We start from the raw sequence: 57,188 nt of genomic DNA on the forward strand, positions 1-57,188 counted from the left end.
TGGCCAGCTTTCCCACGGCCCGGTCGAACGCGGGCGACGTCACGTCCGGCACGTCGAGCAGCGCGAGGAGCCGCCGGTGGCCGTCGAGGTGCTCGTCCTCGCCGTGCTCGACGTGGTCGCCGGCGCCGGTGAGCTCGCGCAGCTTCGGGTACACCTCGGACTCCTCGGCGGTGGCGTGCGCGACCAGCAGGCCGGCCAGCTCGTCGAGGGTGCGCCGGCGGTGCCCCGCCAGGTCGGGCCGGGACCGGTCGCGCAGCGCCCGCAGCAGCGTCTCGAAGCGGACGTGATCGGCGACGATCACATCGACGACATCAGCCATCCGCCGATTGTCCCCCATACCGCGCCGCAGCCGTACCGTCGCCTAGAGTCGAGCCGTGAGCAACACCGTGATCGCGCCGTCCATCCTCGCCGCCGACTTCGCCCGGCTCGCCGAGTCCGCCGCGGCGGTCGAGGGCAGCGCCGACTGGCTGCACGTCGACGTCATGGACTACCACTTCGTGCCGAACCTGACGATCGGCCTGCCGGTGGTGCGGAGCCTGCGCAAGGCGACGACCCTGCCGTTCGACTGCCACCTGATGATCGCCGACCCGGCGCGGTGGGCGACGCAGTACGCGGAGGCCGGCGCCTACAACGTCACGTTCCACGCGGAGGCGGCCACCGACCCGGCCGCGATCGCGAAGGACCTGCGGGCCGCGGGCAGCCGCGCCGGGCTCGCCATCGACCGCGACACGCCGGTCGAGGGCTACCTGGACCTGCTGCCGCACTTCGACCTGCTGCTCATCATGACGATCAAGGCCGGCTTCGGCGGGCAGGCGTTCATCCCCGAGCTGCTGGAGAAGGTCCGCACGGCCCGGCGGCACGTCGACACGGGCCACCTCGAGCTGCGCATTGAAGTTGACGGCGGGGTGGCCGAAGATACGATCGCGGCCTGCGCCGAGGCGGGTGCCGACACGTTCGTGGCGGGCACCGCCGTCTTCGGCGCCGACGACCCGGCCGCCGCGGTGCGCAGGCTCCGTGCCGTAGCGACGAGCTGAGGCAGGCGATGGGCGAGCCAGACACCATCCTCGTCGTCGACGACGACGTCGACATCGCCCGGTTCATCGAGGTCAACCTCAAGCTCGAGGGCTACCGGGTGCTGCTCGCCCACGACGGCGCGACCGCGCTGCAGCTCGTCGAGGAGCACATGCCGGCCCTCGCCGTCGTCGACTGGATGATGCCGCAGCTGGACGGCCTGGAGCTGACCCGGCGGCTGCGGGCCGACCCGATGACCGCGCCGATCCCGGTCATCCTGCTCACCGCCCGCGGCCAGACCGCCGACAAGGTCATCGGGCTGCAGGCCGGCGCCGACGACTACCTGGTCAAGCCGTTCGACACGCTGGAGCTGGTCGCGCGGGTCCGCTCCACGCTGCGGCGCAACCAGGAGAACCGCGAGGTGTCGCCGCTCACCGGCCTGCCCGGCAACAGCCGGATCCTGCGCGAGATCACCGACCGGGCCCGGGCCGGCGCCGACTACGCCGTCTCGCACGTCGACATCGACCGGTTCAAGGCGGTCAACGACGTGTACGGCTTCGCCCGCGGCGACGAGTTCATCACCGCGCTCGCCCGGGCGCTGCACCGCGCCGTCGTCGAGGTCGGGCTGCCGCCGGCGTTCCTCGGCCACATCGGCGGCGACGACTTCCTCGTCGTGTGCAGCCCGGAGCAGCTCAAGCCGCTGCACACGAAGGCGATCCTGGAGTTCCAGGCGGCCTCCGACGCCCTCTACGACCCGGCCGACGCCGAGCGCGGCTTCGTCGAGGTCGTCCAGCGCAACGGCGAGGTCCAGCAGGCCAACCTGGTCACCCTGTCGATCGGGGTGGCGATCGGGCAGACCGGCGCGACCGGCCAGCTGACCGACCCGCGGGAGGTCATCTCCATCGCGACCGACATGAAGTCGGTGGCCAAGAAGCACAACGGCAACTACGTGGCGGTCGACCGCCGCAGCGCCGTGCACCTGTGACGCACGTCCCTCGGTAAGGACCGGTCCGCCGGCCGCGTTCATGTGCAAGACTCGGGTTACGTACCCACCACGCGCTGGCGGGGCTCGGTGAAATTCCGAACCGGCGGTAAGCGGCACCACGCCGCGAGCCCGCGACCCGGTCGAAGCCGTCGACCGGTGGATCTGGTGTGAGTCCAGAGCCGACGGTCACAGTCCGGATGGGAGCTCAGCGCGCGGGATCCGGTGACCGTTGTGGCGGTCACCCCGGGGCCGGCCTGCGCGTCCGCGCGTTCCGGCACCGCCCGCAGCCGTCCCGTCAGCCCCCCGCGTGTGACCTGACCGCGCGGAGAGGGCCATGGACGCAGACGCCACGCACGAGCCGCACATGCGCCGCGCCGTGCGGCTGTCGCTGGCCGCCCTCGGCGAGACCAGCCCCAACCCCAACGTCGGCTGCGTGCTGGTGGCGCCGGACGGCACGGTCGTCGGCGAGGGGCGCACCGCACCCGCCGGCGGGCCGCACGCCGAGGTCAGGGCCCTCGCCGAGGCCGGCGAGCGGGCCCGGGGGGCCACCGCTTACGTCACCCTGGAGCCGTGCGACCACACCGGCCGCACCGGCCCCTGCACGCGGGCGCTCATCGCGGCCGGCGTGGCCCGGGTCGTCGTCGCCGTGCGCGACCCGAACCCGGTCGCCGCCGGGGGCCTGGACACGCTGCGCGCCGCCGGGATCGTGGTCGAGGAGGGCGTCCTGGCCGACGCCGCCCGCGCCGCCATGATCGGCTGGCTGACCGCGGTCGGCCGGGGCACGCCCTACGTGATCTGGAAGTTCGCCGCGACGCTCGACGGGCGCTCCGCCGCCGCCGACGGCACCAGCCAGTGGATCACCTCGCCCGAGGCGCGGGCCGACGTGCACCGCATCCGCGCCGGCGTCGACGCGGTCATCGCCGGCATCGGCACCGTCCTGGCCGACGACCCGCACCTGACCGTGCGCACCGCCGACGGCCCCGCCGCCCGCCAGCCGCTGCGGGTCGTCGTCGACGGCGCCGGCCGCATCCCGGCCGGGGCCAACGTGCTCGACGGGGCCGCGCCGACCTGGGTCGCCACCGCACCGGACGGCGGCCGGGTCGACCTGAGCGGCATGCTGCGGCACCTGTACGACCAGGGCGTCCGCACGGCGCTGCTGGAAGGCGGCCCGACGCTCGCCGGGGCGTTCCTCGCCGAGGGCCTCGTCGACCGGGTCGTGGCCTACCTCGCCCCGAAGCTGCTCGGCGCCGGCCCGGCCGCGCTCGGCGCCGCGGGAATTTCCACCATCGCCGAAGCATTGACGCTCGACGTTGTCGACCTCGCCATGGTCGGGCCCGACGTGCGCCTGACGGCAACAGTGAAAGGTGCGTGACCCAGTGTTCACCGGCATCATCGAAGAGCTCGGCACGGTCGTGGGCATCGACCGGCTCGGCGACTCCGCACGGCTGTCGATCCGCGGCGCGACCGTCACCTCCGACGCCGCGCACGGCGACTCCATCAGCGTCAACGGCGTCTGCCTCACCGTCGTGGACAACGCCGACGGGGTCTTCACCGCCGACGTGATGGGTGAGTCGCTGGACCGCTCCACCCTGGGCGGGCTCACCGCCGGCTCCGCGGTCAACCTGGAGCGCGCCGCGACCATGGCCACCCGCCTCGGCGGCCACATCGTGCAGGGCCACGTCGACGGGGTCGGCGCGGTGCTGTCCCGCGAGCCCGGCGACCAGTGGGAGACCGTCACGTTCTCGCTGCCGCCGCAGCTGTCCCGCTACGTCGTGGAGAAGGGCTCCATCACCGTCGACGGGATCTCGCTGACCGTCACCGCGGTCACCGACGACACGTTCTCGGTCGGGCTCATCCCGACCACGCTCAAGCTCACCACCCTCGGCGCCAAGGGCGTCGGCGAGCAGGTCAACCTGGAGGTCGACATCATGGCCAAGTACGTGGAGAAGCTGCTCGCCAAGGGCGGCAAGTGATGGGCGCCCCGGTCACGGGCCTCGACTCGATCGAGCGCGCCGTCAAGGACATGGCCGCCGGCAAGGCCGTCATCGTCGTGGACGACGAGGACCGCGAGAACGAGGGCGACCTCATCTTCGCCGCCGAGCACGCCACCCCCGAGCTCGTCGCGTTCATGGTCCGCTACACGTCCGGCTACATCTGCGTGCCGATCACGGAGGCCGAGGCCGACCGGCTCGACCTGCCGCCGATGTACCGCACCAACCAGGACCGGCGCGGCACCGCGTACACCGTGACCGTCGACGCCCGCTTCGGCGGCACCACCGGCATCTCCGCCGCCGACCGGGCCCGCACGATCCGGCTGCTGTCCTCGGCCGACACCAAGCCGACCGACCTGTCGCGGCCCGGGCACATCGTGCCGCTGCGGGCCAAGGACGGCGGGGTGCTGCGCCGCGCCGGGCACACCGAGGCCGCCGTCGACCTGGCCACCCTGGCCGGGCTGCGCCCCGCCGGCGTGCTGTGCGAGATGGTCAACGACGACGGCACCATGATGCGCCTGCCCGACCTGCGGGCGTTCGCCGCGCAGCACGACCTGGCCCTGATCAGCATCGCGGACCTCATCGCCTACCGGCGGCACACCGAGAAGCAGATCGAGCGGGTCGTGGAGACCCGCCTGCCGACCGAGCACGGCGTGTTCCGGGCCGTGGGCTACACCACCCACTTCGACGACGGCGAGCACATCGCCCTCGTCTACGGCGACCTCGACGACGGCGAGGACGTCCTCGTGCGGGTCCACTCCGAGTGCCTCACCGGCGACGTGTTCGCCTCGGTGCGCTGCGACTGCGGCCCGCAGCTGCACGCGTCCATGAAGATGGTCGCCGCCGAGGGCCGCGGGGTGGTGCTCTACATGCGCGGGCACGAGGGGCGCGGCATCGGCCTGATGCACAAGCTGCAGGCGTACCAGCTGCAGGACCTCGGCCGGGACACCGTCGACGCCAACCTCGACCTGGGCCTGCCCGCCGACGCGCGCGACTACGGCACCGGCGCGCAGATCCTCGTGGACCTGGGCATCAAGACGATGCGCCTGTTGACCAACAACCCGGCCAAACGCGCGGGTCTGGAGGGGTACGGTCTTTCCGTGCTGGGTCGGGTGCCCCTGCCGACCCGGCCGCACCCGGAGAACGTGCGCTACCTGCGCACCAAGCGGGACCGCATGGGGCACCTGCTGGACGAGCTGGACGAGGTCGCGGAAGGACTTGCGTAATGGCTGGTAGTGGAGCACCCGTCCTGCAGCGGGTGGACGGCACCGGTTTGACCCTCGGCATCGTCGCCACCCGGTGGCACGCCGAGCTGGTCGACCACATGCTCGACCGGGCGATCGAGGCCGGCGAGGCGTCGAACGTCGACCACATCACCGTCGCCCGCGTCGACGGCGCGGTCGAGCTGCCGGTCCTCGCGCAGGCCCTCGCGCACCGCTTCGACGCCGTGGTCGCCCTCGGCGTCGTGGTCCGTGGCGACACGGCGCACTTCGACTACGTCTGCCAGTCGGTCACCGACGGGCTGACCCGGGTCGCCCTGGACGAGTCGACCCCCGTCGCGCACGGCGTGCTGACGGTCGACAACCTCGACCAGGCCCGCGCCCGGGCGGGGCTGCCGGGCTCACCGGAGGACAAGGGCTACTCGGCGACCCTCGCCGCCCTCGACGCCGCCCACGCGCTGCGGCTGGTCGCCAAGTCCTGACCGGCGCGCCGGACGTGCGACCGGCCCCGGTCACCGCGGTGGCCGGGGCCGGGTCGCGGCTCAGACCTCCAGGACCGCGGCCAGCTCGTCGCGGAACGCCCGCTCGGCCGGGGTGACCAGCTCGCCGCCGAAGCCGAGCACGTCGCCGGACTTCGCGGCGCTGACGACCTGGTCGGCGAGGGTGACCAGCCAGTAGCGGTAGGACTCGGCGTCCGCCGCCGAGGCCTTCGCGGCCAGCAGCTCGTGCGCGGCCCTGGCCCGGTCGATGACGTCGGCGAGGCCGGCGGCCCGGTCGGGGAACTCGATGACCGGCGGCTCCTCGCCCTCCTCGATGTCGCCCTGCCGCGCCACCACGTCGGTGGCGACCGTGCGGACCAGGTCGCTGGCGGAGCCGCGGCCGTCGGCGATGGCGGTCATGCCGGCCGTCCACTCCTCGCGGGTGCGGCGGGCACCGTCCTGCTCGGCCTGGGACGCGGCGATCAGCACGGACTGCGGCAGGCCCACCAGGAGCCCCCACTCTTCGTCGGTGTACTTCGGCACGGTTTCCACCGGCCCAGGGTATCCAGGGCGGGCGCGGTTCGCCTTTCGGGTGACAGCGGTCAACCTACGGACGGGTCCGCGCGTCGTACGTGCGTGACGGCCGACGTGGGGACCACGCCATGGGACGGTAGGGCGGTGCTGGCGGAGCCCTCCCGGGACGACGCGCGCGGCTGGGACGCCGACGACGCGGTGACGGCGCTGTTCTCCGCGCACTACCGGGGGCTGGTGCGCCTGGCGGTGCTGCTGTTGCACGACGAGCCGGCCGCCGAGGACGTGGTGCAGGACGCGTACGTGGCGCTGCACCGCCGCTGGTGGCGCCTGCGCGACGCCGACAAGGCCCTCGCCTACCTGCGCACCAGCGTGGTGAACGGCTCCCGGTCCGCGCTGCGACGCCGCGGGGTCGCCGACCGGTACGTCGCTGCCCGGCGGGTCGCCGACGAGCCGACGATGGCCAGCGCCGAGACCGGGGCCCTGGCGCTGCTGCGGCACCGGGAGGTCCTGGAGGCCGTCCGCCGGCTGCCGGCGCGGCAACGGGAGGCGATCGTGCTGCGGTACTACGGCGAGCTGTCCGAGGCGGAGATCGCCGACGCGATGGGCGTCAGCAAGGGCTCGGTGAAGAGCCACGCCTCGCGGGGCATGGCCGCCCTGCGGGAGAGTCTGGAGCTGGCCCCATGAGGATGTCACCGGAGGACCGGCTGCGCTCGGCGCTGCGCGCCCAGGTCGACACGGTCGAGGTGGCGCCCGACGCGCTGCCCCGCATCCGGGGCCGCATCCAGCGGCAGCGCCGGGGCGGGTGGGCGGTCCTCGCCGCCGCCGCGGCGGTCGCGGCCGTCATCGCCCTCGCCGTCGTGGTGTTCGTGCCGGACCGGGTGCCGCCGCCGGACGGCCCCGCGGGACGGGGACCGGCCGCGTCGGCGACCCGGGAGCCGGCCGGACCGCCCGGGTCGTCAGGGCCGGCCACCACGGCGGTGCCGGACGAGCCCGCGCGGGTGCAGCTGCCGGTGTACTACGCCCGCAACGACCGGCTGGTCCGCGAGTTCCACGACCTGACGCTCCCCGTCGACGACGACGCGCACCGCATCGCCGCCGCGGTCGGGGAGGCGCTGCGGGCCGGCTCCGCCGCCGACCCCGACTACGAGTCGCTGTGGCCGGACGCGGTGAGCGTGCGCGGCGTCACCGTCGACGGCCGGGTCGTGACCGTCGACCTCGCCGACGTCGGCGGGGCGCCGCGGGCCGCGACGCCCGCGCTCGCCGTGCAGCAGCTCGTGTCGACGGTCGCCGCGGCGGCCACGTACACGTCGGTGAAGCGCGTCGACGGGGTGCGGATCACGGTCGGCGGCGCGCCCGTGGCGAAGCTGTGGGGCGCGGTCGACACCAGCCGGCCGGTGCGGCAGGCGCCGCCGTCGGAGATCTACGCCCCCGTGTGGGTGATCGACCCGCAGCACGGGCAGGTGGTCGGCAAGGCGTTCACGGTGCACCTGGCCGGGATCGTGTTCGAGGGCACGGTGCGGCTGCGGGTGCGCGGCACCGGCGGGGTGGTCGTGGTCGAGCAGGTCGTGCAGCTGTCGGCGGGCGCGCCGGCGGTCGGCGAGGCGCGGGTGCCGCTCACGCTGCCGCCCGGCCGGTACACGGTGGAGGCGTTCTACCTCTCCGCCGCCGACGGCAGCGTCCAGGCGGTGGACGACCACGAGTTCAGCGTCGGCTGAGCGTCGCGGAGGCGCCCGGGTGAGGCAGGACACGCCTGTCGTGATCGCGATTCCCGTTTCGGCCCCGGGCCTGCGAGAATTCGTGCCCGTGAAGACCTTTGACGCGTTGTTCGCCGAGCTGACCGCCAAGGCCGCCGCGGGCACCCCCGGCTCCGGGACGGTCGCCGCGCTGGAGAAGGGCGTCCACTTCATCGGCAAGAAGGTCGTCGAAGAGGCCGCCGAGAGCTGGATGGCCGCCGAGCACGAAGGCGCCGAGCGCACCGCCGAGGAGCTGTCGCAGCTGCTGTACCAGGTGCAGTGCCTGATGCTCGCGACCGGGCTGTCGCTGGAGGACGTCTACCGACATCTGTGAGCCGGTAGCCGCGTCCGCCCCCGACCGACCCCGACTCTTCTTCCGGAAAGGCCGTTTCACCGTGCTCAGAATCGCCGTGCCCAACAAGGGGACCCTGTCCGGCCCCGCCGCCCAGATGCTGCAGGAGGCCGGCTACCGGCAGCGTTCCGACCCCAAGGACCTGCTCTGCCGGGACGAGGCCAACGACGTCGAGTTCTTCTATCTGCGCCCCCGCGACATCGCCACCTACGTCGGCTCCGGCGACCTGGACCTCGGCATCACCGGCCGGGACCTGCTCATCGACGCTGACAGCGGGGCCGAGGAGCTGCTCGACCTCGGGTTCGGGCGGGCCACGTTCCGGTTCGCCGCCGTGCCCGGCTCGATCAAGGGCGACGGCCCCGCCGACCTGACCGGCCTGCGGGTCGCCACCGCCTACCCGGGGGTCATGCAGCGCTGGTTCACCGAGCGCGGCGTCACCGCCGAGGTCATCCGGCTCGACGGCGCGGTGGAGAACGCGATCCGCCTCGGCGTCGCCGACGTCATCGCCGACGTCGTGGAGACCGGCGCCACGCTGCGCCAGGCGGGCCTTGCGACCTTCGGCGAGCCGATCCTCAAGTCGTCGTCGGTGCTGGTGCGCCGCAGCGGCGCCGCCGACCTCGTGCCCGCCGCGAAGCAGCTGCTGCGCCGGCTGCAGGGGGTCCTCGTGGCCCGGCGGTACGTGATGCTCGCCTACGACGTGCGCGCCGACGCGCTGGACGCGGCGGTGGCGCTCACGCCGGGCATCGAGTCGCCGACGGTGTCGCCGCTGCACCGCGAGGGCTGGGTCGCCGTGCAGGCCATGGTGCAGCGCGACGAGGTGCACCGGATCATGGACGAGCTGTACGAGGTGGGCGCCCGCGCCATCCTCGTGACCGGCATCCACGCCTGCCGCCTGTAGCGTCCCGCGGGGCGGGTGGAACACTGGAGCGGTGAGCAGCACCGTTCTCGCCCGCCCGCGGCGCGCCAGGATCATCGCCTACGTCCTCGCCGCCGTCGTCGTGGTAGTCTTCACGCTCATCGCGATGGGCCTGCACGGCAAGACCGGCGACGGCCCGGGCTACTTCCAGCGCGGCGACCAGGCCGCCATGATCGGGCTCGGGATCTGCGCCGCGCTCGGCATCCTGCTGATGACCCGGCCGAAGGTCGAGGCCGACGAGACCGGGGTGCGGGTGCGCAACATCATCGGCTCCTACGACCTGCCGTGGGACGTGGTGAGGGCCGTCACGTTCGGTCGCGGCACCCCGTGGCTCACCCTCGACCTGCACGACGACGAGCGGGTGGCGGTCATGGCGGTGCAGATGGCGGACAAGGACTACGCCGTCAAGGCGGCGCGCGGGCTGCGGGCCCTGCACACGGCGTCGCTGTCCGGCAGCGTGGTAGAGTAGCTGGAGTCGACCGCATGCCACCTCCGTGGCGTGTTCGAAGCGGAGTGCAACGCTCCCACCCGTGCAGCTCAGGGCAGCCGGGTCCGGTCTGACCGCACGGCCCCCTCGCCGGGGACGACGTGGTCGAGTGGGCCCTCGCATGCGCGCTGCGCATCCGGGGGCTTTCCGCTTCGGTCGGCACCACTAGACAGCACCGATCGAGGAGGCCACATCAGCGTCGAGCCACGCGTCAACGAGCAGATCCGGGCACGTGAGGTCCGGCTGGTCGGCCCGGAGGGTGAGCAGGTGGGCATCGTCCCGCTCGAGCGCGCACTCCAGCTGGCCGCCGACGTGGACCTGGACCTGGTCGAAGTTGCGCCCATGGCACGCCCGCCCGTCTGCAAGCTCATGGACTTCGGCAAGTTCAAGTACGAGAGCGCGCTCAAGGCCCGGGAAGCCCGGCGTAACCAGCAGCAGACCGTCATCAAGGAGATGAAGCTCCGCCCGAAGATCGACCCGCACGACTACGAGACCAAAAAGGGTCACGTCATGCGGTTCCTGAAGGCGGGCGACAAGGTCAAGGTAACGATCATGTTCCGTGGCCGCGAGCAGAGCCGCCCGGAGCTGGGGTTCAGGCTGCTGCGCAAGCTCTCGGAGGAGATCTCGGAGCTGGGCTTCGTCGAGGCCTCCGCGAAGCAGGATGGCCGCAACATGATCATGGTCCTCGCGCCGCACCGCAACGTGAAGGCGGCGGCGACGGCGTCCCGTGAGGGTCGCACGGAGGACACCCCCGCGCCGGAGGGCGAATCAGCCGTCCTGCCCGAGGTTGTCACCGCCGACCAGGGATAACGCACCACCCGGCACCATCCAGCAAGCAGGCACCAATCTCAACGACCGCGTCGTGCGGGCGGGACCCGCACAGCGGTCGTCCCGGCCTGTGCGCCGGTGCGCCACGGCACCCTCCAGCCGATCCGTCGGGGAGGGTGCCGACTCTGGCGTGCCGCACATGGAAGGGCAACATCAGCCATGCCGAAGTTCAAACCGCACTCGGGGATGAAGAAGCGGGTCAAGATCACCGGTCGCGGCAAGATCCTCGCCGAGCCGGCCGGCAAGCGCCACCTGCTCGAGGTCAAGCCCAGCAAGCGGACCCGCCGGCTCAGCGGCACCGTCGAGCTCGCCAAGACCGAGACCCAGCGCGTCAAGAAGATGCTCGGCCTGTAACACGCGGCCCCAACGCCCCCCTTTCCTGGACTTTTCCGACCGGCCCGCACGACGAAGGGCCGGTCTCGCATGAGGAGTAACGAACCGTGGCACGCGTGAAGCGGGCAGTGAATGCCCAGAAGAAGCGCCGCACCGTCCTGGAGACCGCCAGCGGCTACCGCGGGCAGCGTTCGCGGCTGTACCGCAAGGCCAAGGAGCAGGTGCTGCACTCGATGCAGTACGCCTACCGCGACCGGCGCGACCGCAAGGGTGACTTCCGCCAGCTGTGGATCACCCGGATCAACGCCGCCGCCCGGGCGAACGGCCTGACCTACAACCGGCTGATCCAGGGCCTGCGCCTGGCCGGCGTCGAGGTCGACCGCAAGATCCTCGCCGAGCTGGCGGTCAGCGACGCGAAGGCGTTCAGCGGCCTGGTCCAGGTGGCGAAGACGGCCGTTGCCGCAGCCTGACGATCGACAACCCGGGGCGGTCTTCACCACGCGGACCCCCCGGGTTGTCGCTGCCCGGCGCCTGCAGCGCCGCCGCGACCGCGACGAGACCGGCCGCTTCCTCGCCGAGGGCCCCCAGGCCGTCCGCGAGGCGCTCGCCGCCGGCGCGGTCGTCGAGCTGTTCTTCACCGCCGACGGCCTGGCCCGCCACGGCGACCTCGTCCGCCGGGCCGGCACCGGGACCGGCAGCCGCGCCAGCGCGGTCGACGACGACGCCCTGGCCGCGCTCGCCGAGACCGTCCAGCCGCAGGGCCTGGTCGCCGTCTGCGCCCAGCGCGACGTGCCGCTCGCCGACGCGCTGCGCAAGGCGCCCCGCCTGGTGGCCGTGTGCGCCGACATCCGCGACCCCGGCAACGCCGGCACCGTCCTGCGCACCGCCGACGCCGCCGGCGCGACCGCGGTCGTGTTCGCCGGCGACAGCGTCGACCCGTACAACGGCAAGGCCGTGCGCGCCTCCGCCGGCAGCCTGTTCCACGTCGACGTGGTCCGCGCCCGCGACGCCGCCGCCGCTGTCGCCGCGCTACGCGCCGCCGGCCTGCGGATCCTCGCCGCGGACGGGTACGGCGAAACGGACCTGTTCGAGGTGCCCGACCTGGGGGCGCCGACCGCGTGGCTGTTCGGCTCCGAGGCGCACGGCCTGCCCGGCGCGCTCAAGGCGCAGGCCGACGCCCGCGTCAGGGTGCCCATCCTCGGCGGCGCCGAGAGCCTGAACCTCGCTGCGGCCGCCGCGGTGTGCCTGTACGCTTCAGCGAAAGCGTTGAAGGAGTCGATGTGAGCACGGACCTGTTTATGTGGCCCGCCGGTGACGGTGGGCGGGCAGGACGTCGCACCTCCTGACACCTTCCCACGGCCGGCGGGCGCCTTCTCTACACTGTCCGGGGCCTGTGATGCGGGCCAGAACTCGCGTGGGAAGAGTCCGATGACCTACCGCAATGATCCGTACGACCCGAAGCAGGCGATGCTGCTCGCCCAGGACGCCCTGGACGACGCCGTCGCCACCGCCGACAAGGCGTTCGCCGGCGCGAGTGACCTCGACGCCCTCGCGGCGCTCAAGTCGCAGCACCTCGGCGACCGCGCCCCGATCTCCCTCGCCCGGCGCGAGATCGGCTCGCTGCCCCCGGCGGCCAAGGCCGACGCCGGCAAGCGCGTCAACGAGGCCCGCGTCGCCGTGCAGGCCGCGTACGAGGCCCGGCTCGCCGCCCTCACCGCGGAACGCGAGGAACGCGTCCTGGTCGAGGAGACCGTCGACGTCACCCTCCCGACCGGCCGCCGCCCCCGCGGTGCCCAGCACCCGCTGACCACGATCATGGAGCGGGTCGGCGACCTGTTCGTCGGCATGGGCTACGAGATCGCCGAAGGCCCCGAGGCCGAGTGGGAGTGGTACAACTTCGACGCCCTCAACATGCACCCGGACCACCCGGCGCGCTCCATGATGGACACGTTCTTCGTCGCCGCCTCCGGCGCCGACAAGGACACCGACTCGCGGATCGTGCTGCGCACCCACACCTCACCGGTGCAGGCCCGCACGATGCTCACCCGCCGGCCGCCGATCTACATCGTGTGCCCCGGCCGGGTGTACCGCACCGACGAGCTCGACGCGACCCACACCCCGGTGTTCCACCAGGTCGAGGGCCTCGTGATCGACAAGGGCATCACGATGGCGCACCTCAAGGGCACCCTCGACCACTTCGTCAAGGGCCTGTTCGGCCCCGGCACGGAGACCCGGCTGCGCCCGTCGTACTTCCCGTTCGTCGAGCCGGGCGCCGAGATCGACATGTGGTTCCCGCACCACCGCGACGGCGCGCGCTGGGTCGAGTGGGGCGGCTGCGGCATGGTCAACCCGCGGGTGCTGCGCGCCTGCGGGATCGACCCCGAGGAGTACTCCGGCTTCGCGTTCGGCATGGGCATCGAGCGGGCGCTGATGTTCCGCAACGCGGCCGCCGACATGCGGGACATGGTTGAGGGCGACGTGCGCTACGCGCGGGCGTTCGGATGGGAGGCCTGAGATGCGCGTACCGCTGTCATGGCTGCGCGAGCACGTCGACCTGCCGCAGGACCTGACCGCCGACGGCCTGGAGAAGGCCCTCGTGAAGGTCGGCCTCGAGGTCGAGGAGATGACCGACGCCGGCGCCAGCGTCAAGGGCCCCCTGGTCGTCGGCCGGGTCGAGTCGATCGAGGAGCTGCAGGGGCTGAAGAAGCCGATCCGCTACTGCCTCGTCGACGTCGGCGGCGAGCAGCCGCAGGGCATCATCTGCGGCGCGCGCAACTTCGCCGAGGGTGACCTGGTCGTGGTCGCGCTGCCCGGCGCGGTGCTGCCCGGCGGGTTCGCGATCGCGGCCCGCAAGACCTACGGGCACATCTCCAACGGCATGATCTGCTCCGCCCGCGAGCTCGGCGTCTCCGACGAGCACGACGGCATCATCGTGCTGCCGGCCGGCACCGCCGAGCCGGGCGCCGAGGCGCGCCCGGTGGTCGGCCTCGACGACGTCGTCGTCGAGATCAACGTGACCCCGGACCGCGGCTACTGCTTCTCGGTGCGCGGCATCGCCCGGGAGCTGTCGCACTCCCTCGGCGGCGCCTACCGCGACCCGGTCGCCGCCGTCGTGCCGATCGACGGGGACGGCACCGAGGCGTACCGCATCGACGTGCGCGACAGCGTCGCCTGCGACCGGTTCACCGCCGTCGCCGTGCGCGGCGTCGACCCGGCCGCGCCGACCCCGCAGTGGATGAAGGCCCGCCTCGCCGTCGCCGGGATCCGGTCGATCTCGCTGCCGGTCGACATCACCAACTACCTGATGATCGAGACCGGCCAGCCGATGCACGCCTGGGACCTGGAGCGGCTCACCGGCCCCCTCGTCGTGCGGCGCGCCGCCGAGGGCGAGACGCTCACCACCCTCGACGGCGTCAAGCGGGCCCTGCACCCCCAGGACATCGTCATCGCCGACGACACCGGCGTCGTGTCGCTCGCCGCCGTCATGGGCGGCAGCACCACCGAGGTGTCCGCGACGACCGTCGACGTGCTGCTCGAGGCCGCGCACTGGGACCCGCTGTCGGTGGCCCGCACGATCCGCCGGCACAAACTGCCCAGCGAGGCCGGCAAGCGCTACGAGCGCGGCGTCGACCCGCAGATCACCGCCGCCGCGTGCGCGCGGGCCGCGGCGCTGCTCGCCGAGCACGGCGGCGGCACCGTCGACCCGCGGGTCACCGACGTCTACGCGGTCGCGCCGCCGGCGCCGGTCACCATGGCGCTGTCACGCCCGTCGGAGCTCGCCGGCATCGACTACACCCCGGAGCGGGTCGTCGAGATCCTCACCATGATCGGCGCGTCGGTCGAGGTCGAGGACGGCGGCGCCAGGGCGGTCGTCACGCCGCCGAGCTGGCGCCTGGACCTCGTCGACCCGGCCGACCTGGTCGAGGAGGTGCTGCGGCTGGACGGGTACGACCGCATCCCCAGCGTCCTGCCGATCGCGCCGCCCGGCTCCGGCCTCACCGTCACCCAGCGCCGCCGGCGGACCGTCAGCCGCGCCCTCGCCGACGCCGGGTTCACCGAGGCGCTGTGCTACCCGTTCGTCGGCGCCGCGACCCTCGACGCGCTGCGCATCCCGGCCGGCGACCCGCGCCGCGACCTGGTGCTGCTGCGCAACCCGCTGTCGGAGGAGGAGCCCGGCATGCGGACCACGCTGCTGCCGCCGCTGCTCGGCGCGCTGCGCCGCAACCTCGGCCGCGGCCTGCGGGACCTGGCGCTCTACGAGCTCGGCACCGTGTTCCTGCCCGACGGGCCGGTCCGGGTCGCGCCGGCCGCCGGGGTCGACGGGCCGCCGCCGGCCGAGGAGCTGCGGGGCGCGGAGGCGCTGCTGCCGCGGCAGCCGTGGCACGTCGCGGCGGTCATCGCCGGCGACGCCGACCCGGCCGGCTGGTGGGGTCCGGGCCGCCCCGCGGACTGGGCCGACGCGGTCGACGCCGCCCGGGTCGCCGCCGAGGCGGCCGGGGTGACGCTCACCGTCCGGGCCGCCGCGGGACCCGACGCGGTCGCGCCGTGGCACCCGGGCCGCTGCGCCGCGCTGCTCGTCGGCGACACCGTCGTCGGGCACGCCGGCGAGCTGCACCCGGCGGTCTGCGCCGCGCTCGACCTGCCCCGCCGGACCGTGGCGATGGAGCTCGACCTCGACGCGCTGCCGATCCCCGGCGTGGCCACCGCGCCGCGGCTGTCGGGCTTCCCGACGGCGCTGCTCGACGTGGCGCTCGTCGTCGACGCGGCGGTCCCGGCCGGCGACGTCGAGTCGGCGCTCACCGAGGGCGCCGGCGAGCTGCTCGAATCGGTGCGGCTGTTCGACGTGTACGAGGGAGCCCAGCTCGGCGAGGGGCGCAAGTCCCTGGCATACAAGCTGACGTTCCGCGCGCCGGACCGCACGCTCACCGGCGAGGAGGCCCTCGCGGCCCGCGACGCCGCGGTCGCCGTCGTCGCGGACCGGTTCGGCGCCGTCCTGCGCGGCGCGTGACACCGCGGGAACCGCGCCGCCGCGTGTGACCCCGCGGGTGAAACCGCGCCGCGCGTGACCCTCCGCACAGCCGGACGGGGCGGCCGCATCGGACAGGTGCGGCCGCCCGAACGGACAGTCACGCCCCTGGTGCCGGCTGTCGCGGGCACGGTCGGATATCGGACCGAGAACCGTTTCCCCAGGCCGGAATTGGTGTGTCAGCGGACGCTTCACCCTGAGCGGGTCAGGAACCGGACGCGCCGAAGTGGTACCGTCACGGCGCCGAGCCATCCTCCGCCTTGTCACGTGGCGTGAGGTCATCCCGAAGGCTCGGCCCGCGCCAAGCGCCGGCTTCGATCTCGGCTCTCCTGGAGGGGCAGCGCGTGTCAGACGATAGTGCATCGGCAGGCTTCACGACCGACGTCGTGGTCATCGGGGGTTGCGGCCGGGTCGGACTGCCGCTCGGCATCGCCATGGCGTCCCGCGGCCTGCAGGTCACCCTGTACGACATCAACGCGGCCGCGGTCGCGGTGGTGAACGAGGGCCGCCTGCCCTTCGACGAGGAGGGCGCGGCCGAGCCCCTGGCGACCGCCGTCAAGGAAGGCAGGCTCGTCGCCAGCACCGACCCGGCGACCGTCGCGGCGGCCGAGCACCTGGTGGTCATCGTCGGCACGCCCGTCGACGAGCACCTCAACCCGAACATCGGCGCGGTGCCCGCGGCGATCGAGCGCTGCGCGGACTACCTGCGCGACGGGCAGCTCATCGTCCTGCGCAGCACCGTGCACCCCGGCGTCACCGCGCTCACCGAGAAGCTGATCAAGCGGCTCGGCGTGAAGGTCGACGTCGCGTTCTGCCCCGAGCGCATCGCCGAGGGCAAGGCGATGACGGAGCTGTTCGAGCTGCCGCAGATCGTCGCCGCGCGCAACCCGGAGGCGGCCGAGCGGGCTGAGAAGCTGTTCCGCAACCTGGCGAGCCAGATCGTGCGCCTGGAGCCCGAAGAGGCCGAGCTCGCGAAGCTGTTCACCAACACGTGGCGGTACATCAAGTTCGCCGCCGCCAACCAGTTCTGGATGATGTCCAACGACTTCGGCCTGGACTTCGAGCGGATCCGGCACGCCATCCGCTTCCAGTACCCGCGCGCCGCCGACATGCCCGGCGCCGGGTTCGCCGCCGGCCCGTGCCTGCTCAAGGACACGATGCAGCTGGCGGCCTTCACCAACAACACGTTCGTGCTCGGCCACAGCGCCATGCTCATCAACGAGGGCCTGCCGCTGTACGTCGTGTCGAAGCTGCAGGAGCGCTACGACCTGTCGGAGATGACGGTCGGCATCCTCGGCATGGCGTTCAAGGGCGGCAGCGACGACATCCGCGAGTCCCTGGCCTACAAGCTGCGCAAGGTCGTCATGCTCAAGGCCAAGGAGACCCTCTGCACCGACCCGTACGTCAAGGACGACCGGTTCGTGTCCCTGGACGAGGTGCTGACCCGTGCCGACCTGCTGATCGTGGCCGCGCCGCACGACGAGTACCGTGACCTGCGGACCGACATCCCGGTCGCCGACATGTGGGGCGTGACCAACAAGGGGGTCCGTGTATGACCCTCGTGCCGCAGGTTTCCGTGGTGATCCCCGTGTACAACGAGGGCGAGGCGATCGTGCCCTGCCTGGAGCGGATCCTGCGGGCGGTGCTGATGCCGGCCGAGGTCCTCGTCGTGCACGACATGCCGGAGGACACCACGGTGCCCTTCGCGCACGGCGTCGCCGCCCGTGACCCGCGGGTGCGCACCGTGCTCAACACGTACGGCCGCGGCCCGGCGAACGCGATCCGGTTCGGCATCGACGTGGCGCGGGCGCCCGTCGCCGTGGTCACGATGGCCGACGGCTCCGACGACCCGCGCCAGATCGAGGACCTCGCCCGGCTCGTGGAGCGCGGCGTGGTCGTCGCGGCGGCGTCGCGGTACATGCCGGGCGGCCAGCAGGTCGGCGGTCCCCGGTTCAAGCGGTTCCTGTCGCGCACCGCGGGCCGGACCCTGTACATGTTCGCCCGGGTCGGCACCCGCGACGCGACCAACAGTTTCAAGGCGTACTCGACGGCGTTCGTCCGGCAGGTCGGCATCGAGAGCAAGACCGGTTTCGAGATCGGCATCGAGCTGACCGCGAAGGCGGCCCGGCTGCGGCTGCCCGTCGCGGAGATCCCGACGATCTGGCTCGACCGGCAGCTCGGCGAGTCCCGGTTCGACGTCGGCCGGTTCCTGCCGAGCTACCTGAAGTGGTACCGGTTCGCGTTCGGCCGCCGGCTCAGCATGGAGCAGGTCGCGAAGCGGCCCGCGTCCTCGGCGGCCCGCGACGACGCGCAGGCGGCCCGCGCCAACTTGTCCAGCAATCACGAAGCAGTTCAGAACTAAGGAGTGTTTGTGGCAAAGGTCCTGGTCACCGGCTCGGCCGGCTTCATCGGTGGATATGTCGTCGAGGAGCTGCTGTCCCGCGGCTACCAGGTGGTCGGCCTGGACAACTACTCGAAGTACGGCCCGGTCACCCGCAGCTACGACTCGCACCCCGACTACCGGTTCGTCGAGGGCGACGCCCGCGACGTCGACCTGGTCACCGAGCTGCTCGACGGCTGCGACCACTTCATCGCCGGCGCGGCGATGATCGGTGGCATCTCCTACTTCCACGCCTACGCCTACGACCTGCTCGCCACCAACGAGCGGATCATGGCCTCGTCCTGCGACGCGGCGATCAAGGCGCACCGCGACGGCACCCTCAAGAAGATGACCTACCTGTCGTCGTCGATGGTGTTCGAGTCGACCACGCACTGGCCGTCCAAGGAGGGCGACGAGCGGCTCGTGCCGCCGCCGCTGTCGTCGTACGGCTTCCAGAAGCTCGCCGTCGAGTACTACGCGAAGGCCGCCTGGGACCAGTACAAGCTGCCCTACACGATCGTGCGCCCGTTCAACTGCGTCGGCGTCGGCGAGGGCCGCGCGCTCGGCGAGGTCGAGGTGCTGTCCGGCAACGTGAAGCTCGCGATGTCGCACGTGGTGCCGGACCTGGTGCAGAAGATCGTCAAGGGTCAGGACCCGCTGCACATCCTCGGCACCGGCGAGCAGGTGCGCCACTACACCTACGGCGGTGACCTGGCCAAGGGCATCATCGCCGCGATGGAGCACGAGGACGCGTTCAACCAGGACTTCAACATCTCCACCGCCGAGTCGACCACGGTGCTCGAGCTGGCCGAGGTGATCTGGAAGAAGATCAAGGGCCCCGACGTGCCGTTCAGCGTCGTGTCCGACGACCCGTACGAGTACGACGTGCAGAAGCGCGTCCCGGACGTGTCGAAGGCCAAGGAGGTCCTCGGCTACGAGGCGACCACGTCGCTCGACGAGATGCTCGACGAGGTCATCCCGTGGGTGACCCAGGCGGTCAAGGACGGCAAGCTCTGAGCCGACGCCGGCCGGCACGCTGATCCGGGCGCCTCGCACCGCGGTGCGGGGCGCCCGTTCGTTTGACCCGGTGTGACCGCCACGCGACCGGACACCGCCGAGCCCGCTACCGAGCCCGCTACCGAGCCCGCTACCGAGCCCGCTACCGAGCCCGCTACCGAGCCCGCTACCGAGCCCGCTACCGAGCCCGCTCGGGGCCGGCCGCCGGGCCCGCTGAACAGCGTCTGGGCCGAGGACGGGCAGGAGTTCCTCACCGACGCGCTCAACCTGCCCTGGTACGAGCCGTTCGGCACGCCGTTCAACGGCTACTTCCACACCGTCGCCCGGGCCTGCTTCGCCGTCATCGCGCTGTTCCCGCTCACCTGGGCGGCCGCGCTGAACGCCGGCACGGCCGCGGTGCTGACGGCGCTGCTCGCCTGGGCGGTGACCGCCGCCGCCCGGGACCGGCTCGGCACCGCCGCCGCGCTCGTCGTCGGCGGCAGCGCCGCCGTGCCGATGGGGTACGTGCCGAACACCCTCGCCCAGCTGCAGTTCCCCCTCGTGTACGCGGCGCTGTGGATGCTGCTGTGGTCGCCGCGGGGCCGCCCGGCCCGGGCCGTCGCGGTCGGCCTGCCCGCCCTCGCGGTGCTCAACTCGATCCTCGGGCTGCTGCTCGCGCCGGTCGCGCTGCTGCGGCTGGCCCGCCGCCGCGACCCCGACGCCGGATGGCGGGTCCTCGTCCTGCTGCCGGGCGCCGCATTGCAGTTGGTGCCGCTGCTGCTGGGCCGGTCCCGGCGCGCGGTGGGGGAGCGGCCCGACCTCGACCCCGTCTCCGTGGCCGGGACGTACCTGCGCTGGGGGGTGCCGCGCTCGTTCCTCGGCGACGCGTGGCTCGCCCCGCCGGTCGCCGACCCCGCCGCGCACCGCGCCCTGGTGCTGCTCGGCCTCGCCGTCCCCGCCGCGCTCGTCGCCGCCGCCCTGCTCGGCCGCACCCGCCCGCGGTGGGGGCTCGCCGGGCAGCTGGCCGGGTTCGCCGCCCTCGCCGGGGCGTTCCAGCTCGCCGTGCACGGCGCCCCGGAGGGCCGGTACCTGGTGCTGATCACGCTGCCGAACATCGCGGCCGCGGTCGCCCTCACGGCCCCGCGCCGCACCCGGCAGGACGTCGGGGACCGGTGGACCGGCACCGCCCCGTTTGTCGCGTTGGCGACACTCGTGGCCGCGGTGTGCGTGGCCAACCTGCGACCGGGCAGCTACACCGACGGCCTGCCGCGCTGGGACGCGACCGTCGCGGCGGCCCGCGCGCAATGCCAGGCGCAGCCCCGTTTGCGGAGCGTGACGGTCCATACCGCACAGTGGCCGGTGCTCGGCTGGGAGGCGGTCCTGCCCTGCGACCGGCTGCGCTGACAGTGTTCAACATCGCGTCGCCGGACGGTCCGCGGCCGTTGGGCAGGCGTTGCGGCGCGGTGGCGTTCGGGAGAGACTCGGCTTCGTGGTGGAACAGTGGTGGTGAGCACCTGGCCGGCCGCGCCGTTCGGCCGCGCCGATCTCCTGGCTCACGCCCGCGAGCGGCTCACGGGCGGCGGCGGCGTGCTGCTCTGCGGCCCCGCCGGCATCGGCAAGTCCACCATCCTCGACGCCGTCGCCGGTGCCGAGACCGACGCGCTCGTGCTGCGCGCCGCGGCCGCCGAGGCCGAGGCCGACCTGCCGTATCTGGCGCTCGTCGACCTCTTCGACGGCGCTCCCGACGCCGCCGACCACCTGCCGCCGCACCTGCGGGCCGCCCTCGACGGCGCCCTGCTGCGCAGCGCGCTGCCGGCGACCCCGCACGACCAGCTCGCGGTGCGCCTCGCCGTGCTGGAGCTGCTGCGCGCCCTCGCCGCGGAGCGCACCGTGCTGCTCGTCCTGGACGACGTGCAGTGGATCGACGAGCCGAGCGCCGAGGTGCTGCGGTTCGTGGCCCGCCGGCTCGGCGAGGCGCCGGTGCGCATCCTCGCCGCCGAGCGCGTCCCCGACGGCGCCGCCGCGACCCGCCTGGACCTGTGCCCGCCGCCGGGCACGCTGCTGCCCGTACCACCGCTGCCGGAGAGCGACGTCGCGGACCTGCTGCGGGCCCGGTTCGGCGCCGAGGCGGGCCGGGCGCACCTGCACCGCATCTACGAGGCCAGCGCCGGCAACCCCCTCTACGCCGTCGAGCTCGGCCGGGCGCTGCGGGGCACGTCGTTCCCGACCACCGACCCGCTGCCCGTGCCCGACCGGCTCCGCGAGCTGCTCGCCGCGCGGCTGGCCGTGCTGCCGGCGCCCGACTGGCCGGCGCTGCTGGTCGTGGCCGCCGCCGCCCGGCCCAGCCTGGCGCTGCTGCGCCAGTGCGGTCTGTCCGAGCAGCACCTCGACGCGGCCCTCGCCTCGTCGGTGCTGACCGTCGACAGCGACGGCGCGATCCGCTTCAGCCACCCGCTGCTGCGGGAGATGGTGTATGCCGACGCGACGGTCGCCGCCCGCCGCGAGGCCCACGAACGGCTCGCCGACACCGTCTCCGACCCCGTCGACCGGGCCCGGCACCTCGCCGCCGCCCGTCCCGAGCCGGACGAGGCGCTCGCCGAGTGCCTCGCCGACGCGGCGTCCGCGGCCCGGCTGCGCGGCGCCCCCGCGATGGCCGCCGACCTGGCCGCCCTCGCCGCCGAGCGCACCCCGCGCGACACCCCCGGCGTCGCCGCCGTGCGCCGGCTCAGCGCCGCCCAGTACGCCTACGCGGCCGGCTCACCCGCCGACGCGCGCCGGCACGCGACCGCCGCGCTGCGCGACGCCGCCGACCGGCGCACCCGCATCGGCGCGCGGCTGCTGCTGGTGGAGATGTCCGGCGAGGACCACTCCAACTCCGGCCCGCTGCTGGACGCCGCGTTCGTCGAGGCCGTCGACACCCCCGACCTGCTCGCCCACGTGCGCCTGTACAAGGGGGTCAAGGCCTACTACGACGGCGACGGCGAGGGTGCCCTGGCCGAGCTCAAGCGCGCCGAGGAGGCCGCCGAGCAGTGCGGTGACATGGAGCGCCTCGTCGAGGTCCTCAGCTGGAAGGGCAACATCCTGCTCGGCACCCAGGGCGATGAGTACCTGGAGCGCGCCGGCAAGCTCGCCCGCGGGCTGTCGCTGACCCCGGCGACGGTCGCCGCCCGGCAGGTCGCCGCGATGAGCCGGCTGTTCAAGGGGGAGACCGCCGAGGCGGTGCGGCGCATCGAGGCGCTGCGCATCGCCGTGGAGCGGGCCGGCACCGTGCGCGACCTCGCCTCCGTCCTCGTCTCCGTGGCCGGCGTGTACTGGCGGGCCGGCCGCTGCGCCGACGCGGTCGCCGCCGGCCGCGAGTGCGTGCGGCTCTACGTCGACGTCGAGACCACCCCCGGCCCCGGCTACCTGGTCGCCGCCCTCGCCGAGAGCGGCGGCGGCAGCGCGACCGCCGCCGCCGGTTACGCCGAACGCGGCCTCGCCGCCTGCCTCGCCGCCGGCGACGAGGACTGGATCAAGCTCGCCTACGCCTCCTCGGGCCTGGTGCACATGCTGCGCGGCGACCCGGTCGCGGCGGCGGAGGCGATGCGCGAGGCGTACGCCCTCGACCAGCGGCTCGGCCGGCTCGACCCGGGCATCCTGCCGTGGCACGCCGACTTCATCGAGGCGCTCGTCGGCGCCGGTGCCCGTGCGGAGGCCGCCGAGGTCCTCGACGAGGTCACCAAGTGCGCCCGGCACCTGGACCGCACGATCGTGTTCCTCGGCCTCGCCCGGGCCCGCGCGGTGCTGACCGCCGCGACCGGCGAGGCCCGGGAGGGTGCCGAGGCGCTGCAGCGGGCGATCGAGGAGTGGCAGGACCACCCGTACCCGCTCGAGGTCGCCCGGGCCTACTACACGCTCGGCGGCCTGGAGCGCCGCGCCCACCGCCGCGGCGCGGCCCGGGCGGCGCTGTCGGAGGCGGTGCGCCGCTACGCCGCCGCCGAGGCCCACCCGTGGCGCGAGGTCGCCGCCGCGGACCTCGCCCGGCTCGACGGCGGCCGCGGCGCCGGCCTGTCCGAGACCGAGCGCCGCATCGTGGAGCTGGTCCGCGCGGGTGCCACGAACCGCGAGATCGCCCGCGCCCTGTTCCTGTCGATCAAGGCGGTCGAGGCGAACCTGACCCGCCTGTACCGGCGGCTGAACGTCCGCAACCGCGCGCAGCTGGCGCGGGTCCTGGACGCCGAGTAGCCGCGGTCCCTCCGCACCACCGCATCCGCCCCGCACCGTCACGTGCCGGGCGCGTTCCGTCATGGGGTGAGGTCAGGGTGGGTCGGGGTGATCCTGGCCGCAATCAGCTTGAAACGTCGAGATGCATAGCGATACAGTTCAGCGCATGGGAATACGAGTCGCTGTCGCCGGCGCGTCCGGGTACGCGGGGGGTGAGCTGCTCCGGTTGATCGCCGGGCACCCGCACCTCGAGCTGGCCGTCGCCACCGGGTTCGCGCAGGCCGGGTCGAAGATCGGCGCGGTGCACCCGCACGTGCGCTCCCTGCGCGACGTGGTCCTGGCGCCCACCGCGCCCGGGGTGCTCGCCGACGCCGACCTGGTGTTCCTGGCACTGCCGCACGGGGAGTCCGCGGCGCTCGCCGCGCAGCTGCCCGAGTCGGTGAAGGTCGTCGACATCGGCGCCGACTTCCGGCTCAAGGCGGCCGCCGACTGGACGCGGTACTACCCCGGCCCGCACGCCGGCACGTGGACCTACGGGCTGCCGGAGCTGCCCGGGCAGCGGGAGCGGATCGCGGCGTCGGACCGGGTCGCCAACACCGGCTGCTACGCGGTGTCGGTGACCCTCGCGCTGGCGCCGCTCATCGCCGCCGGGGTCGCCGATCCCGAGGACGTCGTGGTCGTCGCGGCGTCCGGCACGTCCGGCGCCGGCCGCGCCGCGAAGGTGCACCTGCTGGCGTCGGAGGTGATGGGGTCGCTGTCGCCGTACAAGGTGGGCGCCCACCAGCACGTGCCGGAGATCAAGCAGGCGACGGGGGCGACGTCGCTGTCGATGACGCCGGTGCTGGCGCCGATGCCGCGGGGCATCCTCGCCACGGTGACGGCCCGGCCGCTCACCGGCGCCGACCCGCGGGAGGTCCTCGCCGCGGCGTACGACGGGGAGCCGTTCGTGCAGGTCCTGCCGGAGGGGCAGTGGCCGCACACCGCGTCCACGTTCGGCGCGAACGCCGCGCACCTGCAGGCGACCGTCGACGTCGACAGCGGCCGGATCGTCGTGGTCTCCGCGATCGACAACCTGGTCAAGGGCGCCGCGGGGCAGGCGGTGCAGAACGCCAACCTCATGCTCGGGCTGCCGGAGGCCGCCGGGCTCACCGCCGACGGGATCGCACCATGACTGTCACCGCCCCGAAGGGGTTCAGGGCCGCCGGCGTCGCCGCCGGGTTGAAGGCCACCGCCGGCGCGCTCGACGTGGCGCTGGTCGTCAACGACGGGCCCGACTGGACCGCGGCCGCCGTCTTCACCGGCAACCGGATCAAGGCCGCGCCGGTGCTGTGGAGCCAGCAGGTGCTGCGGGCCGGCATCGTGCGGGCCGTCGTCATCAACTCCGGCGGTGCCAACGCGTGCACCGGGCCGGCGGGCTTCCAGGACACGCACGCGACCGCCGAGCACGCCGCGGCGGTGCTGTCCGGGCGGGCGTCGCGCTTCCCGGTCGGCGCCGGTGACGTGGCCGTGTGCTCGACCGGGCTGATCGGTGAGCGGCTGCCGCTGAAGAAGCTGCTGTCCGGCGTCGACGCCGCCGCCCGCGGGCTCTCCCGCGACGGTGGTGCCAGCGCCGCGACCGCGATCATGACCACCGACACGGTGCCGAAGACGGCCGTGTACGGCGGGCAGGGGTTCACCGTCGGCGGGATGGCGAAGGGCGCCGGCATGCTCGCGCCGGGCCTGGCCACGATGCTGGTCGTGGTGACCACCGACGCGGTCGCCGACGCGTCCGTGCTGGACGCGGCGCTGCGCGCGGCGACCCGGGTCACGTTCGACCGGATCGACTCCGACGGCTGCATGTCGACCAACGACACGGTGCTGCTCATGGCCAGCGGCGCGGCCGGGATCCAGCCGACCGTCGAGGAGCTCACCGAGGCCGTCACGGCCGTCTGCGCCGACCTGGCCGCGCGGCTGGTCGCCGACGCGGAGGGCGCCACGAAGGAGATCGCGATCGAGGTCACCGGCGCGGCGAGCGAGGACGACGCGGTCGAGGTCGGCCGGGCGATCGCCCGCAACAACCTGGTGAAGACCGCGTTCTTCGGCAACGACCCGAACTGGGGCCGGATCCTCGCCGCGATCGGCACCACGGGCGCCGCGTTCGAGCCCGACGGGGTCGACGTCGCGATCAACGGCGTGTGGATCTGCAAGGGCGGCGCGGCGGGCGAGGACCGCTCGAAGGTGGACCTGAGCGCCCGCGCGGTCGCCGTCACCGTCGACCTGCACGCCGGCCCCGCCACGGCCACGGTCCTCACCAACGACCTGTCCATGGGCTACGTGCACGAGAACTCGGCGTACTCGTCGTGAACGGACGCAATCTCGGGATCGCGCTGGGCAAGGCGAACACGCTGATCGAGGCGCTGCCGTGGCTGGAGCGGTTCTCCGGCTCGACGATCGTCGTCAAGTACGGCGGCAACGCGATGCTCGACAACGAGCTGAAGCGGGCGTTCGCCGCGGACATGGTGTTCCTGCGGCACGTCGGGATCAAACCGGTCGTCGTGCACGGCGGCGGCCCGCAGATCTCCTCGATGCTCAAGCGGCTCGGCATCGCCAGCGAGTTCAAGGGCGGCCTGCGGGTCACCACCCCGGAGACCGCGGACGTGGTCCGGATGGTGCTCGTCGGGCAGGTCGGCCGGGAGCTCGTCGGGCTCATCAACGAGCACGGCCCGCACGCCGTCGGCATGTCCGGCGAGGACGCGGGGCTGTTCACCGCCGTGCGCCGGCCCGCGATCGTCGACGGCTCACCGGTCGACATCGGGCAGGTCGGCGACGTCGAGCACGTCAACGTGTCCGCGGTCGCGGACCTCATCGCGGCCGGCCGGATCCCGGTGGTGTCGACGGTCGCGCCGGACGCCGACGGGGTCCTGCACAACCTCAACGCCGACACCGCCGCCGGGGCCCTGGCGATCGCGCTCAAGGCCCGCAAGCTCGTCGTGCTGACCGACGTGGAGGGCCTGTACGCCCGCTACCCGGACCCGGAGTCGCTCATCTCGCAGCTGACCACGGACGAGCTCGCCGCGCTGCTGCCGACACTGGAGTCGGGAATGGTGCCGAAGATGGAGGCGTGCCTGCGCGCCGTCAAGGGCGGCGTGCCGGCGGCGCACGTCGTGGACGGCCGCGTGCCGCACTCGCTGCTGCTGGAAGTCTTCACGTCGGAGGGATTCGGGACCATGGTGGTGGCGGCATGACGCTCGTCGAACGGTTCGAGACGTCGGTGATGAACACGTACGGGTCGCCCTCCCTCGGGCTGGTCAGCGGCAGCGGCGCCGTCGTCGTCGACGAGGCCGGACGCTCCTACGTCGACCTGCTCGGCGGGATCGCGGTGAACCTGCTCGGCCACGCCCACCCGGCGGTCGTCGAGGCGGTCACGACGCAGATCTCGACGCTGGGGCACGTGTCGAACCTGTTCGCGTCCCCGCCGGTCGTCGCGCTCGCCGAGCGGCTGCTGGACCTGGCGGGCCGGCCCGGTTCGGTGTTCTTCGGCAACTCCGGCGCGGAGGCGAACGAGGCGGCGTTCAAGCTGTCCCGGCGCACCGGCCGCACGAGGATCGTGGCCGCGCAGGCCGGGTTCCACGGCCGCACCATGGGCGCCCTCGCGCTCACCGGCCAGCCGGCGAAGCAGGACCCGTTCCGGCCGTTGCCCGGTGAGGTCGTGCACGTGCCGTACGGTGACGTCGCCGCGCTCGAGGCCGCCGTCGACGGCACGACCGCGATGGTGCTGCTGGAGCCGATCCAGGGCGAGTCCGGGGTCGTCGTCCCGCCGGCCGGCTACCTGACCGCGGCCCGGGAGATCACCGCCCGGCACGGCGCGCTGCTCGCCCTCGACGAGGTGCAGACCGGCATCGGCCGGACCGGGTACTGGTTCGCCCACCAGGCCGAGGGCGTCCGCCCCGACGTCGTCACCCTGGCCAAGGGCCTCGGCGGCGGGCTGCCGCTCGGCGCGATGATCGCCTTCGACGACGCCGCGGGCCTGCTCGGCCCCGGCATGCACGCCTCCACGTTCGGCGGCAACCCGGTCTGCTGCGCCGCGGCCCTCGCGGTGCTCGACACCATCGAGTCCGAGCACCTGCTGGACCGGGTGAAGCAGCTCGGCGAGCGGATCCGCCGCGGCGTCGAGGCCCTCGAGCACCCGCTCGTCGCCGGGGTCCGCGGCGCGGGCCTGCTGCTCGGGATCGTGCTGCAGGGGCCGGCCGCGGGCGCGCTCGCGGCGGTGCTGCGCGACGCCGGGTTCCTGGCCCAGGCGGCGCAGCCGGACGTGCTGCGCATCGCGCCGCCGCTGATCCTCACCGACGGGCAGGCCGACGCGTTCGTCGCGGCGCTCGGCCCGGCGCTGAACGCGGTGCGGGCCTGATGCCCCGGCACCTGCTCAGGGACGACGACCTGACCCCGGCCGAGCAGGCCGAGATCCTGGACCTGGCCGCGGCGATGAAGGCCGACCGGCACGGGTTCAAGCCCCTCGCCGGGCCGAAGGCCGTCGCGGTCATCTTCGAGAAGCAGTCGCTGCGCACCCGGGTGTCGTTCGAGGTCGGCATCGCCGAGCTCGGCGGCACCCCGGTCATCATCGACGCGCTCAGCACCCACTTCGGGCGCGGCGAGGAGATCGGCGACGCGGCGAGGGTCCTGTCCCGGTACGTGTCCGCGATCGTCATCCGGTCCAATGTGGACGCCCGGGTCGCGGAGCTGGCCCGGCACGCGACCGTGCCGGTCGTCAACGCCCTCACCGACGGCTTCCACCCGTGCCAGCTCCTCGCCGACCTGCTCACCGTCCGGGAGCGGCTCGGCTCCACGCAGGGGCGGGTGCTGGCGTACCTCGGCGACACCGCCAACAACATGGCCAACTCCTACGCCCTGGCGGGCGTGACCGCCGGCATGCGGGTGCGGCTGAGCGGCCCGCCCGGCTTCGAACCGGACCCGGCGGTGCTGGACGCCGCGCGGTCCCGGGGCAGCGTCGACTGGGTCCGCGACCCGGCCGAGGCGGTCAAGGACGCCGACGTCGTCGTCACCGACACGTGGACGTCGATGGGGCAGGAGGGCGACGGGCTCGACCGGATCACGCCGTTCCAGCCGTACCAGATCAACGCCGCGCTGCTGGAGGACGCCGGTCCGGACGCGATCGTGCTGCACTGCCTGCCCGCGCACCGCGGGCACGAGATCACCTCGGAGGTGCTGGACGGGCCGCGCAGCGCGGTCTGGGACGAGGCGGAGAACCGGCTGCACGCGCAGAAGGCGCTGCTGGCCTGGCTGCTGGGGCAGGAGTGAGCACGTCGGAGCGGGTGGGCACACCGGTCTCGAAGGCGGCGCGGCACGACCGGATCGCGGCGCTGATCCGCGGGTCGGCGGTGCGCTCCCAGACGGAGCTCGCCGAGCTGCTCGCCGGCGACGGGATCCAGGTCACGCAGGCGACGCTGTCCCGGGACCTGGAGGAGCTGCGGGCCGTCAAGGTCCGCGGCGAGTACCTCATCCCGGAGGACGGCGAACGGGCGCTGCGCCCCGCCGAGGAGGCCCCGACCCGGCTGATCCGGCTGCTGCGGGAGCTGCTGACCGGCGTGGACTGCTCCGGCAACCTCGTCGTGCTGCGCACCCCGCCCGGCGCCGCGCAGTTCCTGGCCAGCGCCATCGACCGCACCGGCCTGCCGGACATCGTCGGCACCATCGCCGGCGACGACACCATCATGGTCGTCGCCCGGCAGGCGCCGGACCCGCACGGGCCGCCGTCGGCCGGGGAGGTCCTCGCGGCGAAGCTCACCGAATGGGCGCACCTCGACGGCACGTCGAAGTGACCCGGACCGGCCGCGGCGGCACTGGCCGACCGTGGCGATCTTGCACTATGGAAGGATCGTGGCGTGGCAACTTCGTCTTCTGAGTCCCCGACCCGGCTCTGGGGCGGTCGCTTCGCCGGCGGGCCCGCCGAAGCCCTCGCCAGGCTCTCCGTGAGCGTCCAGTTCGACTGGCGGCTCGCGCCCTACGACCTGGCCGGGTCGCGGGCGCACGCGCGGGTCCTGGCCCGCGCCGGGCTGCTCGACGCCGACGAGCTGGGCCGGATGCTCGCCGCGCTCGACGACCTGGAGTCCGCGTGCGCGACCGGTGAGTTCCGGCCGACCGTCGACGACGAGGACGTGCACACCGCCCTGGAGCGGGGGCTGCTGGAGCGGCTCGGCGCGCTCGGCGGGAAGCTGCGCGCCGGCCGGTCCCGCAACGACCAGGTCGCCACCGACCTGCGGCTGTACCTGCGCGACCACGCCCGCGGCGTCGCCGCCCGGATCGTGGAGCTCGCCGACGCCCTCGTCGAGCAGGCCGCCCGGCACATCGACACGCCCGCGCCCGGGTTCACGCACCTGCAGCCGGCGCAGCCGATCGCGTTCGGCCACCAGCTGCTCGCGCACGTCCAGGCGCTGCTGCGGGACCTGGAGCGGCTGCGGGACTGGGACGCGCGCACCGCGGTCAGCCCGCTCGGCGCCGGTGCGCTCGCCGGGTCGTCGCTGCCGCTGGACCCGACGCAGGTGGCGAAGGAGCTCGGGTTCGCCTCCGCCGCGGCCAACTCCATCGACGCCGTGTCCGACCGGGACTTCGTCGCGGAGTTCCTGTTCGCCGCCGCCCTCACCGGCGTGCACCTGTCGCGGCTCGGTGAGGAGGTCGTGCTGTGGACGACCCCCGCGTTCGGTTGGGTGCAGCTCGACGACGCGTTCGCGACCGGGTCGTCGATCATGCCGCAGAAGAAGAACCCCGACATCGGTGAGCTCGCCCGCGGCAAGTCCGGCCGGCTCATCGGCCACCTGACCGGTGTCCTGGCGATGCTCAAGGGGCTGCCCCTGGCGTACGACCGGGACCTGCAGGAGGACAAGGAGCCCGTGTTCGACGCCGTCGACACCCTCGAGCTGGTCCTGCCCGCGCTCGCCGGCATGATCTCCACGATGACGGTGCGCGTCGACCGGCTCGCCGAGCAGGCGCCCGTCGGCTACACCCTCGCCACCGAGGTCGCGGAGTGGCTGGTCCGGCAGGGGGTGGCGTTCCGCGACGCGCACGAGATCACCGGCAAGCTCGTCGTGCTCGCCGCGTCCCGCGACGTCGGCCTCGACGAGGTGTCCGACGCGGACCTGCAGGCGGTCAGCCCGCACCTGACGCCGGACGTGCGGACCGTGTTCTCCGTCCCGGGCGCCCTGGCGGCGCGCACCACCCCCGGCTCGACGGGCCCCGGGCCGGTCGCCGACCAGCTCGCCGTCGCCGCCGACAAGCTCGAGCGTTGGCGGTCCTGGTCCGCGGAGCCGGTGCTACCGTCGCAGTGATGCGACGTGTGACACAGGACACCCTCGGCGACGCGTCGGTGCTGCGCGTCGCCGAGGTCGCGGTCCCGGTGCCCGGGCCGACCGAGATCCTCGTCGAGATGCGCGCGGCCGGCGTCAACCCGGTCGACTGGAAGGTCCGCACCGGCGGCGGCATCCTGGGCACCCCGCCGTTCAGCGTCGGCTGGGAGCTGTCCGGGGTGGTGGCCGCCACCGGTGCCGGCGTCACGCGGTTCGCCGTCGGCGACGAGGTGTTCGGCATGCCGCGCTTCCCGGCACAGGCCGCCGCGTACGCCGAGTACGTCACCGGGCCCGCCCGGCACTTCGCGCTGAAACCGCCGAACCTGAGCCACGAGCAGGCCGGTGGCCTCGCCCTCGCCGGGCTCACCGCCTGGCAGGTCCTCGCCGAGACCGCCGGCGTGCTGCCCGGGCAGCGGGTGCTGATCCCGGCCGCGGCCGGCGGCGTCGGTCACCTCGCGGTGCAGATCGCGAAGGCGCGCGGCGCGTACGTCATCGGCACCGCGTCCGCGCCGAAGCACGACTTCGTGCGGTCCCTCGGCGCCGACGAGGTGCACGACCACGGCGCCGAGGGCCAGGCGGACGTCTACGCGGCGGTGAAGGACGTCGACGTGGCCGTCGCCACCGTCGCCGGGCAGGTCCCGCGGCTCGCGGCGACCCTCGCGCCGCAGGGGGCGCTCATCGCCCTCAACGGCGCCGACGAGGCCGCCGCCGTCGACGCCGGTGGCGTGTTCCTGCTCGCCGAGCCCGACCGGGCCGGCCTGGAGTCCCTCGCGGCGCTGGTCCTGGAGGGCCGGCTCACGGTCCACGTCGACCGGGTCTTCCCCCTGGACCGGGTCGCCGAGGCGCACCGGCTCGGCGAGCGCGGGCACACCACCGGGAAGCTGGTCCTCGTCCCCTAGTGGGACACGGCGTAGTGCAGGATCACGTTGTGGATGTGCTGGGTCTTCTCGACCCCGCGGACCTCGATCTCGTACGTGTGGGCGCCCACGTGCACGGCGATGTTGCCGCTGCTGAAGAAGCTGCCGGCCCACGACTTGTTGCTCACGATCGACACCGCGGTCACCTTCGCGTAGGGGATCGACGTGAGGGCGAGCCGCTTGCCGACGAACGAGCGGTCCTGCAGGATCACGCGGCGGTCGGTGAGGCCGATGAACCCGGTGCCGATGCCGACCGCGTCGTAGACGGCGATGATCGTCTCGCCGGGCAGCAGCCCGGACACGATCTGCTCGTACTGTTCGCGGCGGTCGTACTTCACCTGTTGAGCCATGCGTCCAACGTAGACGGACCCCTCAACCCCGGCGCTGGCGTGCATGGGTCATCCTGGACGGCACACACCCCGAGGAGGACCCGTGCCGATCCTGTTCCGCAAGGCGATGCGGTTCGGCCCGCTCGTGCTGAACTTCACCCCGAAGGGCCTGTCCTCGTGGGGTCTGAAGATCGGCCGCTGGTCGTGGAACTCGAAGACCAGGGCGCACCGCTACGACCTGCCCGGCCCGTTCTCGTGGCGCAGCCGCGGGCGGCGCGGCGGCAGCTGACGACGCCCCGGGCCCGCCGGGGTCCGGGGCGCGCCGGGCCGCTCGGCGCCGGTAGAAGTTCACGGAGTGGTCGGGGGAGTGCCACGTCGCGCCCGAGGGCGGCCGACCCTATGTCCTCCTGGTGAACACCCGCACCGGGACGTTCAACGTGCCCGGGTCCACGCTCCACTGCGCCGCGACGCGGTGCACGTCACCGTCGTCGACCAGCTCGCCGAACGAGCGCTCCAGATCCGAGCGCTCGCCGAGCTCGTCGATCTCGCCGTCGGCGGCGGCGAACGAGCGCAGCAGGTCCCCGTCGCGGGCGCGCTGCCACCGGTACACCTGCAGCCCTCGATGTGACGAGAAGAACTGCACCTCGGTCGCCAGGGCCGCGGACAGCCCCGTGACGTCGGGCCGGTCCTTCATCAACGCCATGCCCAGGACCAGGACCCATCCGTCGACCGGCGGCGTGACGATCACCCGGTCGTCGGTGAAGTACGCCAGGTCCACGCCGGAGCGCCAGTCGGTCTCGCCGAGCTCGGTGAGCCCGAGCGCCGGTGCCGGGTCCCGGTCGCGGACGGCCAGCCATGCCATCTTCTGCACCCCCTCGACGCTACCCGTTGACTTCCCGGCGCCGAGGTTGCATGGTTCATTACATGAGTAATGAACCGACGAACCATGGATGACGGACGGCCGATCTTCCTGCAGATCGCGGAGCAGATCGAGGCCGCGATCATCGACGGTTCGCTGCCGGAGGACACGCAGGTCCCGTCGACGAACGAGCTCGCCGCGTTCCACCGGATCAACCCCGCCACCGCCGCCAAGGGCGTCAACCAGCTCGTCGACGACGGAGTGCTGCACAAGCGGCGGGGCATCGGCATGTTCGTCTCGCCGGGCGCCCGGGCCAAGCTCCGGCAGCGCCGCCGGGACCGGTTCGGCGAGCAGTACCTGCGCCCGCTGCTGGCCGAGGCGGCCCGGCTCGGCATCGACCACACCGAGCTCAAGACGATGATCGACCGTTACGAGGAGCCGCGATGACCCCCGTCGTGTCCGTGCAGGACCTGTCGAAGCGGTACGGCGCCGTCGCCGCCGTCGACGGTGTCAGCTTCGAGCTGCGCCGCAACGGCATCTACGGCCTGCTCGGCCGCAACGGCGCCGGCAAGACCACGCTCATGCAGCTGCTCACCGGCCAGCAGTTCGCCACCGCCGGCACCGTGCGGGTCCTGGGCGCCGACCCGGCCGAGAACGAGCGGGTCCTGCGGCAGGTGAGCTTCGTCAAGGAGAGCCAGCGCTACCCGGAGACGTACAAGGTCCGGCACGTGCTGCTCGCCGGGCGGCTGCTCTTCCCCGGCTGGGACGAGGCGTTCGCCCGCTCGCTCGTCGCGGATTTCGAGCTGCCGGTGTCCCGGCCGGTGAAGAAGCTGTCCCGGGGCATGCTGTCCGCGCTCGGCGTCACCGTCGGGCTCGCGTCCCGCGCCCCGATCACGTTCTTCGACGAGCCGTACCTGGGCCTGGACGCGGTGGCCCGCCAGCTGTTCTACGACCGGCTGCTGGCCGACTACGCCGAGCACCCGCGCACGGTGGTGCTGTCCACCCACCTCATCGACGAGGTCAGCGACCTCATCGAGCACGTGCTGCTCCTCGAGCGCGGCCGGCTCGTGCTGGACGAGGCCGCCGACAGCCTGCGCGGCCAGGTCGTCACCGTCACCGGCCCGGCGCAGGCCGTGGACCGGCTCACCGCCAACGCCGACGAGCTGCACCGCGAGCACCTCGGTCCGCTGACCCGCGCCACCGTGCGCGGCGCCGTGTCCGCCGGGCACGCCCGCGAGGCCGGCGTCCAGCTCGAACCCGTCAGCCTGCAGCAGCTCGTCGTGCGCATCACCGCCCGGGAGGCCGTGTCATGAACCGCATCGTCGCCATCGCCCGCCTGCACGCCGCCGGCCGCCGCGACGGGCTGGTGTGGCCGCTCGCCGTCCTCGGCGTCGCCTTCGCCGTCAACCTGCTCGTCTTCGGCGCCATGGGCGACGATCTCGGCGACCGCCCGGTCACCGGCGGCCTCGCCAGCGTCTACCTCACCGCGCTCGCGTTCGGCGCCGTCGCGATCGCCCAGCAGTTCCCGTTCGCGCTCGGCATGAGCGTCACCCGGCGCGAGTTCGCCGCCGCGCTCGGCCTGTTCACCGTCGCCCAGACCGCCGCCTACGCGGTGCTGCTGGTCGTCCTGCAGGCCGTCGAGGATGCGACCGGCGGCTGGGGCATGCGGCTGCGGTTCTTCGGCGCCGGCTTCCTCGACCGCGAGGGCGTCGCCGCCCAGCTGCTCATCTACGCGGTGCCGCTGCTGCTGATGACCCTCACCGGCGTCGCCCTGGGGGCGGTGTACGTGCGCTGGCGCACCAACGGCGTCCTCGCCGCCGTGTGCGGCGTCCTGCTCGCCGCAGGGCTGGCCGCGGTCCTGGTCACGAAGTACGGCAGCTGGCCCGCGATCGGCGACTGGCTGCTGCGGCAGAGCGCGCTGTCGCTGCTGGCCGGCTGGCCGTCGATCGCCGTCGCCGCCCTCGCCGCGCTGTCCTGGGCCGCGCTGCGCCGCGCCACCCCCTGACCGCCGGCGCGATCTGCCGGCGGGCCCCGGGCCGAAGATCCGGATAGGTTGGTGCGATGAGCGCGTTGGAGAGACTCCGGGCCGCCGCGCCCGTCATGCGTGATGACCTCGCCGGTCTCGTCGCCGTCGAGTCGCCGTCGGCCGACCTCGAGGCCCTGGCCAGGTGTGCCGACGTCGTCGCCGAGCTCGGCCGGCGGTGCACCGGCCTGGCCCCGGAGCGGGTGGTCGTGGCCGACCGGCCGCAGCTGCGGTGGCGCTTCGGCGGCGGGCCGGTCCGGGTCGTGCTGATCGGGCACTTCGACACGGTGTGGCCGGTCGGCACCCTCGCCCGGTGGCCGTTCGCCGTCGACGGCGACCGGTGCACCGGCCCCGGCGTGGTCGACATGAAGGGCGGCCTCGTCGTGCTGTTCCACGCCCTCACCGCCCTCGCCGAGGCCGGCGACCTCGACGGCGTCGCGGTCGTGTGCAACAGCGACGAGGAGATCGGCTCGCCCGCCTCCCAGGCGCTCATCGAGGACACCGCCGCCGGCGCGGCCGGCGCGCTCATCCTGGAGGGCAGCGCCGAGGGCCGGCTGAAGATCGCCCGGAAGGGCATCGCGCACTACTCGCTGCACGTCACCGGCCGGGCGTCGCACGCCGGGGTCGCCCCGCACCTCGGCGTCAACGCCGGGATCGAGCTGGCGCACCAGGTGCTGCGCATCGCGCAGCTCGGTGCCCCGCCCGGCACGACCGTGACCCCGACCGACTCGACCGTCGGCACGACCAGCAACACCGTGCCCGCCGCGGCGCGGCTCAGCATCGACGTGCGCGCGTTCGACCCGGCGGAGCTGGCCCGGGTCGACGAGGCCCTGCGCGGCCTGCGGCCGGTGCTGCCGGACGCGCAGGTGCGGGTCGAGTTCGGCCCGTCCCGCCCGGCGATGCCGGAGTCGGCGTCGGCCTCGACGTTCGCCCTGGCCCAGCGGGTCGCGGCGGCGCTGGGCCTGCCGCCGCTGACCGGTGAGGCAGTCGGCGGCGGCTCCGACGGCAACCTCACCGCCGGGATCGGCGTGCCGACCCTCGACGGGCTCGGTGTCATCGGCGGCAACGCGCACGCCGAGGGGGAGTGGGCCGACCTGGCGAGCATGCCGGAGCGGGCCGCCCTGGTCGCGGGGCTGGTCGCCGCGATCGGCCGGGAGCCGTGACACCGCCCACCGGCGCGGCGGTGGGCGGGTCCCTCGCCGCGGACGCGTGGGCGTGCGCCGAGGCCGCCGGGCAGCGGGCCGGGGTCGAGGTCGTCGAGACCGCCGCGGCCGCCGGCGCCGGGCACGCGGCCGCCTACGAGGACACGTCGCTGCTGCTGCAGCGGGTGTGGCGGGCCGACCACCCGGCCGAGATCGCCTCGCCCGGCCTGCTGCGCACGTACGCGCACTCGGGCAACTACGTCGCCGGCGCGTACCGGGGCGGGCGGCTCGTGGGGGCCGCCGTCGGCTTCTTCGGCCGGGACCGCGGCGGCGCGCCGCACCTGCACTCCTTCGTCGCCGGGGTGGAGCCCGGCGGCCTCGGCCAGGGCGTCGGCTTCGCCCTCAAGCAGCACCAGCGGGCGTGGAGCCTGGCCCGGGACGTGCCGGAGGTGCGCTGGACCTACGACCCGCTGGTGCGCCGCAACGCGTACTTCAACCTCGCCAAGCTCGGCGGCCGGGTGGTGCGCTACCTGCCGGAGTTCTACGGCGCGATGGCCGACGGCATCAACAGCGGCGACCTCAGCGACCGGCTGCTGCTCGTGTGGCGGCTCGACGCGCCGGAGGCCGTCGCGGCCGCCCACGGCACCCCGGTCGCCGTCGACGTCGCCGGTACGGCGACGCTGCTGGACCGCGACGCGGACGGCGCCCCGGTGCCGGCGCCGGGCGTGGCGGACGGACCGGCGGCCCGGCTGCTCGTGGCGGTGCCCACCGACGTGGAGGACCTGCGCCCGCGCGACCCGGCGGCGGCCGTCGCGTGGCGGCTCGCGGTGCGCGAGGCGATGGCCGGGCGCCTCGCCGCCGGCTGGCGGGTCGCGGGCGTCACCCGCGACGGCTTCTACCTGCTCACCACGGAGGCATAGATGCGGCTGGAAGGCCTGGAGCTGCGGCGGATCGCGATGCCGCTGGTCGCGCCCTTCCGCACCTCGTTCGGCACCGAACGGGAGCGGGACGTGCTGCTGGTGCGGGCCGTCGGGCAGGACGCCGAGGGGTGGGGCGAGTGCGTCGCGATGGCGGCGCCGCTGTACTCCTCCGAGCACGTCGACGGCGCCGCCGAGGTGATCCGCCGGTACCTGGCCCCGGCCCTCGCGGCCGCCGCGGCGGGCGGGGTGGACGCGTGGACGGCCGGGACGGCGTTCGCGCCGTTCAAGGGGCACCCGATGGCGAAGGCGGCGGTGGAGACGGCCGTGCTCGACGCGGTGCTGCGCGCCGCCGGGATGCCGCTCGGCGGGTTCCTCGGCGCGGTCCGCGACCGGGTCCCGGCGGGCGTCTCGGTCGGCATCATGGACTCGGTGCCGGCGCTGCTGGACGCCGTGGCCGGCTACCTCGACGCCGGCTACCTGCGGATCAAGCTCAAGATCGAGCCCGGCTGGGACGTCGGGCCGGTCCGGGCGGTCCGGGAGCGCTTCGGCGACGCGGTGCTGCTGCAGGTGGACGCGAACACCGCGTACAGCCTCGGCGACGCGCGGCAGCTGGCCCGGCTCGACCCGTTCGACCTGCTGCTCATCGAGCAGCCCCTGGCCGAGGACGACGTGCGCGGCCACGCGGCCCTGGCCCGGCTGATCCGCACCCCGATCTGCCTGGACGAGTCGATCGTCAGTGCCCGCGCCGCCGCCGACGCGATCGCGCTCGGCGCCTGCTCGATCGTCAACATCAAGCCGGGCCGGGTGGGCGGCTACCTGGAGGCGCGGCGGGTGCACGACGTCTGCGTCGCCAACGGCGTCGCGGTGTGGGCCGGCGGGATGCTGGAGACCGGCCTGGGCCGGGCCGCGAACGTGACCCTCGCCGCGCTGCCCGGGTTCACGCTGCCCGGCGACACGTCCGCCTCCGACCGGTACTACGCCCGCGACATCACCGCGCCGTTCGTGCTGGCCGAGGGGCACGTGGCGGTGCCGCAGGGCCCCGGCATCGGCGTCACGCCCGTCCCGGACGTCCTGGCGGAGGTGACGACGGCCACGTCCTGGATCCCGCTCAAGTAACTTTACAGGCGTTAGCTGACGTGGTTAACCTTACGGGCGTAAACAAACGTCCGTAAGGGGTGTCTCCATGTCCGACCATCCGCGCCGGTGGGCCGCGCTCGCGGTGCTCAGCCTCACCCTCGTCGCCGTCACCCTCGACAACTCCGTGCTGAACACCGCCCTGCCGTCGCTCGCGCACGGGCTGCACGCCACCACGTCGGACCTGCAGTGGATCACCGACGCGTACACGCTGGTCTTCGCCTCGGCGCTGATCCTCGCCGGCAGCCTCGGCGCCCGGCTCGGCTCCCGCCGCGCGCTCGTCGGCGGCCTGCTCGTCTTCGGCGGCGGGTCGGCGGTCGCCGCGCTGTCCGACACGCCGGGGCAGCTCATCGCGTGGCGGGCGGTGATGGGGCTCGGCGCCGCGTTCGTCATGCCGGCCACCCTCGCGATCATCACCCGGATCTTCCCGCCGGCGGAGCGGCCGAAGGCGTTCGCGGCCTGGTCCGCGGCGGCCGGCATCGGCGTGCTCGTCGGCCCCGTCACCGGCGGGGCGCTGCTGGAGCACTACTCGTGGAGCAGCGCCTTCTGGATCAACGTGCCGCTCGTCGCCGGCGCCCTGGTCGCCGTGCTCTACCTGGTGCCGGCGGTGCCGGTGGTGCGCACCGGCCGGCTCGACGTGCCCGGCGCGCTGCTGTCCACCGCCGCGGTCGCCCTGCTGGTCGACTTCGTGATCCAGGCACCCACCCGCGGCTGGACCGCCGCCGCGGGCCTCGCCGAGCTGGGCGCGGCGGTGGCGCTGTCGGCCGTGTTCGTGGCGTGGCAGCTGCGGGCCTCCTCGCCGCTGGTCCGGCTGGACCTGTTCGCCAACCGCACATTCCTGCTCGCCGCCCTGTCCCTGGCCGTGGTGTTCTTCGTGCTGTTCGGCACGCTGTTCGAGCTGTCGCAGTACCTGCAGCTCGTGCACGGGTACAGCCCGCTCGTCGCCGGGCTGGGCGCCATGCCGTTCGCGGTGGCCATGGCGACCACGTCGGCGACCTCGGCGCTGCTGTCGAAGCGGCTCGGGGTGCGCTGGACCCTGGTGCTCGGCCTGTCCCTGGCCGTCGCCGGCCTGCTGTCGCTGTCCACCACCGCCGTGGACACCGCGTTCTGGCAGGTCGCGGCAGGCACCGCGGTCATCGGTCTGGGCATGGGCATGATGATGGCCCCGGCCAGCCTGCAGATCAGCGGCTCCGTCCCGGCCGAGTACGGCTCCATGGCCGGCGCCCTCAACAGCGTCATCCGCGAGCTCGGCGGCGTGCTCGGCATCGCGGTCCTCGGCACCGTCGTGTCCTCGGCGTACCGCGGCGACCCCGGCCTGGTCATGGACGCCGACCTGCCGGCCGCGCACGCCGCCGCGGCCGCGATGCCGCCGGCCGACGCGCAGCGGGTCCTGTCCGCCGCCGACGCCGCGTTCACCGCGGCGATGGACCGCGGTGCGCTGGTCGCCGCCGGGATCGCATTGCTCATGGCGGTCGCGGTCGCGGTGATCCGCCCCGCCGCGGCGGCGACCCCGCAGCGCGCGCCCGCGGAGGCGGCGCTCGTGCCGCAACCGGCATGATGGACCGATGAGCACCTCGGGAGGCCGCACTCGCAACCGCAGGGGCGAGGGCGGCCTCCTGCGCGACGAGATCGTCGCCGCCGCCGAACGCATCCTCGAGCGCGAAGGCGACGAGGCCGCGATCACGCTGCGGTCCGTCGCGCGCGAGGCCGGCATCGCCGCCCCGTCGATCTACGCCCACTTCGCCGACCGCGACGCCATCATCGAGACCGTCCTGGACATCGCGTTCGAGCGGCTGCGGCAGCGCATCGTCGAGACCACCTGCGCCCTGCCCGACGACCCGGTCGCGTCGCTGCTGGCCGGCTGCCACGCGTACGTCGACTTCGCCGTCCGCGAGCCCGCCCGCTACCGGGTCCTCTTCGGCCGCCTCCGCGAGGGCCGGCCGGAGCTGAAGATGCCGCTGCGGCTGGAGGACGTACCACCCCGCTGGCGCAACCGCCTGCAGGCGTTCGAGGTCCTCGTCGACGGCCTCGCCGCGTGCGCCGCCGCCGGCCGCTCCGCCAGCACCGACCCGTTCACCGACGCCACCATCCTGTGGACGTCGCTGCACGGCGCGGTCATGATGCGCCAGTTCGTGCCCGGCTTCCCGTGGCCGCCGTTCTCCGAGACCGTCGATGCCCTCGTCCTGCGGGTCGGGCGGATCACCGCATGACGGCCGACCTCGCGACCGCGCTCGCCGGCCCGGTCGACGTGGCCGCCCGCGCCCTGCTCGGCTGCACCCTCACCGCCGGCGGGGTGACCGTCCGCCTCACCGAGGTCGAGGCGTACTCCGGCACCGGCGAGGACCCCGCCTCCCACGCCCACCGGGGCCGCACCCCGCGCAACGCGATCATGTTCGGCCCGGCCGGCTACGCGTACGTCTACTTCACCTACGGCATGCACTACTGCGTCAACGTCGTCACCGGCGTCGACGGGGTGGCCTCGGCGGTGCTGCTGCGCGCCGGCGAGGTCGTCGACGGGCTGCCGGCCGCCCGGGCCCGCCGCCCGGCCGCCCGCACCGACGCGGAGCTGGCCCGCGGCCCGGCCCGGCTGTGCGCGGCGCTCGGCATCGAGCGGTCCTTCTACGGCACGTACCTGCTCGGCGACCCGCCCCTGCTGCGCCCGCCGGCGGCCGGGGCGCCGGCCGCGGTGTCGGCCGGGCCGCGGGTCGGCGTCACCGGCGCCCACGACGTGCCGTGGCGCTTCTGGGTCACCGGCGACCCGACGGTCAGCGCCTACCGCCGCCACGTGCCGAAAGGGGCCGCCGCGCGGACCGGCCCCTGACGGCGGCACCCGGCCGGTCGGCCAGGGTGCCGCCGTCGTCGTGCCGTCAGTACTCGGCGGTGCGCACGTTGCCGGTGGCGGCCCGCGAGTGCACGCCGCCGTCCTGCACCGCGTAGACGCTCACCAGGTAGTACGTGTTGGCGGGGAACCCGTCGACCGAGTACGACATCGGCCCGGTGCCGGGGTTGGCCGGCAGCCACCAGGTGTAGCCCTTCGGCACCCGGCTCGGCTGGCCCTGGTCGTTCCAGACGATCAGGTCGTAGCTGATCGACAGGTAGAAGCCGGTCTCCGTGGTCGCGTTGTCGGTCCAGTTGAACCAGAGCTGGTGCGCGCCGGCCGACAGCTGCAGGTCGGTCGGCCCCGGCAGCGCCACCCGCACGTCGGTGAAGCCCAGGACCCGGTTCGTCGCGACCGGTGCGGTCCCGTCCGGCCAGTTGACCGCCGACACCACGACGCGGTGGTCGCCCGGCATCGCGGGCAGGGCGACGGTGATGTCGTACCCGTTGTACCTGGTGCCGTTGGGCAGGTTGGCCGTGGTGGCGCCGACGATGGTGCCGTCGATGGCGACCCGCACCTGCAGCGGCCCGCCGTCGGGGTCGAGCGCCCAGCCGGTGGCCCGCACCGCACTGCCGAGGTCGGTGAACGTCACCGTGCCGGCGGGGGCGTCGTCGGTGCTCTCCGGCGGGTCGCCGACGCACGACGGCGGCGGCACCGGGTCGTCGCAGCGGCTGACCGCGTGGGCCGCCGACGCCGGCACGAGCGCGGCCGCGCTCAGCAAGGCGGTCGCCAGCGCCGCCCGTATTGGTCTGCGCATACCATCACATCCTTCGTCAATCCGGATACGGAGGCAGGAACCCCCCGCATGCGGTCGCACGCTAGCCAGCGGGCGCAAGCCGCCCGATGTCGCGCTCCGGCCGGCTGAGCTGCGCGGACACGAGCCGGCAAGCGGGTTGCGTCGGGATGCCGACATCGGCGTCGTGGGCCGGCCCCGCTGTCCATCGCCGGGCATCGCATCGGTGCGCGCTCGTAGGACCGTCGGCCGTGACGGTCGACGGGGGCCCGGAGCGGCACCGGACGCCGGCCTGAGCAGCGATTCCAATCGATTCCCAGTGGCGGTGCCGACACTGGCCCGGCCCGCCCGCACCCTCGCGGGCGGCGAAGGAGGTCACGTGAGCACCGTCCCACACTGGCGATCCCCGGGCCGCACGACGTTGCGGCGGCTGCGATGGCTCGCCGGCCTGCTCGTCCTCACCCTGTGCGCCGGCCTGGCCCCGGCGGTGCCGGCCGCCGCGCAGGTCAACTGGCAGGAGCAGCAGTTCCGCGACCGGCTGTTCTCGGCCCACATGCGGGCGCACGACACCGGTCTGCAGGGACTCAAGGACCTCGTCCTGTCGGTCGCGGCGATGGACTGGCGGATGGCGAACCCGAACGCCACGACGGACGACATCATCCGGCACATGTCCCGCGTCAAGGCCGCCGTCGACGCCCAGTACATCGCCGACGTCTACGGCAGCGGCGCCTACGCGGCGTTCGTGAAGCTCATCGACGCGGCGTCCGGCGTACCCGGCATCAACATCGCCACCCCCGGGCTCAAGGCCCTGCTGGAGAGCACGGTCGGCGACAACCTCTCGCAGACCGCGCTGATCGAGAACCAGGTCACCGGCGCCTACCAGACGAACATGTACCTGAGCCAGCTGTACGCGGTGCAGGACACCGGCTGGGGCCAGGTCACCCGGCTCGGCCAGCAGGACCCGTCCTTCACCGCCGCCTGGAACGGCATCGTCGGCGGCCGCAACGGCGTGGTGCTCGACGCGAGCACGGAACAGCTGCTCGCCGACCCGCTGCTGGCGACGTACGTCAACGTCGAGTCGATCCTGACGCGGCAGCAGGACCAGAGCGCCTACCTGCAGGAGATCCGCCGCCAGGTGGAGGCGACGCTGACCACGCTGAGCGCGAAGAACGACCAGATCGTCGCGCAGCTGCGGGCCGCCTCGCTGCAGTACCCGGTCGGACCCGGTCCGAAGCCGACGCCCGAGGCGTACACCCAGGCGCGCGCCCAGGCCGCCGAGCGGCAGGTGGCCCTGGACGCGATGGGCTCCGGCCTCTTCGTGCTCTCCACGCTGGCCGGTTTCGTCGACCCGGAGCTCGGCGCCGACATCGCCACGATCGGCAAGGCCGGACTGTCGATCGCCACGGCGGTCAACAACTACCTGCCGACGATCGCCGGCCTGTCCGTCGGCCAGGCGCTGTCGTCGCTGAGCACGATGACGCTCACCGGCAACATCCTCGGCGCGGTGATGAGCCTCCTGCCGATGTTCGCCTCCGGCCCCGACCCGAACCAGGTCATCCTGCAGCAGATCAAAGAGCTGCGGATGGACATCGCCAACCTGCGCGACCAGATGAACGAGCGGTTCGACGCGATCGAACAGGCGCTCACCATCGTGTACCGCGACATCACCACCCAGCTGACCCGCCTGGAGGGATCGGTCCAGGAGGTCCGGGCGCAGCTCGGCGACATCCAGCGCACGTTGCTGGCGCTCGACTCGAAGGTCGACACGCTGGCGCTGTTCACCGCGCACTCGCTGCAGCAGGCGAGCCTCGACCAGCTGAAGACCGAGGTCAACGGCTACATCAACTACGAGAAGCGCACGACCACCCCGTTCCCGGGCTACGAGAAGTACGCCGCCGTGGAGAACACCTTCCACACCGCCGGGACGATCAAGTCCTGGGACGTGCCCTTCGTGCAGACCACCGCCGGCGAGCAGATCGACCCGGTGACGACGATCGGCCAGTTCGGCCCGAGCGGCTCGGTGTCGTACCTCACCTGGCTGGCCAACTTCCGGTACGGCACGGGGGTGCCCACGCCGGCCAGGACGGTGCCGAGCGCCAGCGTGTTCCAGCTCGCCGCCCGCGCCTACATGGCCCTGCAGCTGCAGAACCCGGCCTACGCCGGTCAGCTGTCGGCGTACCGCTCCACCGAGCTGCAGGCCATCGGCACCGAGTACCTCAGGGCCACCCGGGCGTTGAGCGCCCCGGCCGACGGGGGCGCGACGAACAAGACGTTCAGCGGGCTGGTCGCCAACTACAGGACCTACTCCGGTGCGGTGTCCGACGCGTTGCTGGACGTCCGCAACCGGGTCTCCAGCACCGCCTACAGCCCGTTCGGCGGGCCCGACCAGACGCCGGGCACCCGCGTCCCCGACGCGACGGTGCCCGTCTGCACGGGGACGGGGACGGCGCTGAACGCGCCCGCCAACGCGGCCAACGCGTCGCTGCCCAACCCGTACCAGGTCGCGGCGCTGGCCCTGCCCGACGACGGCAAGCCGACGTACTCCAGCTGCTGGACCGCGTCCTGGGTCGACACCGACGGCGACCCGCTGGAGGCGATGTCGGGCAGCGTGCAGATCACGTTCGTCAACCGCGTCGCGTGGCCCGGTGAGGGGCCGCAGGACATCCGGACGGTGACGGCCAAGCGGTACTTCGGACAGATCTGCACCTACAGCACCAGGACCGGGCAGAAGTGCAAGGTGCCGCGGACCGAGGTGCAGAACGCCTGGACGTCCACCTACAAGCCGTTCATGGAGCAGAACGCGACGGTCACCGTCGACAAGGCGGTGCTCTTCGACGCGCGGATGCGGGTGACACGGGCGCTCTACGGCAAGCAGCTGCACTACTACCAGGTCGTGGGGGCCGAGCTCGCCGGTGACACGGTGCTGAGCCGGGCCAACCGCAAGCTCACCGAGACCATCGGGCTGATCCAGACGTACACCGAGCTGGCCTTCCCGAAGGCCCTCGAAGGCAACGCGACGCTCAACGCGCTGCTCTACGGCAACCAGCGGCTGATCGGCGACCAGGTGGTGTCGCTGCCCAGCCGGCCCGACGCGGTCAGGCTCCCCGGCCTGTCGGACGCGTTCGGCCGGGCACTGGCCGCCTTCGCCGGCTGCCAGCCCACCGGGATGGGGCGGCCGTGCACGGAGGGCTTCACGCCCGACGTGAAGGTCGACCAGGCGGCGCCGTTCGACGTCGACTGCCCGGTGGCGGACCCGGTCGGCGAGCACGTCGCCAACTGCCTCGCCGGGTACCGGCAGCCGCGGGCCGACCTGCTCGCGGCCCAGTACGCCCGGCACTCGAAGGAGCTGGCGGACGGCGCGTACGTCGAGGGCTCGCCCCAGGTCGAGGCGATCCTCGCCGAGCTGCGGGCGGTGAGCGACATCCTGCACCGGTCCAGCCCGCTGTCGCAGGGGCGCCCGGCGACGAGCTCCTCGGTCGAGGTGGAGCACGCCGGGTTCGACGCCCGGTACGCCTTCGACGGCGACAGCACCACCCGCTGGTCGAGCAGGTACACCGACCAGGAGTGGCTGCAGGTCGACCTCGGCGGCGTGCAGTCCGTGCGACGGGTCGTCCTGGAGTGGGAGGCGGCGTACTCCCAGAGGTTCGAGCTCCAGACGTCGGCCGACGGCACCACCTGGACGACGATCTTCTCGACGGCCAGCGGTGCCGGCGGCACGCAGGTGCTCGCCGTCGACGGCGCCGGACGCTACGTGCGACTGGTCACCGCGCAGCGCGGCACGGAGTACGGCAACTCGTTGTGGGAGTTCAAGGTGTACGGCGCCTGACGGTGCCCGGCTGCCGGTCGCCCCGGACGAGGGGCGGCCGGCAGCCGGTCGTTTCCGTCCTTCCGCACGGCCGGTTCTGGTGCTTTGGTACGGCCGGTCGTTTCCGTGCTTGCGCACGGCCGGTTCTGGTGCTTTGGTACGGCCGGTGCTCGTGCGGCCGGTCAGGGGCGGGAGCGGCGGTACACGGTGCCGACGCGGGGCTGGGGTGGCAACGGCCGCACCGCGGGGCGGGTGTGCGCGCCGCCCGGGTTGCGGGGCAGGCCGTCGAGGAGGTCGTCGAGGCGCTTCACCATCGGGTCGTCGACGTCGGCGGTGTAGTCCTCGGGGCGGGTCTGGTCGACGCCCGCCGGGACCTTCGCCAGCCGGAGGACCACCGTGCCGACCACCGTCACGAGCAGGTTCGCCAGGAGGGCGAGGAGGCCGACGTACACCATGACGCCGCCGCCGAACGAGTAGGTGGACCCGCCGAAGTGCGCCTTGACCACGACCCCGCCGGGGCCGAGCTGGGGGATGCGGTAGAGCAGGGCGACCGCGACGACCAGGCCGGTGACCAGGCCGGCGATGAGGGCGGCGCGGTGGAACCAGGCGGTCGTCAGGCCGAACAGCACCGCCGGGATCGTCTGCAGTATCACGGCGCCGCCGATGAGCTGCAGCTCCGCCGAGTACGCCGGGTCCAGCAGCAGGATCACCGCGACCGCGCCGAACTTCACCACCAGCGACGCCCACCGGCTGACCCGGGCCTCCTCGGCGGGGCCGGCGTCGGGGCGCAGGTACTGCCGGTAGATGGAGCGGGTGAACGCGTTCGCCGCCGCGATCGACATGACCGCGGCCGGGATGAGGGCGGCGACGCCGAGGGTGGCGTAGGCGATGCCCGCCGACCAGCCCGGCAGCAGGTTGTGGAACAGCTGCGGGGTCACGGTGTTGAGGTCCCGGCCGACCGGCACGACCCCGTTGGCGACGGCGAACAGCCCGAGCATCCCCATCAGGCCCAGGGCCAGGCAGTACACGGGCAGGGCGGCCGTGTTGCGCTGCACCGTCGAGCGGTCCCGGGCGGCGATGATCGCGATCACCGCGTGCGGGTACGCGAAGATGGACAGGGCCGAGCCGACCACCATCGTGAGGTAGCCGACCTGGCCGGCGTCGGTGAGCAGCAGCCCGTCCGCCGGCGACGGCGTGCGGGCGAAATGGTCGGCCGCCAGCCGGAACGTGGTGCCCCAGCCGCCGGACATCGCGACGATCAGGACACCCGACACGACGACCCACACGAGCAGGATGTCCTTGGCGATCGACAGCAGCGCCGGCGCGCGCAGCCCGGAGCGGAACGTGCTGACCGAGACGAGGCCGACGGCGACGAGCAGCGGCCACTCGCCGGCCACGCCGAGGGTCTTGAACACCGCCTGCAGCGACAGCAGCTGCACCGACACGTACGGCATCGTCGCCACGATCCCGGTGACGGCGACCAGCGCCGACAGCCCCGGCGAGCCGAAGCGCGCCCCGGCCATCTCACCCGGCGTCACGAACCCGTGCCGGTGCGACACCGACCAGGCGCGGGCCGACATGACGAACGCGATCGGGGTCGTCGCGATCGCGAACGGCACCGCGAAGAAGCCCAGCGCCCCGACGCCGTAGGTCAGGGCGGGCACGGCGACGAACGTGTAGGCGGTGTACATGCTGCCGCCCAGCAGGAACCAGGTGACCCAGCTGCCGAACGCCCGCCCGCCGACGCCCCACTCCTCCAGGCTGTGGATGCTCTGCGGCTGCCGCCACCGCGCCGCGGCGAAGCCGAGCACCATCATCACGCCCATGAGCAGCGCGAACACCGCGATCTCCACGTCCCGGTCGCTCATCGCCGCACCCCGATGTACACGATCGAGATGACCACGGTCGCCAGCCCCGCGCAGGCCAGCTGGTACCAGTAGAAGAACGGCACCCCGAACAGCTGCGGCTCGAGCCGGTTGTACAGGGGCACGGCCAACGGCGCGACGGTCGGGACCACCAGCAGCCAGTACAGGGGGCGGCGGCGCTGATCAGGCTCGGGCATCGCTTGATAACAGTGCGCGGTCAGCGGGATTGCAAAGACGAAAAGTCATCGACCCCATAGGCGCGCAGCATCGTCTCGAGCCGCCGCGCCGCCGGCGACAGGTGCTGCGGCTGGCTGACCACGCCGACCTGCACGCAGACCGGCGGGTCGAACCGGCGCAGGACCGCCCCGGCCGCCGCGGCCCGCCGCGCGTACCCGCCCGCGACGACCGCCCCGCCCCCGGCGAGCAGCAGCGGCACGACCGCCTCGCTGTGGCGGGTCCGGATGTCGCTGCCGTGGATGCGGTACCGCTCCTGCCGGCCGATCGGCTCGACCCGCACCGCGGGGTGCTCGACCGGCAGGTACGTGACCCCGAGCTCGCACCGCCCGTCGACCACGTGCCGCACCAGGTCGTCCTCGTCCCGTGGCCCGTGCACCCGGACCGGCACCCCCGGGTGCTGCCGCCGGAACGCCGCGATCGCCGGCGCCACGTCCACCGCGAGGGGGTCCAGCACCGCCACGTCGAGCCAGCCGGCGGCGAGCCCCACCACGCACCCGACCGCGGCCCGCGCGTCGGCCAGGTCGGTCAGCACCTTGCGCGCCGGGTCGAGCAGCGCCTTGCCCGCCGCCGTCAACGCCAGCGGCCGCTGCCGCCGGTCGAACAGCTCGACGGCCATCTCCCGTTCCAGGGCCCGGATCGACTGCGACAGCGACGGCTGCGCCACGTGCAACGCGGCCGCCGCCGCGGTGACGCTGCCGTGCTCGGCGACCGCCACGAAGTACTCCAGCCTGCGCAGGTCCACGCCGGTTCACCGCCCGCGCAGCGCGTGGTCGATGAACGCCCTGGCCGTGCCGGACAGCTCACCGGGGCGGTGGACCAGCCCGTACGGCAACCGCAACGCCGGCGCCACCCGCATGACCACCGCCCCCCGCGCGGCGGCCTCGTGGGCCGCGACGTCGGGCATGAACGCCGCCCCGACCCCCGCGATGACCAGGTCGGTGATGAGGTCACGCTGGCCGCTCTCGACGACGACCCGGGTCCTGACCCCGGCCGCGCGCAGCGCGGACTCGACGAGCAGCCGGGACGCGCTGCCCCGGGGCACCCCGATCAGCTCCACCCCCGCCAGGTCCGCCAGCCGCACAGCCTCAGCCTCCACGCCGGCGGCGGGCGGTGGGACGCGGGTGCCGCACGGCGGCGGGAACACGAGCACGAGGTCGTGCGCGCCGAGCTCCACCTCGCACAGTCCCAGCCGGGCCGCCGGCAGGTGGACCAGGCCGAGCGCGCTCACCCCGTCGCGGACCCTGGCCAGCAGCGCCTCGTCGGTGTCGCGGTCCAGGGTGACCGACACGCCCGGGCGCTCCCGCAGGAAGCCGCCGACCAGCCGGGCGCCCGGGTGCGCGCCGAGCGGCGCCGACGCCACGATCTCGAGGCTGTGCTGCTCGGGCCGCCCGCCGGCGGCCTCGCCGGCCATGGCGACGTCGCGGATCAGCACCCGGGCAGGTCCGAGGAACGCCCGCCCGGCCGCGGACAGCGTCACCCCGTGCGACGCGCGGTGGAACAGCGCCGTGCCGAGGTCGCGCTCCAGGGCCTTCACCGACTGCGACATGGTCGGCTGGGCGACGTTGAGCGCCGTCGCCGCCCTGCCGAACCCACCGTGCTCCACCACGGCGAGGAAGTACCTGATCTGCCGGGTGTCCACGGGTCATCCGTCTTTCAGCACGCCTCGTGCAGAAATCATGACGACAGTGTTACGTGCGTGTGCCGAACATGTCCAGAACCCTGCGCGCCGACGCGGTCCTGCCAGCGGCAGGAACCGCTACCAGCACGCCTCGCGCTGCGGCGTCCGGTCCGCGTCCGGCCGGCGGATCGTCGCGGTGATCGGTGGCAGCCGGTACTCCGCGTCGCTCACGTGCTCGCCCCATTCCGTGCCGGTGCCGTCCGGTCCGGTCTCGTGGGCCGACATCACCACCATGAACGTGTTCGGCGCGGCGCCGTGCCAATGCCACTCACCCGCCTCGACGACGACGGTGTCCCCGGCGCGCACCTCATGGATGGGTCCGCCCCGGCGCTGGACCCGGCCCACGCCGTGCAGGACGGTCAGGACCTGCCCGTACCGGCAACGGTGCCAGGCCGTCCGTGTGCCGGGGCTGAACTGCGCGTGGAACGTCTGCAGGCGGGAGGGCTCCAGACCGGTCACGTCCCGGTCGATCCACACGACACCGGAATAGCACTGCTGCGGGGCCTGCCGGCCTTGGCTCGGGGTACGGACGACTTGCATGGATCTTCCTCTCTGATGTGAACTCTGATGCGCGCCCCGCCCGGCACGGACGGCCTCGCCGCCCGGCCGGCGGGTCAGGCCTGGTAGTCGGCCCAGGACAGGTCCCATGCGGTCCAGCCGTCGCCGGGGTCCAGCGGCACCCCCGTGTTGCGCGTGACGACCGGGTCGCCGACGAGGGTCTGCTCGTACAGCCACTTCGCGTCAGCGGTCGAGACGTTGGTGCAGCCGTGGGAGACGTTGCGCCGGCCCTGGTCGCCGACCGACCACGGTGCGGCGTGGATGTACTGGCCGCCCCACGTCAGCCGCATGGCGTACTGCACCGCGACGGTGTACTCCGGGGTGCGGAACACTGTCGCGGCCTCCCGCGACATGATCACCGTCGTGCCGCTCGACGTGGGCGTGGACGGCTTGCCGAGACTCACCGGCATGGTCCGCACGAGCGCGTCGTTCTGGTAGACGTTCATCTGCTTCGTCGCGTTGTCGATGTCGATGGTCAGCTTCCGGCCGATCGTGACCGTCGCCGCGAAGTCCTCGTCGGCGTGGCCGTTGCCGATCCGTACGCCGTTGAGCGCCTTCCGCGCGGTGATCTTCGTACCCGGCTGCCAGTACCGCTCCGGCCGGTACATCACCTGCCGGCCGCCGAACCAGTGCCACGCGCCGGCCTGCGGCGGATCGCTCTTCACGAAGAGGCGCTGCTGCACGGCGGCGCGCGACTCCTGCGGGACGTCGGAGCCGAACTGCACGACGATCGGCATGCCGACGCCGTAGGTCCCGCCGTTGGTCAACATCAGGTCTGACGTGACGACCGGGCCGCTGGGCCTCGCCGCCGTGGTGAAGGCCGTCTCCCGGGTCACGGGCTTGTTGTCGGCGCCGACGGCGGTGACCTTCGCGGTGTAGGTCGTGCCGTAGCGCAGCGCGGCGGCCGGCACCCAGGAGGAGCCGTCGTCGCGGAACTCACCGGCGACCCGCTGGCCCGCCGCGTCCGTCAGGGCGACGTCGGTGATCTTCCCGTCGTTCACCCTCGTGCCGATCTCGGTGCTGATCGCCACCCCCGACTCGCCCGCCGCCGGGGTGAGGGCCAGTCCGACCGGTGGCGGCGGGGGAGCGCTCCACTTCACCGCCGTGGGCTTCTTCGAACTGTGACACCCCGACAGGCCCAACTGTGCCGCCACGGCGAGCGCGACCAGCGCCACCGCGGTCCGGCTGGGCCCCCTCATGTGCTGTGCCTGTGCCTGTGCATGGACATGGGGTCATCCTCATGTCCGTGGGGACGAGGCCGGGACGGTAAAGGGGGTGGCAATGCGAGGGACCTCGGGGCGCGCGGCGCGGTCCCTACATGACGGCGTCCACGATCTGCTGCGCGAGCCCTTCCCATTTCGCGTAGGCGTCCGGGAAGGCCGACCGTTGCACCGTTTGCGCCGCGACGGTGACGGCCAGCTGCTCCCAGCCTTCGACCCGGCTCAGGGCCGCGTAGAACCTGCGCGCGGACTCACGCGGATCCATCAGCTGGTCGACCGTCCCCCAGCTCGGTCGCTGCTGGAAGAGGCCGACCGAGTCGTAGTCGTACCCCACGCCCTCGTTCGGGCGCTGCAGCGACTGCGGCAGGTTCGGGTTCGCGAGGTTGCGCAGGTGGCTTTCCTGCAGGGCGGTGGCGATCCCCACGACGGCCGCCCGCCGCGGCAGGTTCAGCTGCCGGGCGACGTCGATGATGGCGACGGCGTTGTTCATCTCGGCCTGGGTCAGCCCGCCGACGGGCGCGGGCACGGACGGCGACGGCGACGCCGCTGGTTCGGCGGCCGGCGTCGGGGCGGCCGTCGTCGGCGTCGGGGCGGCCTTCGTCGACGGCGGCGTGACGGCGGCGTCGGCGGGTTTCCGGGCGCGGCCGCGTGAGGCCGGCCCGTCGGCCGCCGAGCGTCCGGCCTCGACGGCGAGCGCCGCGCTGTCCGCCGGTGCGGCGCCGGGTCCGGCCGACGACGACAGCGTCGTGGACAGGCCGATTCCCGTGACCGCGACGATGACCATGGCGTACCGGCGCAGCGCGGCGGGCACGGCCGCGTACGGCCGCGAACGGGATGCGTGCCGCCCGCGGGAGCAGCGACGCAGATGGCGGGGACCGCGCGCGCGTCCACCGCTGAGCGGCTGGTCATTGTCGGTGCCCGGGAGCATCCGGCGAGCCTAGGCGGCCCGGATCCTGGGCCGCCGCGGATGTACGGACCGGGCCGGCCGGACATCGGGGGTGCCGCACACCGCCAGGGTGTCCGGTCGTGCGGTGCACCGCGGCACGGCGCACGGCACCGGCAGGCGACCCGCGCGCCCGCAGGGTGCATCCGGGCGTTCGCCGCACCGGCGGCCCGCCCGGTAGCCGCGCAGCGCGGCGGTGCCGGTGCCGTTCCCGCCGCCCGGTAGGGTCCCCCCATCCGCCCGGCCTGCCGTCACCCACCTCGGATGACACCGCGGCGGATCCGCTGAGTCGCGTCCGCGCGAGCCGGGGAACCGAGCACCACCGGGGTGAATCCGCGGGGCCTGCGCCTCGCGGTAGGGCGATCTTCCCGCCCGAACCCGTCAGCTAACCCGGTAGGCGGCACCGGAAGGAGCACTCCGTGCAGCCACTGACCCGGCACCACCCGTGTCGCGGCACCTCGACCCGCGTCCCGGCCCGGTAGCCACCGGACCTCACCACGCCCGTCGGCGGCCGGCATGCAGGCCCGCCGTCCGGATCACGTCCGACACCGGCAACAGCCGCCGTCATCGAGCACGTCTGTCGAGGTTCCCGTGCGCTACCTGTACAAATCCAGGCACCACAGTGCCGTCCCGTCGCGTTTCCGCGCGGTGCCGATCGCGGCCGCCGCGGCGGTCCTCGCGGTGACGGTGGCCGTCGGCGTGGCCGTGCACGCCTCAGTCCCCGCACTGCTGGCCGACGCGCAGTCGTTGGCTTCCGCGGAGCCGGCCCGGTCCGGCGCCGGCCCGGCCGCGCGTGAGCGGCACCGGACGCAGGCGGCGCCTGACGCCGCGGCCACCCCGTCGAAGGCCGCCGCCGGTGCGGCGCCGTCCACGACCGCCGCGCCCGCCGCCCCGCCCGCCGCCACGGCCAGCGCCACCGCCCCGGCCGCCCCGGCCGCGAAGGAGCTCGCGTACCGGTTCGCCTGGCAGGAGAACTACTACTTCTGCGGCCCGGCGGCGACCCGGATCGCACTGACCGCGCGGTCGTTGTACCCGTCGCAGTCCGAGGTCGCCCAGAGCCTGCGCACCACCGTCAACGGCACCGACTCCGCCGACGACACCACGCGGTCGCTCAACGCGTACACGAAGAGCTCCTTCTACAAGTCGCACTACATCACCGGTCAGTCGGCCACGCAGGCGGAGATCGACCGGATGCAGTCCGACATCGTCAACGCGATCACCAACGGCTACGCCGTGGTCGCCAACATCGCCGGCTCCACCGTGGACGACAAGGGCGGCGCGCACTCGTACCCGGGCGGCCACTACCTCACGGTGGTGGGGTACAGCAACGGCGGCAGGACGGTGAAGATCGCCGATCCCGCCGACGCCCTGGGTGTCGGGCACTACACGCTGACAACGGCCAAACTCGCGCACTGGACCGCCCTGCGCGGATACTCCGCCTGACGCGCCGCGGTCAGCGGCCCAGTGCCCGCCGCGTGCTGGGCGGCCGGAACTCCATGACCGGCATGCCCCGCAGGGCGCCCGCCATGGTCCGCGCGACGGCGGCGTTGACCGCGCCGGCGATCCCGCTGCCCACGTGGTCGTTCGGGCTGTCCGGGTTCACCGCGATGCCGGCCGCCGCGATCTGCGGGGTGAAGCCGGCGAACGTCTCGGTCGAGTTGTGTTCGGAGCTGCCGGTCTTGCCGGCGACCGGGCGGCCGCCCAGGATGCCGGACACGTTCTCGGCCGTGCCGCCGTCGCATTTGTTGTACGCCGAGGACCGGCCGACCGGGCACCGCGCCGCGTCGGTCGCGGCGGCCGCCACGTCGGCGTTGACCGCCTGCCGGCATTTCGGCATGGCGGCGTCGACCGGTTTGCCGTCGTTGTCGGTGATCGACACCACCGGCAGCGGCTGGCAGTACACGCCACCGGCGGCGATCGAGGCGTAGGCGTTGGCGAGGTCGAGCGGTGTGGTCGAGGCGACGCCGAGGGTGAAGGATCCCCACTGGTCGGCCTTGGCCGCCATCGCCGTGTCCGCGCCGGAGCGGAAGGTGATACCGAGCCGTTGCGCCATCTCGACCACGCGGCGCGCGCCGACCTGCTGTTCGAGCCAGACGAAGTAGGTGTTGACCGACCGGCCGAAGCCGTTCCACATCGTGCGGTCCCCGTCCATCCAGCTCGGGGAGTCGTTCGCCGGGCACCACCGACCGCCGCAGCTGCCCGGGCCGCTGGCGGGCCACTGGCTCGCCAGCCGGCTCGGTGCCTTGAACTTCGTGTTCAACGGCATGCCCGCGTCGAGCGCGGCGAGCATCGTGAACATCTTGAACGTCGAGCCCGCCTGGTACCCGGCGACGCCACCGCCGCCCGCGACGAGCTGGTTGACGGTGTTCGGGTACCGCGGATGCTGCGGCGGATTGGGATCCAGGCTGTAGTGGCGGTTGACGGCCAGCGCGAGGACCCGGCCGCTGCCCGGGGTGACGACGGCCAGCGGCATCGACCGGGCGCTGCCGTAGCCGTAGACGCTCAGGGACTGGTTGAGCGCGAGCGCCTGGATCCCCGGGTCGAGCGAGGTGACCACCGTGTAGCCGCCGGTGCGCAGCGTCTCGTCGCGGTCGGCGGGCGTGGCGCCGAACTCCGGCTGGCTGCCCCACCACTGGCGGAAGTAGTCGCAGAAGAAGCCCCAGTCGTTGTGTGCCGGTGCGACGGACACGCAGTTGTTGGGCAGGCCGCGCGGGTTGAGCTTCAGGTCCTGTGCCTGCGCCGCGGCGGCGTCGGCGGCGCTGATCACGCCCATCTTCGTCATCGCGTCGAGCGTGTAGGCGCGCCGCCGCAGGGCCGCGTCGCGGTCGCCGCTGATCGGGTTGTCGCCGTCCGGTGACTGCAGCAGCCCGGCGAGCAGCGCCGCTTCCGGCAGGGTCAGGTCCAGGGCCGACTTGCCGAAGTACGTCTGGCTGGCGGCGTAGACGCCGTAGGCGCCGGCGCCGAAGTAGGCGATGTTCAGGTACCCCTGCAGGATGTCCTGTTTGCTCAGGTGCTGTTCCAGCTTCGTCGCGTAGCGCATCTCGCGCACCTTGCGGGCGGGCGTGTCGGCGACCGCGTCGACCCGCTGCTGCGGCGACAGGCTCGGGTCGTTCTTCAGCACGTTGCGGACGTACTGCATCGTCAGCGTCGAGGCGCCCTGCTGGGCGCCGCCGCGACCGTTGGACACCAGCGCGCGCAGCACGCTCTTGCCGTCGACGCCGCGGTGCTGGTAGAAGCGGGTGTCCTCGGCCGCGACGACGGCCTGCTGGAGCACCGGTGCGATCTGCGCCAGCGGCACGTCCCTGCGGTTCTCGTCGTAGAACGTGGTGATGAGCGTCCTGCCGTCGTTGGCGTAGACGTAGGTGGCCTGGGGCGGCGGTGGCAGCGCCAGGTCCGAGGGGAGGTTCCGCCAGACGTCCCGGCCGGCGTTCACCGTGGAGCCGCCGATGAGGGCGAGCGGCAGGACGCCGACGGCCACGACCAGGCCTGAGATGACGCCGCACAGCAGGAGCCGGCCGAGGCCCCGCAACCAGCGCGATGCGCGCCCCGGCGCCTCGACTGCCGCATCTTCGGCGCCGTCGCTGTGCTCGGACCGGCTTCGGGCGCGGACGAGGCGCATTGACTTCTCCCCATCAGACAACGGGTGGTTCGCTTGCCGCCGATCCGAGAAGGACCGATGTGACCGGCGCGCCGTTACCCGGGCCCTGCGGGGCCAAACGGCGGAGGGCACCGGCCGCCCGGATCGTCACCCCGGGAACGGGCTAGCCCGCCCGCGAGCCGGCGATCCCCTGGTGGCGAGGGATTGGATGACGGCCCGGCAATCGGATGTCCGGCTCCGGCGAGCTCTGTTCGGCTGGAGGGCGCGGCGCACGGTGGCCGTGCGCATGAGGGCTCCGCCCGCACCGGCGGCAGCTCGACGGCGCCGGCCCACCAGCGACCGCCGACAGGGCGGTCTGCGACCCGGCACCGCTGCCACGCGAGGCGACCGAAGGGAAACGACGCCGTGTGCGGCTTCCTGATGTACGTGGGGGACTTCCCCGTCTCCCCAGAGACCCTTGGACGGGTGGAACGGCAACTGGAGTTGCTCGACCACCGCGGCCCCGACGACATGGCCCTGGAACGGGCCGGACAATGCGTGGCGGCCGGCTTCAAACGGCTCGCCATCATCGACGTGCCCGGCAGCCGGCAGCCGTTGCGGTACCCGCCGAGCGGGCCGGACGCGGGCCGGTGGACGTTGGTCTTCAACGGCGAGATCTACAACTTCGAGGCGCTGCGCGAGGAACTGATCCGCGTTCACGGCGCGCAGTTCGCCACCGACGGCGACAGCGAGGTGGTCGCCGCCGCCTACCACTACTGGGGCGAGGCGGCGCTCGAGCGGTTCCGCGGCATGTTCGCGTTCGCGATCTGGGACGAGGCCACGGAGACGGTGCACGCGGCGCGGGACCAGTTCGGCATCAAACCGCTGTACTACCTGCCCACGCCCGACGGGCTGTGGCTGTCGAGCGAGAAGCCGCCGCTGCTCGGGATCGCCGACGGTGAGCTCAACCCGACCGCGCTGTCGCTCTACCTGACGATGCAGTACGTGCCGGAGCCGTACACCCTGCACCGGCAGATCGCGCGGCTGCCCAGCGGCGGGCTGCTCACCCGGGCGCTCGGCCGCGCGCCGGTGGTCCGGCGGCACGGCAGGCCCACGTTCCGGCCGGACCCGACGGTCTCGGAGGCGTCCATCGTGGACGAGCTGCGCGACGCGCTGCGGGAGAGCGTGCGATGCCATCTGCGCGCGGACGTCCCGGTCGGCGCGTTCCTGTCCAGTGGGATCGACTCGACCGCCATCGTCGCGCTCGCCGCCGAGGTCCACCCCCACCTGCGCGCCTTCACCGTCGGCTTCGACACCCCCACCGCGATCTCCGAGATCGAGGTGGCCGAGCGCTCGGCCCGGCACCTCGGCGTCGACCTGGTGCCCGCCATCGTCAAGGCGGAGCAGGTGATGGAGGCGCTGCCACGCATCGTCTGGCACCTGGGCGATCCGGTCGCCGACCCGTCGATCGTGCCGCTGTACTTTCTGGCGCAGACGGCGGCCGAACACGTCACGGTGGTGCTGTCGGGCGAGGGCGCGGACGAGCTCGCCGGCGGCTA

56 protein-coding genes and 2 riboswitches (2 of these 58 only partly in view) are annotated in these 57,188 nt (G+C 73.6%); of the genes, 43 read left to right on the forward strand and 13 right to left on the reverse strand.

Translation table 11 applies throughout. The features are described 5' to 3' along the window. Positions 1-319, reverse strand: the 5' portion of a protein-coding gene (locus tag OP18_RS02070; RefSeq protein ID WP_033356852.1) for a hemerythrin domain-containing protein. Its footprint begins 197 nt before the window's first position; only the first 319 of its 516 coding nucleotides appear in the window; its start codon is at positions 317-319; the stop codon falls past the left edge of the window. Positions 320-374: 55 nt separating this feature from the next. On the opposite strand from OP18_RS02070, the gene rpe reads away from it, so the two are divergent. The 6 genes from rpe to ribH all read left to right on the forward strand — a co-directional run bounded on the left by rpe (position 375) and on the right by ribH (position 5,689). After that, entirely contained in the window at positions 375-1,034 is a 660-nt protein-coding gene (rpe, locus tag OP18_RS02075; protein WP_033356853.1) for a ribulose-phosphate 3-epimerase, read from the forward strand. 8 nt (positions 1,035-1,042) lie between these two features. Then, positions 1,043-1,996: a GGDEF domain-containing response regulator gene (locus OP18_RS02080; RefSeq protein WP_033356854.1), complete on the forward strand. Its 954-nt coding sequence runs from the start codon at positions 1,043-1,045 to the stop codon at positions 1,994-1,996. Between the two features lie 69 nt (positions 1,997-2,065). Further along, a riboswitch (FMN riboswitch) is annotated at positions 2,066-2,210 on the forward strand. A 120-nt stretch (positions 2,211-2,330) separates the two neighbouring features. Next, complete coding sequence (gene ribD, locus OP18_RS02085) at positions 2,331-3,368, forward strand: bifunctional diaminohydroxyphosphoribosylaminopyrimidine deaminase/5-amino-6-(5-phosphoribosylamino)uracil reductase RibD (protein WP_033356855.1); 1,038 nt, start codon at positions 2,331-2,333, stop codon at positions 3,366-3,368. Between the two features lie 4 nt (positions 3,369-3,372). Then, complete coding sequence (locus OP18_RS02090; protein WP_033356856.1) at positions 3,373-3,969, forward strand: riboflavin synthase; 597 nt, start codon at positions 3,373-3,375, stop codon at positions 3,967-3,969. Then, a complete protein-coding gene (locus tag OP18_RS02095) occupies positions 3,969-5,213 on the forward strand; it encodes a bifunctional 3,4-dihydroxy-2-butanone-4-phosphate synthase/GTP cyclohydrolase II (RefSeq protein WP_033356857.1) in 1,245 nt (414 codons plus the stop codon). Before OP18_RS02090 ends, OP18_RS02095 begins: the two co-directional genes overlap by 1 nt. Further along, complete coding sequence (gene ribH / locus OP18_RS02100) at positions 5,213-5,689, forward strand: 6,7-dimethyl-8-ribityllumazine synthase (protein ID WP_033356858.1); 477 nt, start codon at positions 5,213-5,215, stop codon at positions 5,687-5,689. The genes OP18_RS02095 and ribH overlap by 1 nt, the downstream gene beginning before the upstream one ends. Before the next feature lie 60 nt (positions 5,690-5,749). On the opposite strand, the gene OP18_RS02105 is transcribed toward ribH, so the two are convergent. After that, on the reverse strand, positions 5,750-6,238 hold the full coding sequence (locus OP18_RS02105) for a hypothetical protein (RefSeq protein ID WP_033356859.1): 489 nt from the start codon (positions 6,236-6,238) through the stop codon (positions 5,750-5,752). A 126-nt stretch (positions 6,239-6,364) separates the two neighbouring features. On the opposite strand from OP18_RS02105, the gene OP18_RS02110 reads away from it, so the two are divergent. From OP18_RS02110 to OP18_RS02225, 24 genes are all read left to right on the forward strand, one after another. After that, on the forward strand, positions 6,365-6,904 hold the full coding sequence (locus OP18_RS02110) for a SigE family RNA polymerase sigma factor (protein ID WP_052386080.1): 540 nt from the start codon (positions 6,365-6,367) through the stop codon (positions 6,902-6,904). Next, positions 6,901-7,935 carry a Gmad2 immunoglobulin-like domain-containing protein gene (locus OP18_RS02115; protein WP_156089234.1) on the forward strand — a complete coding sequence of 345 codons (1,035 nt, stop codon included), beginning with the start codon at positions 6,901-6,903 and terminating at the stop codon, positions 7,933-7,935. Before OP18_RS02110 ends, OP18_RS02115 begins: the two co-directional genes overlap by 4 nt. 88 nt (positions 7,936-8,023) lie before the next feature. Next, positions 8,024-8,287, forward strand: a complete 264-nt coding sequence (locus OP18_RS02120) for a phosphoribosyl-ATP diphosphatase (protein ID WP_033356861.1) — start codon at positions 8,024-8,026, stop codon at positions 8,285-8,287. Positions 8,288-8,348: 61 nt separating this feature from the next. Then, positions 8,349-9,203 carry an ATP phosphoribosyltransferase gene (gene hisG / locus OP18_RS02125; protein ID WP_033356862.1) on the forward strand — a complete coding sequence of 285 codons (855 nt, stop codon included), beginning with the start codon at positions 8,349-8,351 and terminating at the stop codon, positions 9,201-9,203. Positions 9,204-9,234: 31 nt separating this feature from the next. Beyond that, positions 9,235-9,690 (forward strand): PH domain-containing protein, encoded by a 456-nt coding sequence (locus tag OP18_RS02130; RefSeq protein WP_033356863.1) that lies wholly within the window; start codon positions 9,235-9,237, stop codon positions 9,688-9,690. A gap of 210 nt (positions 9,691-9,900) precedes the next feature. Then, positions 9,901-10,518 (forward strand): translation initiation factor IF-3, encoded by a 618-nt coding sequence (gene infC / locus OP18_RS02135; protein ID WP_052386107.1) that lies wholly within the window; start codon positions 9,901-9,903, stop codon positions 10,516-10,518. Between the two features lie 177 nt (positions 10,519-10,695). After that, positions 10,696-10,890: a 50S ribosomal protein L35 gene (gene rpmI, locus OP18_RS02140; protein WP_033356864.1), complete on the forward strand. Its 195-nt coding sequence runs from the start codon at positions 10,696-10,698 to the stop codon at positions 10,888-10,890. A gap of 86 nt (positions 10,891-10,976) precedes the next feature. Next, positions 10,977-11,339 (forward strand): 50S ribosomal protein L20, encoded by a 363-nt coding sequence (gene rplT, locus OP18_RS02145; protein ID WP_033356865.1) that lies wholly within the window; start codon positions 10,977-10,979, stop codon positions 11,337-11,339. After that, on the forward strand, positions 11,326-12,153 hold the full coding sequence (locus tag OP18_RS02150) for a TrmH family RNA methyltransferase (RefSeq protein ID WP_033356866.1): 828 nt from the start codon (positions 11,326-11,328) through the stop codon (positions 12,151-12,153). The genes rplT and OP18_RS02150 overlap by 14 nt, the downstream gene beginning before the upstream one ends. A 144-nt stretch (positions 12,154-12,297) precedes the next feature. Continuing rightward, positions 12,298-13,383, forward strand: a complete 1,086-nt coding sequence (gene pheS, locus OP18_RS02155) for a phenylalanine--tRNA ligase subunit alpha (protein WP_033356867.1) — start codon at positions 12,298-12,300, stop codon at positions 13,381-13,383. Position 13,384: 1 nt separating this feature from the next. Then, positions 13,385-15,877 (forward strand): phenylalanine--tRNA ligase subunit beta, encoded by a 2,493-nt coding sequence (pheT, locus tag OP18_RS02160; protein WP_033356868.1) that lies wholly within the window; start codon positions 13,385-13,387, stop codon positions 15,875-15,877. Positions 15,878-16,239: 362 nt separating this feature from the next. Next, complete coding sequence (locus OP18_RS02165) at positions 16,240-17,451, forward strand: nucleotide sugar dehydrogenase (RefSeq protein ID WP_245635219.1); 1,212 nt, start codon at positions 16,240-16,242, stop codon at positions 17,449-17,451. Beyond that, positions 17,448-18,257: a glycosyltransferase family 2 protein gene (locus tag OP18_RS02170; protein WP_052386081.1), complete on the forward strand. Its 810-nt coding sequence runs from the start codon at positions 17,448-17,450 to the stop codon at positions 18,255-18,257. The genes OP18_RS02165 and OP18_RS02170 overlap by 4 nt, the downstream gene beginning before the upstream one ends. A gap of 9 nt (positions 18,258-18,266) precedes the next feature. Beyond that, on the forward strand, positions 18,267-19,292 hold the full coding sequence (locus tag OP18_RS02175; RefSeq protein WP_033356869.1) for an NAD-dependent epimerase/dehydratase family protein: 1,026 nt from the start codon (positions 18,267-18,269) through the stop codon (positions 19,290-19,292). Positions 19,293-19,364: 72 nt separating this feature from the next. Then, entirely contained in the window at positions 19,365-20,675 is a 1,311-nt protein-coding gene (locus tag OP18_RS02180; RefSeq protein WP_033356870.1) for a hypothetical protein, read from the forward strand. A 102-nt stretch (positions 20,676-20,777) separates the two neighbouring features. Then, the gene (locus OP18_RS02185) at positions 20,778-23,495 is read left to right on the forward strand and encodes an ATP-binding protein (RefSeq protein WP_033357039.1); all 2,718 of its coding nucleotides are present in this window, start codon (positions 20,778-20,780) and stop codon (positions 23,493-23,495) included. A gap of 145 nt (positions 23,496-23,640) precedes the next feature. After that, positions 23,641-24,645, forward strand: coding sequence for an N-acetyl-gamma-glutamyl-phosphate reductase (argC, locus tag OP18_RS02190; protein ID WP_033356871.1), 1,005 nt, complete (start codon positions 23,641-23,643; stop codon positions 24,643-24,645). Then, the gene (gene argJ, locus OP18_RS02195; RefSeq protein WP_033356872.1) at positions 24,642-25,817 is read left to right on the forward strand and encodes a bifunctional glutamate N-acetyltransferase/amino-acid acetyltransferase ArgJ; all 1,176 of its coding nucleotides are present in this window, start codon (positions 24,642-24,644) and stop codon (positions 25,815-25,817) included. The genes argC and argJ overlap by 4 nt, the downstream gene beginning before the upstream one ends. After that, positions 25,814-26,698, forward strand: coding sequence for an acetylglutamate kinase (argB, locus tag OP18_RS02200; RefSeq protein ID WP_033356873.1), 885 nt, complete (start codon positions 25,814-25,816; stop codon positions 26,696-26,698). Before argJ ends, argB begins: the two co-directional genes overlap by 4 nt. Next, on the forward strand, positions 26,695-27,861 hold the full coding sequence (locus tag OP18_RS02205; RefSeq protein ID WP_033356874.1) for an acetylornithine transaminase: 1,167 nt from the start codon (positions 26,695-26,697) through the stop codon (positions 27,859-27,861). The genes argB and OP18_RS02205 overlap by 4 nt, the downstream gene beginning before the upstream one ends. After that, on the forward strand, positions 27,861-28,769 hold the full coding sequence (argF, locus tag OP18_RS02210; RefSeq protein WP_033356875.1) for an ornithine carbamoyltransferase: 909 nt from the start codon (positions 27,861-27,863) through the stop codon (positions 28,767-28,769). The genes OP18_RS02205 and argF overlap by 1 nt, the downstream gene beginning before the upstream one ends. A 14-nt stretch (positions 28,770-28,783) precedes the next feature. Beyond that, on the forward strand, positions 28,784-29,290 hold the full coding sequence (gene argR, locus OP18_RS02215) for an arginine repressor (RefSeq protein WP_033356876.1): 507 nt from the start codon (positions 28,784-28,786) through the stop codon (positions 29,288-29,290). A 63-nt stretch (positions 29,291-29,353) separates the two neighbouring features. Further along, positions 29,354-30,793, forward strand: coding sequence for an argininosuccinate lyase (gene argH / locus OP18_RS02220; RefSeq protein WP_033356877.1), 1,440 nt, complete (start codon positions 29,354-29,356; stop codon positions 30,791-30,793). Further along, positions 30,793-31,710 (forward strand): NADP-dependent oxidoreductase, encoded by a 918-nt coding sequence (locus tag OP18_RS02225; RefSeq protein ID WP_033356878.1) that lies wholly within the window; start codon positions 30,793-30,795, stop codon positions 31,708-31,710. The genes argH and OP18_RS02225 overlap by 1 nt, the downstream gene beginning before the upstream one ends. On the opposite strand, the gene OP18_RS02230 is transcribed toward OP18_RS02225, so the two are convergent. Beyond that, positions 31,707-32,078 carry a PH domain-containing protein gene (locus tag OP18_RS02230; RefSeq protein WP_033356879.1) on the reverse strand — a complete coding sequence of 124 codons (372 nt, stop codon included), beginning with the start codon at positions 32,076-32,078 and terminating at the stop codon, positions 31,707-31,709. The genes OP18_RS02225 and OP18_RS02230 overlap by 4 nt on opposite strands. Before the next feature lie 82 nt (positions 32,079-32,160). On the opposite strand from OP18_RS02230, the gene OP18_RS02235 reads away from it, so the two are divergent. Next, entirely contained in the window at positions 32,161-32,346 is a 186-nt protein-coding gene (locus OP18_RS02235) for a hypothetical protein (protein ID WP_033356880.1), read from the forward strand. A gap of 108 nt (positions 32,347-32,454) precedes the next feature. Here OP18_RS02235 and OP18_RS02240 read toward each other — a convergent pair whose 3' ends face one another. Continuing rightward, complete coding sequence (locus tag OP18_RS02240; RefSeq protein ID WP_033357040.1) at positions 32,455-32,919, reverse strand: hypothetical protein; 465 nt, start codon at positions 32,917-32,919, stop codon at positions 32,455-32,457. Between the two features lie 84 nt (positions 32,920-33,003). On the opposite strand from OP18_RS02240, the gene OP18_RS02245 reads away from it, so the two are divergent. From OP18_RS02245 to OP18_RS02285, 9 genes are all read left to right on the forward strand, one after another. After that, entirely contained in the window at positions 33,004-33,363 is a 360-nt protein-coding gene (locus tag OP18_RS02245) for a GntR family transcriptional regulator (RefSeq protein ID WP_033356881.1), read from the forward strand. Then, entirely contained in the window at positions 33,360-34,229 is an 870-nt protein-coding gene (locus tag OP18_RS02250) for an ABC transporter ATP-binding protein (protein WP_033356882.1), read from the forward strand. The genes OP18_RS02245 and OP18_RS02250 overlap by 4 nt, the downstream gene beginning before the upstream one ends. Continuing rightward, a complete protein-coding gene (locus tag OP18_RS02255; protein WP_033356883.1) occupies positions 34,226-34,921 on the forward strand; it encodes a hypothetical protein in 696 nt (231 codons plus the stop codon). Before OP18_RS02250 ends, OP18_RS02255 begins: the two co-directional genes overlap by 4 nt. A gap of 56 nt (positions 34,922-34,977) precedes the next feature. Then, positions 34,978-36,102 (forward strand): M20 family metallopeptidase, encoded by a 1,125-nt coding sequence (locus OP18_RS02260; RefSeq protein WP_052386085.1) that lies wholly within the window; start codon positions 34,978-34,980, stop codon positions 36,100-36,102. Continuing rightward, positions 36,099-37,001: a hypothetical protein gene (locus tag OP18_RS02265; RefSeq protein ID WP_033356885.1), complete on the forward strand. Its 903-nt coding sequence runs from the start codon at positions 36,099-36,101 to the stop codon at positions 36,999-37,001. The genes OP18_RS02260 and OP18_RS02265 overlap by 4 nt, the downstream gene beginning before the upstream one ends. Beyond that, positions 37,002-38,117 (forward strand): o-succinylbenzoate synthase, encoded by a 1,116-nt coding sequence (menC, locus tag OP18_RS02270; protein ID WP_033356886.1) that lies wholly within the window; start codon positions 37,002-37,004, stop codon positions 38,115-38,117. It begins immediately after the preceding gene. A gap of 67 nt (positions 38,118-38,184) precedes the next feature. Continuing rightward, positions 38,185-39,693: an MFS transporter gene (locus OP18_RS02275; protein WP_063745403.1), complete on the forward strand. Its 1,509-nt coding sequence runs from the start codon at positions 38,185-38,187 to the stop codon at positions 39,691-39,693. A gap of 7 nt (positions 39,694-39,700) precedes the next feature. Then, the gene (locus OP18_RS02280; RefSeq protein ID WP_033356887.1) at positions 39,701-40,345 is read left to right on the forward strand and encodes a TetR/AcrR family transcriptional regulator; all 645 of its coding nucleotides are present in this window, start codon (positions 39,701-39,703) and stop codon (positions 40,343-40,345) included. Next, positions 40,342-40,956, forward strand: coding sequence for a DNA-3-methyladenine glycosylase (locus OP18_RS02285; RefSeq protein WP_033356888.1), 615 nt, complete (start codon positions 40,342-40,344; stop codon positions 40,954-40,956). Before OP18_RS02280 ends, OP18_RS02285 begins: the two co-directional genes overlap by 4 nt. Before the next feature lie 46 nt (positions 40,957-41,002). On the opposite strand, the gene OP18_RS02290 is transcribed toward OP18_RS02285, so the two are convergent. Continuing rightward, a complete protein-coding gene (locus OP18_RS02290; protein ID WP_156089235.1) occupies positions 41,003-41,770 on the reverse strand; it encodes a hypothetical protein in 768 nt (255 codons plus the stop codon). Positions 41,771-42,125: 355 nt separating this feature from the next. On the opposite strand from OP18_RS02290, the gene OP18_RS59450 reads away from it, so the two are divergent. Further along, a complete protein-coding gene (locus tag OP18_RS59450; RefSeq protein ID WP_211273409.1) occupies positions 42,126-45,572 on the forward strand; it encodes a discoidin domain-containing protein in 3,447 nt (1,148 codons plus the stop codon). A 161-nt stretch (positions 45,573-45,733) separates the two neighbouring features. On the opposite strand, the gene OP18_RS02300 is transcribed toward OP18_RS59450, so the two are convergent. From OP18_RS02300 to OP18_RS02330, 7 genes are all read right to left on the reverse strand, one after another. Further along, complete coding sequence (locus OP18_RS02300) at positions 45,734-47,419, reverse strand: sodium:solute symporter family protein (RefSeq protein WP_063745404.1); 1,686 nt, start codon at positions 47,417-47,419, stop codon at positions 45,734-45,736. Continuing rightward, complete coding sequence (locus OP18_RS02305) at positions 47,416-47,613, reverse strand: DUF3311 domain-containing protein (RefSeq protein WP_033356891.1); 198 nt, start codon at positions 47,611-47,613, stop codon at positions 47,416-47,418. Before OP18_RS02305 ends, OP18_RS02300 begins: the two co-directional genes overlap by 4 nt. Before the next feature lie 20 nt (positions 47,614-47,633). Then, positions 47,634-48,395 carry a LysR family transcriptional regulator gene (locus tag OP18_RS02310; protein WP_033356892.1) on the reverse strand — a complete coding sequence of 254 codons (762 nt, stop codon included), beginning with the start codon at positions 48,393-48,395 and terminating at the stop codon, positions 47,634-47,636. Positions 48,396-48,401: 6 nt separating this feature from the next. Continuing rightward, entirely contained in the window at positions 48,402-49,292 is an 891-nt protein-coding gene (locus OP18_RS02315; RefSeq protein WP_033356893.1) for a LysR family transcriptional regulator, read from the reverse strand. A gap of 117 nt (positions 49,293-49,409) precedes the next feature. Beyond that, positions 49,410-49,871, reverse strand: coding sequence for a cupin domain-containing protein (locus tag OP18_RS02320; protein WP_081970176.1), 462 nt, complete (start codon positions 49,869-49,871; stop codon positions 49,410-49,412). A 74-nt stretch (positions 49,872-49,945) separates the two neighbouring features. Beyond that, positions 49,946-51,088, reverse strand: coding sequence for a L,D-transpeptidase (locus OP18_RS02325; RefSeq protein ID WP_081970178.1), 1,143 nt, complete (start codon positions 51,086-51,088; stop codon positions 49,946-49,948). Between the two features lie 115 nt (positions 51,089-51,203). Further along, positions 51,204-51,920 (reverse strand): hypothetical protein, encoded by a 717-nt coding sequence (locus tag OP18_RS02330; protein WP_052386086.1) that lies wholly within the window; start codon positions 51,918-51,920, stop codon positions 51,204-51,206. 404 nt (positions 51,921-52,324) lie between these two features. Beyond that, positions 52,325-52,467, forward strand: a riboswitch (cyclic di-AMP (ydaO/yuaA leader). A gap of 176 nt (positions 52,468-52,643) precedes the next feature. Between OP18_RS02330 and OP18_RS02335 the strand changes: the two genes are divergently transcribed. Next, entirely contained in the window at positions 52,644-53,495 is an 852-nt protein-coding gene (locus OP18_RS02335; RefSeq protein WP_033356894.1) for a C39 family peptidase, read from the forward strand. A gap of 10 nt (positions 53,496-53,505) precedes the next feature. Here the strand turns inward: OP18_RS02335 and OP18_RS02340 are convergent, their stop codons facing one another. Continuing rightward, the gene (locus tag OP18_RS02340) at positions 53,506-55,671 is read right to left on the reverse strand and encodes a transglycosylase domain-containing protein (RefSeq protein WP_081970179.1); all 2,166 of its coding nucleotides are present in this window, start codon (positions 55,669-55,671) and stop codon (positions 53,506-53,508) included. Positions 55,672-56,070: 399 nt separating this feature from the next. Here OP18_RS02340 and asnB point away from each other — a divergent pair, with 399 nt between their 5' ends. After that, positions 56,071-57,188: the 5' portion of an asparagine synthase (glutamine-hydrolyzing) gene (gene asnB, locus OP18_RS02345; protein ID WP_052386109.1), read on the forward strand. 790 nt of this gene lie beyond the right edge of the window; 1,118 of the gene's 1,908 nt are visible here — the first part of the coding sequence; its start codon is at positions 56,071-56,073; the stop codon falls past the right edge of the window.

Origin of the sequence: Dactylosporangium aurantiacum, assembly GCF_000716715.1 — a bacterium.
Classification (GTDB): domain Bacteria; phylum Actinomycetota; class Actinomycetes; order Mycobacteriales; family Micromonosporaceae; genus Dactylosporangium; species Dactylosporangium aurantiacum.

Excerpts from the sequence above, each read along its gene's own strand:
- OP18_RS02240 (WP_033357040.1), bottom strand. The coding sequence starts at position 32,919 with ATGGCATGGCTGGCCGTCCGCGACCGGGACCCGGCACCGGCGCTCGGG.
- rpmI (WP_033356864.1), top strand. The coding sequence starts at position 10,696 with ATGCCGAAGTTCAAACCGCACTCGGGGATGAAGAAGCGGGTCAAGATC.
- OP18_RS02255 (WP_033356883.1), top strand. The coding sequence starts at position 34,226 with ATGAACCGCATCGTCGCCATCGCCCGCCTGCACGCCGCCGGCCGCCGC.
- OP18_RS02300 (WP_063745404.1), bottom strand. The coding sequence starts at position 47,419 with ATGAGCGACCGGGACGTGGAGATCGCGGTGTTCGCGCTGCTCATGGGC.
- OP18_RS02225 (WP_033356878.1), top strand. The coding sequence starts at position 30,793 with ATGCGACGTGTGACACAGGACACCCTCGGCGACGCGTCGGTGCTGCGC.
- pheT (WP_033356868.1), top strand. The coding sequence starts at position 13,385 with ATGCGCGTACCGCTGTCATGGCTGCGCGAGCACGTCGACCTGCCGCAG.
- OP18_RS02170 (WP_052386081.1), top strand. The coding sequence starts at position 17,448 with ATGACCCTCGTGCCGCAGGTTTCCGTGGTGATCCCCGTGTACAACGAG.
- OP18_RS02115 (WP_156089234.1), top strand. The coding sequence starts at position 6,901 with ATGAGGATGTCACCGGAGGACCGGCTGCGCTCGGCGCTGCGCGCCCAG.
- OP18_RS02305 (WP_033356891.1), bottom strand. The coding sequence starts at position 47,613 with ATGCCCGAGCCTGATCAGCGCCGCCGCCCCCTGTACTGGCTGCTGGTG.
- ribD (WP_033356855.1), top strand. The coding sequence starts at position 2,331 with ATGGACGCAGACGCCACGCACGAGCCGCACATGCGCCGCGCCGTGCGG.
- OP18_RS02320 (WP_081970176.1), bottom strand. The coding sequence starts at position 49,871 with ATGCAAGTCGTCCGTACCCCGAGCCAAGGCCGGCAGGCCCCGCAGCAG.
- OP18_RS02290 (WP_156089235.1), bottom strand. The coding sequence starts at position 41,770 with ATGCGCAGACCAATACGGGCGGCGCTGGCGACCGCCTTGCTGAGCGCG.
- pheS (WP_033356867.1), top strand. The coding sequence starts at position 12,298 with ATGACCTACCGCAATGATCCGTACGACCCGAAGCAGGCGATGCTGCTC.
- OP18_RS02230 (WP_033356879.1), bottom strand. The coding sequence starts at position 32,078 with ATGGCTCAACAGGTGAAGTACGACCGCCGCGAACAGTACGAGCAGATC.
- OP18_RS02095 (WP_033356857.1), top strand. The coding sequence starts at position 3,969 with ATGGGCGCCCCGGTCACGGGCCTCGACTCGATCGAGCGCGCCGTCAAG.
- argJ (WP_033356872.1), top strand. The coding sequence starts at position 24,642 with ATGACTGTCACCGCCCCGAAGGGGTTCAGGGCCGCCGGCGTCGCCGCC.
- argF (WP_033356875.1), top strand. The coding sequence starts at position 27,861 with ATGCCCCGGCACCTGCTCAGGGACGACGACCTGACCCCGGCCGAGCAG.
- OP18_RS02285 (WP_033356888.1), top strand. The coding sequence starts at position 40,342 with ATGACGGCCGACCTCGCGACCGCGCTCGCCGGCCCGGTCGACGTGGCC.
- OP18_RS02340 (WP_081970179.1), bottom strand. The coding sequence starts at position 55,671 with ATGCGCCTCGTCCGCGCCCGAAGCCGGTCCGAGCACAGCGACGGCGCC.
- argC (WP_033356871.1), top strand. The coding sequence starts at position 23,641 with ATGGGAATACGAGTCGCTGTCGCCGGCGCGTCCGGGTACGCGGGGGGT.
- OP18_RS02245 (WP_033356881.1), top strand. The coding sequence starts at position 33,004 with ATGGATGACGGACGGCCGATCTTCCTGCAGATCGCGGAGCAGATCGAG.
- OP18_RS02250 (WP_033356882.1), top strand. The coding sequence starts at position 33,360 with ATGACCCCCGTCGTGTCCGTGCAGGACCTGTCGAAGCGGTACGGCGCC.
- ribH (WP_033356858.1), top strand. The coding sequence starts at position 5,213 with ATGGCTGGTAGTGGAGCACCCGTCCTGCAGCGGGTGGACGGCACCGGT.
- OP18_RS02280 (WP_033356887.1), top strand. The coding sequence starts at position 39,701 with ATGAGCACCTCGGGAGGCCGCACTCGCAACCGCAGGGGCGAGGGCGGC.
- OP18_RS02325 (WP_081970178.1), bottom strand. The coding sequence starts at position 51,088 with ATGAGGGGGCCCAGCCGGACCGCGGTGGCGCTGGTCGCGCTCGCCGTG.
- OP18_RS02275 (WP_063745403.1), top strand. The coding sequence starts at position 38,185 with ATGTCCGACCATCCGCGCCGGTGGGCCGCGCTCGCGGTGCTCAGCCTC.
- menC (WP_033356886.1), top strand. The coding sequence starts at position 37,002 with ATGCGGCTGGAAGGCCTGGAGCTGCGGCGGATCGCGATGCCGCTGGTC.
- OP18_RS02260 (WP_052386085.1), top strand. The coding sequence starts at position 34,978 with ATGAGCGCGTTGGAGAGACTCCGGGCCGCCGCGCCCGTCATGCGTGAT.
- OP18_RS02080 (WP_033356854.1), top strand. The coding sequence starts at position 1,043 with ATGGGCGAGCCAGACACCATCCTCGTCGTCGACGACGACGTCGACATC.
- OP18_RS02205 (WP_033356874.1), top strand. The coding sequence starts at position 26,695 with ATGACGCTCGTCGAACGGTTCGAGACGTCGGTGATGAACACGTACGGG.